40 protein-coding genes and 2 pseudogenes are annotated in these 42384 nt (G+C 64.1%); 25 read left to right on the top strand and 17 right to left on the bottom strand.

Going from position 1 to position 42384, the window contains the following annotated elements; genetic code table 11:
• The first annotated feature begins 148 nt into the window (after positions 1–148).
• From AC629_RS19790 to AC629_RS19775, 4 genes are all read left to right on the top strand, one after another.
• Positions 149–1813: a methanol/ethanol family PQQ-dependent dehydrogenase gene (locus tag AC629_RS19790; protein ID WP_084806701.1), complete on the top strand. Its 1665-nt coding sequence runs from the start codon at positions 149–151 to the stop codon at positions 1811–1813.
• 10 nt (positions 1814–1823) lie between these two features.
• The gene (locus tag AC629_RS19785) at positions 1824–2180 is read left to right on the top strand and encodes a c-type cytochrome (protein ID WP_084806700.1); all 357 of its coding nucleotides are present in this window, start codon (positions 1824–1826) and stop codon (positions 2178–2180) included.
• Positions 2177–3106, top strand: a complete 930-nt coding sequence (locus AC629_RS19780) for a substrate-binding periplasmic protein (RefSeq protein ID WP_084806699.1) — start codon at positions 2177–2179, stop codon at positions 3104–3106. The genes AC629_RS19785 and AC629_RS19780 overlap by 4 nt, the downstream gene beginning before the upstream one ends.
• A gap of 288 nt (positions 3107–3394) precedes the next feature.
• A complete protein-coding gene (locus AC629_RS19775; RefSeq protein WP_084806703.1) occupies positions 3395–3820 on the top strand; it encodes a hypothetical protein in 426 nt (141 codons plus the stop codon).
• A 135-nt stretch (positions 3821–3955) separates the two neighbouring features.
• Here AC629_RS19775 and AC629_RS19770 read toward each other — a convergent pair whose 3' ends face one another.
• Positions 3956–4924 carry a helix-turn-helix domain-containing protein gene (locus AC629_RS19770; protein WP_084806698.1) on the bottom strand — a complete coding sequence of 323 codons (969 nt, stop codon included), beginning with the start codon at positions 4922–4924 and terminating at the stop codon, positions 3956–3958.
• 501 nt (positions 4925–5425) lie between these two features.
• Here AC629_RS19770 and xoxF5 point away from each other — a divergent pair.
• From xoxF5 to AC629_RS19740, 6 genes are all read left to right on the top strand, one after another.
• Positions 5426–7237, top strand: coding sequence for a lanthanide-dependent methanol dehydrogenase XoxF5 (gene xoxF5 / locus AC629_RS19765; RefSeq protein ID WP_084806697.1), 1812 nt, complete (start codon positions 5426–5428; stop codon positions 7235–7237).
• 111 nt (positions 7238–7348) lie between these two features.
• Complete coding sequence (locus AC629_RS19760; RefSeq protein ID WP_084806696.1) at positions 7349–7837, top strand: c-type cytochrome, methanol metabolism-related; 489 nt, start codon at positions 7349–7351, stop codon at positions 7835–7837.
• A 62-nt stretch (positions 7838–7899) separates the two neighbouring features.
• A complete protein-coding gene (locus AC629_RS19755; RefSeq protein ID WP_084806695.1) occupies positions 7900–9009 on the top strand; it encodes an S-(hydroxymethyl)glutathione dehydrogenase/class III alcohol dehydrogenase in 1110 nt (369 codons plus the stop codon).
• Positions 9010–9043: 34 nt separating this feature from the next.
• Positions 9044–9607 carry an S-(hydroxymethyl)glutathione synthase gene (gene gfa, locus AC629_RS19750; protein WP_084806694.1) on the top strand — a complete coding sequence of 188 codons (564 nt, stop codon included), beginning with the start codon at positions 9044–9046 and terminating at the stop codon, positions 9605–9607.
• 590 nt (positions 9608–10197) lie between these two features.
• On the top strand, positions 10198–10650 hold the full coding sequence (locus tag AC629_RS19745; RefSeq protein ID WP_084806693.1) for a (2Fe-2S)-binding protein: 453 nt from the start codon (positions 10198–10200) through the stop codon (positions 10648–10650).
• A gap of 1 nt (position 10651) precedes the next feature.
• On the top strand, positions 10652–12964 hold the full coding sequence (locus AC629_RS19740) for a xanthine dehydrogenase family protein molybdopterin-binding subunit (protein WP_084806692.1): 2313 nt from the start codon (positions 10652–10654) through the stop codon (positions 12962–12964).
• Positions 12965–13207: 243 nt separating this feature from the next.
• Here AC629_RS19740 and AC629_RS19735 read toward each other — a convergent pair whose 3' ends face one another.
• From AC629_RS19735 to AC629_RS19720, 4 genes are all read right to left on the bottom strand, one after another.
• Positions 13208–14932: a methanol/ethanol family PQQ-dependent dehydrogenase gene (locus AC629_RS19735; RefSeq protein WP_143199276.1), complete on the bottom strand. Its 1725-nt coding sequence runs from the start codon at positions 14930–14932 to the stop codon at positions 13208–13210.
• A 101-nt stretch (positions 14933–15033) separates the two neighbouring features.
• Positions 15034–15687 carry a QcrA and Rieske domain-containing protein gene (locus AC629_RS19730; protein ID WP_084806690.1) on the bottom strand — a complete coding sequence of 218 codons (654 nt, stop codon included), beginning with the start codon at positions 15685–15687 and terminating at the stop codon, positions 15034–15036.
• A 261-nt stretch (positions 15688–15948) separates the two neighbouring features.
• Positions 15949–16413, bottom strand: a complete 465-nt coding sequence (locus tag AC629_RS19725) for a group III truncated hemoglobin (RefSeq protein ID WP_084806689.1) — start codon at positions 16411–16413, stop codon at positions 15949–15951.
• A 195-nt stretch (positions 16414–16608) separates the two neighbouring features.
• On the bottom strand, positions 16609–17460 hold the full coding sequence (locus AC629_RS19720; RefSeq protein WP_084806688.1) for a 3-hydroxybutyryl-CoA dehydrogenase: 852 nt from the start codon (positions 17458–17460) through the stop codon (positions 16609–16611).
• 222 nt (positions 17461–17682) lie between these two features.
• On the opposite strand from AC629_RS19720, the gene AC629_RS19715 reads away from it, so the two are divergent.
• From AC629_RS19715 to AC629_RS19700, 4 genes are all read left to right on the top strand, one after another.
• Positions 17683–17874 carry a hypothetical protein gene (locus tag AC629_RS19715; RefSeq protein ID WP_143199275.1) on the top strand — a complete coding sequence of 64 codons (192 nt, stop codon included), beginning with the start codon at positions 17683–17685 and terminating at the stop codon, positions 17872–17874.
• A gap of 50 nt (positions 17875–17924) precedes the next feature.
• Entirely contained in the window at positions 17925–18137 is a 213-nt protein-coding gene (locus AC629_RS19710; protein WP_084806686.1) for a DUF3551 domain-containing protein, read from the top strand.
• Between the two features lie 319 nt (positions 18138–18456).
• On the top strand, positions 18457–18828 hold the full coding sequence (gene arsC / locus AC629_RS19705; protein ID WP_084806685.1) for an arsenate reductase (glutaredoxin): 372 nt from the start codon (positions 18457–18459) through the stop codon (positions 18826–18828).
• Positions 18825–19523, top strand: coding sequence for an ABC transporter permease (locus tag AC629_RS19700; RefSeq protein ID WP_084806684.1), 699 nt, complete (start codon positions 18825–18827; stop codon positions 19521–19523). The genes arsC and AC629_RS19700 overlap by 4 nt, the downstream gene beginning before the upstream one ends.
• Here the strand turns inward: AC629_RS19700 and AC629_RS19695 are convergent.
• Complete coding sequence (locus tag AC629_RS19695; RefSeq protein WP_084806683.1) at positions 19497–20306, bottom strand: ABC transporter substrate-binding protein; 810 nt, start codon at positions 20304–20306, stop codon at positions 19497–19499. The two genes, AC629_RS19700 and AC629_RS19695, sit on opposite strands and share 27 nt — an antisense overlap.
• Before the next feature lie 908 nt (positions 20307–21214).
• Between AC629_RS19695 and AC629_RS19685 the strand changes: the two genes are divergently transcribed.
• The 4 genes from AC629_RS19685 (at position 21215) to blaBJP (ending at position 24474) form a co-directional block, all read left to right on the top strand.
• Positions 21215–21628: a hypothetical protein gene (locus AC629_RS19685; RefSeq protein WP_143199274.1), complete on the top strand. Its 414-nt coding sequence runs from the start codon at positions 21215–21217 to the stop codon at positions 21626–21628.
• A complete protein-coding gene (locus tag AC629_RS19680; protein ID WP_143199273.1) occupies positions 21582–23045 on the top strand; it encodes a hypothetical protein in 1464 nt (487 codons plus the stop codon). The genes AC629_RS19685 and AC629_RS19680 overlap by 47 nt, the downstream gene beginning before the upstream one ends.
• Positions 23046–23107: 62 nt before the next feature.
• Positions 23108–23392, top strand: a complete 285-nt coding sequence (locus AC629_RS19675) for a TonB-dependent receptor plug domain-containing protein (protein ID WP_084806679.1) — start codon at positions 23108–23110, stop codon at positions 23390–23392.
• A gap of 197 nt (positions 23393–23589) precedes the next feature.
• Positions 23590–24474: a BJP family subclass B3 metallo-beta-lactamase gene (gene blaBJP, locus AC629_RS19670; protein WP_084806678.1), complete on the top strand. Its 885-nt coding sequence runs from the start codon at positions 23590–23592 to the stop codon at positions 24472–24474.
• A gap of 7 nt (positions 24475–24481) precedes the next feature.
• On the opposite strand, the gene AC629_RS19665 is transcribed toward blaBJP, so the two are convergent.
• From AC629_RS19665 to AC629_RS19630, 8 genes are read right to left on the bottom strand one after another with little or no spacing between them, the layout of a single operon-like run.
• The gene (locus AC629_RS19665; protein ID WP_084806677.1) at positions 24482–25201 is read right to left on the bottom strand and encodes an ABC transporter ATP-binding protein; all 720 of its coding nucleotides are present in this window, start codon (positions 25199–25201) and stop codon (positions 24482–24484) included.
• Positions 25194–25949 (bottom strand): ABC transporter ATP-binding protein, encoded by a 756-nt coding sequence (locus tag AC629_RS19660; RefSeq protein WP_084806676.1) that lies wholly within the window; start codon positions 25947–25949, stop codon positions 25194–25196. The genes AC629_RS19665 and AC629_RS19660 overlap by 8 nt, the downstream gene beginning before the upstream one ends.
• Positions 25946–26944: a branched-chain amino acid ABC transporter permease gene (locus AC629_RS19655; protein ID WP_084806675.1), complete on the bottom strand. Its 999-nt coding sequence runs from the start codon at positions 26942–26944 to the stop codon at positions 25946–25948. The genes AC629_RS19660 and AC629_RS19655 overlap by 4 nt, the downstream gene beginning before the upstream one ends.
• Positions 26941–27816, bottom strand: coding sequence for a branched-chain amino acid ABC transporter permease (locus AC629_RS19650; protein WP_084806674.1), 876 nt, complete (start codon positions 27814–27816; stop codon positions 26941–26943). The genes AC629_RS19655 and AC629_RS19650 overlap by 4 nt, the downstream gene beginning before the upstream one ends.
• Before the next feature lie 12 nt (positions 27817–27828).
• Entirely contained in the window at positions 27829–29070 is a 1242-nt protein-coding gene (locus tag AC629_RS19645; RefSeq protein WP_084806673.1) for an ABC transporter substrate-binding protein, read from the bottom strand.
• Between the two features lie 22 nt (positions 29071–29092).
• Positions 29093–31468 (bottom strand): xanthine dehydrogenase family protein molybdopterin-binding subunit, encoded by a 2376-nt coding sequence (locus AC629_RS19640; RefSeq protein WP_084806672.1) that lies wholly within the window; start codon positions 31466–31468, stop codon positions 29093–29095.
• Positions 31465–31989, bottom strand: coding sequence for a (2Fe-2S)-binding protein (locus AC629_RS19635; RefSeq protein WP_084806671.1), 525 nt, complete (start codon positions 31987–31989; stop codon positions 31465–31467). The genes AC629_RS19640 and AC629_RS19635 overlap by 4 nt, the downstream gene beginning before the upstream one ends.
• Positions 31986–32846, bottom strand: coding sequence for an FAD binding domain-containing protein (locus AC629_RS19630; protein WP_084806670.1), 861 nt, complete (start codon positions 32844–32846; stop codon positions 31986–31988). Before AC629_RS19630 ends, AC629_RS19635 begins: the two co-directional genes overlap by 4 nt.
• A gap of 252 nt (positions 32847–33098) precedes the next feature.
• Between AC629_RS19630 and AC629_RS19625 the strand changes: the two genes are divergently transcribed.
• Positions 33099–33719: a TetR/AcrR family transcriptional regulator gene (locus AC629_RS19625; RefSeq protein WP_084806702.1), complete on the top strand. Its 621-nt coding sequence runs from the start codon at positions 33099–33101 to the stop codon at positions 33717–33719.
• Positions 33720–33726: 7 nt separating this feature from the next.
• Here the strand turns inward: AC629_RS19625 and AC629_RS45445 are convergent.
• The 3 genes and pseudogenes from AC629_RS45445 to hutI form a co-directional block, all read right to left on the bottom strand.
• Positions 33727–33855: pseudogene (locus tag AC629_RS45445) on the bottom strand (urocanase-related protein); the annotation flags it as partial.
• A gap of 57 nt (positions 33856–33912) precedes the next feature.
• Entirely contained in the window at positions 33913–35472 is a 1560-nt protein-coding gene (gene hutH / locus AC629_RS19620) for a histidine ammonia-lyase (RefSeq protein ID WP_084806669.1), read from the bottom strand.
• Positions 35469–36683, bottom strand: a complete 1215-nt coding sequence (hutI, locus tag AC629_RS19615) for an imidazolonepropionase (protein WP_084806668.1) — start codon at positions 36681–36683, stop codon at positions 35469–35471. Before hutI ends, hutH begins: the two co-directional genes overlap by 4 nt.
• A 162-nt stretch (positions 36684–36845) precedes the next feature.
• On the opposite strand from hutI, the pseudogene AC629_RS19610 reads away from it, so the two are divergent.
• From AC629_RS19610 to AC629_RS19585, 6 genes and pseudogenes are all read left to right on the top strand, one after another.
• Positions 36846–37256, top strand: a pseudogene (locus AC629_RS19610) (formimidoylglutamate deiminase); the annotation flags it as partial.
• Positions 37253–37981 (top strand): histidine utilization transcriptional repressor HutC, encoded by a 729-nt coding sequence (gene hutC, locus AC629_RS19605; protein WP_084806667.1) that lies wholly within the window; start codon positions 37253–37255, stop codon positions 37979–37981. The pseudogene AC629_RS19610 and the gene hutC, both read left to right, overlap by 4 nt.
• Before the next feature lie 108 nt (positions 37982–38089).
• Positions 38090–39034: an ABC transporter substrate-binding protein gene (locus AC629_RS19600; RefSeq protein ID WP_084806666.1), complete on the top strand. Its 945-nt coding sequence runs from the start codon at positions 38090–38092 to the stop codon at positions 39032–39034.
• Between the two features lie 72 nt (positions 39035–39106).
• On the top strand, positions 39107–39880 hold the full coding sequence (locus AC629_RS19595) for an ABC transporter permease (RefSeq protein ID WP_084806665.1): 774 nt from the start codon (positions 39107–39109) through the stop codon (positions 39878–39880).
• Positions 39877–40662, top strand: coding sequence for an ABC transporter ATP-binding protein (locus tag AC629_RS19590; protein ID WP_084806664.1), 786 nt, complete (start codon positions 39877–39879; stop codon positions 40660–40662). Before AC629_RS19595 ends, AC629_RS19590 begins: the two co-directional genes overlap by 4 nt.
• Positions 40655–41887 (top strand): Zn-dependent hydrolase, encoded by a 1233-nt coding sequence (locus tag AC629_RS19585; protein WP_084806663.1) that lies wholly within the window; start codon positions 40655–40657, stop codon positions 41885–41887. Before AC629_RS19590 ends, AC629_RS19585 begins: the two co-directional genes overlap by 8 nt.
• Positions 41888–42384: the final 497 nt, after the last annotated feature.

Raw genomic sequence — 42384 nt, 5'->3', positions numbered from 1 at the left:
AAAATTTCTCGAGGATTACCGCGCGAAGCCTGGCATCTGGCGTCCAACAAATCGGCAACTCGCTTTCGACTTTCATATTGACGACTTTTGCAATCGGGCCGAGTGTTGCTCTCGCAGCGTCAAAAGGCGCGCATATTGGGAGGAACGGATGAAACGCTTTGCGATGGCCGCGAGCCTCGTCATATCCGCATGCTCGGTTGCGAGCGCACAAACGACCGAACAATTGGTCAAGGGTGCAACCGATACATCGAACGTTCTCAACTACGGGATGGGCTACAATCTGCAGCGCTTCTCGACCCTGAAGCAGATCAACAAGGACACCATCAAGAATCTCGTCCCGGTCTGGAACTACAGCTTCAACGACGATCGCAGCGAGGAATCGCAGCCGCTGGTGTACCAGGGCGTAATCTACGTGACCTCGCACAACGCGACCATGGCGGTCGATGCCAAGACCGGCAAGCAGATCTGGAAATCCAAGATCGAATATCCCGCCGAGACGCCGCGCATCGTGTGCTGCGGCATCATCAATCGCGGCGCCGCGCTTTACGACGGCAAGGTGTTCCGTACCACCCTCGACGCCAACGTGATCGCGCTCGATGCCAAGGACGGCAAGGAGCTGTGGCGGCAGAAGGCGGCCGACGTCAAGGAAGGCTATTCGATGACGGTGGCCCCGCTGGTCGCCGACGGTGTCGTCATTACCGGCATCTCCGGCGCCGAGTTCGGCACCCGCGGCTTCATCGACGGCTGGGATCCGGCAACGGGCAAGCATCTGTGGCGCACCTATTCGATCCCATCGCCGGACGAGCCCGGCGGCGACACCTGGAAGGGCGACACCTGGAAGCTCGGCGGCGGCTCGACCTGGATCACGGGCTCCTACGATCCCGAGCTGAACACGGTCTATTGGGGCATCGGCAATCCCGGCCCATTCAATTCGGCCGTGCGTCCCGGCGATAACCTCTACACCTGCTCCGTGCTGGCGATGGATCCCAAGACCGGCAAGATCAAGTGGCATTACCAGTTCTCGCCGAACAATCCGTTCGACTACGACTCCGTGGCCGAGATGGTCCTCGCCGACATGAATGTCGAGGGTAAGCCGACCAAGGTGCTGATGGATGCCAACCGCAACGGCTTCTTCTACGTGCTCGACCGTACCAACGGAAAGCTGCTCGCGGCCAATCCCTACGTGAAGGTGAATTGGGCGACTGGCATCGACATGAAGACCGGACGTCCGATCGAAACCGACGTCACCACCGGCGCTCGGGAAGGCAAGAAGGTCACGGTTTATCCGTCGATCCTCGGCGGCAAGAACTGGGAGCCGATGTCGTTCAATCCGCAGACCGGCCTCGCCTATGCCAACACGCTCGCCTTCGGCGGCAGGTACAAGACCGAGCCCGTCACCTTCAAGCAGGGCGAATGGTATCTCGGCATGGACCTCACTGATCCCTGGGAATGGGGTGACGGTCCGCGCGGCCACCTCAAGGCGATCGACCCCATGACCGGCAAGGCGAAGTGGGAGGCACCTAGCGACATCCCGCGCTTCTCCGGCGTGCTGTCGACCGCGGGCGGCGTCGTGTTCACGGGCGCGCTGACCGGCGAGTTCGAGGCATTCGACGCCGACACCGGCAAGAAGCTCTGGCAGTTCCAGACCGGCTCCGGCATCGAGGGGCAACCGGTGACCTGGCAGCAGGACGGCGTGCAGTACGTCGCCGTCACTTCTGGCTATGGCGGCGTCTACTCGCTGTTCTCCGGCGACGAGCGTCTTGCCAAAGTGCCGCCCGGCGGCTCGCTGTGGGTTTTTGCGGTCAAGCAGTAACCACGGCCAGATGCTGAGAGAAATATCTCACAAGACGGCGGCGATCCTCGCCGCCGTCGCGGTGCTGATGGTCGCGCTTGCGGCGACCGTCCGTGCCGCGGATGACGCAACCGGCAATCCCCTGCAGGCACAGATCGACCATGGCAAGTCGACCTACGCCGAGAAATGCTCGCACTGCCACGGCCCCAATTTGATGAACTCCGGCACCATCACCCCGGACCTGCGCGCCTTCCCCGACGACAAGACACGCTTCATCACCACGGTGAAGAACGGCAAGAACAACAGGATGCCGCCCTGGGGGGACATACTTAACGACGACCAGATCGGGGACCTCTGGGCCTTCATCTCCAGCCGGAGGAAGCCATGAGGCGCTGGCTCGTTGCGTGGAGCGCTACTGTGGTCCTCGTGGCGGCGGCCACGACCGCACATGCGGCCGATGATCCACTGAAGGTCTGCCTCGACGAGGACCGGCCGCCACTCTCGATGCATCACAAGGGCAAGCCGGACGCTGGGTTCGACGTGCTGCTGGCGCAGGCGATCGCGGACCGGATGGGACGGCCGCTCAAGATCCAGTGGTTCGAGAGTAAGCTCGACGAGGATTCGGGCCCGCAGCTTGAGGCCAACGCCTTGCTCTCCGACGGTCGCTGTTCGCTCGTCGGCGGCTATGCGCTGACAACAGACTCGCTGGCCGCCCCCGGGATGAAGACGGCGCGCTTGCCGGACTTCAGTGGGGCCACGCGCGACGACCGGCGCCGCCGCGTCGCGCTCAGCGTGCTCGCGCCGAGCCAGCCTTACGTCTATTCGCCAATGACGGTCGTGCTCGGGCCGAAGGCGCAGGGCCGCAAGATCGGCGACATCGGCGATCTTGCAGGCCTTCGCCTCGCGATCGAGAGCGGCTCACTCGGAGATGCCATCCTGATGACGTTCGACAAGGGACGCCTGATCGACAACATCACCCATCTTGTCCCCGGCCGCGACGACCTCCTCGGCGCACTTCAGCGCGGCGGCTATGATGCGACGCTGATCGACCTCGCCCGTTACGACGCCCATCGCGCCGCGCATCCCGACACGGCAATCACCGCCTCCGGCTACTATTATCCGATCGGCGCCAATCGCGGCTATGTCGGGCTTGCGAACGATGGCGCACTGATCGATGCCGTCAACAAGGCGCTGACGGAGCTCGCCGCGGAAGGCAAGATCGCCGCATTCGGCAAGCAGGCCGGCCTCACCTACCTGCCGCCGCGCGAACCCGCGATCCTCGGCGATGTCTGGATGAAGATCATTCAGCGGTGAGGTAGGCAGTCATTCCGGGGCGCCCACAGGGCGAACCCGGAATCCATTCCTCCACACCACACGCGGCCCGATGGATTCCGGGCCTGCGTGCTGCGCACGCATCCCGGAATGACGGTGGGTGTGGAAGGCGGTCGGGCGCAACGGCATCGACGCGCGTTGATCGTCGTCGGCCCGATGCTATTTCATCGGGCATCCGACCAAAGCGGAGTGGCGAAGACGGATTTGCCAGCTATGATCGTGCGCCGCGACAGGAAGCCCTCATCGGGGCGGACGAGAAAGGCCTATCGCATGACACCGGATGCCATCGCCATAGCCGTCATGATTATTCTGCTCTTTCCGATGGGCTATTTCACGCTGGCGTCGCCGGCCTTCCTGCTGGTGAAGCTCGACATCCAGCCCGTCGCCCAGCTATTGCGCGGGATGTTCAACATCCACTTCCTGGTGATGAGCGTTGCCGGCGTCGCCGGGACGCTGGCGCTCATCGTCGCCGGTCGGTTTGTCTCTGCGGCCGGTGTCGGTCTGATTGCCGCTTTCGCGATCTGCGGACGCCGCTGGTTCATGCCGCGGATAGACCAACAGCTCAGCGCGAGGGACGCAGGCGACACCGAAGCTCCGCGTCGGCTGCGGCGATTGCATTGGAGCGGAATGCTGTGCAACGCGGTGCTTCTCGTCGCTCTCGTGGCCGGCATTCCCTATATCGCCACGTCGGGCTGAGCGACAACGCAATTGCGGCGGCTGCCGTCACTGCGCGCGGCCTTCGCCGTTGCAGATCCGGCGCCCCGCCTTCATGCCAATTCCTTAAACAACAAGGCACTGAATGCCTGGCAAGAGGGCTGCGCCCCGGTCTGCCTAACGCTCGTCTGCGGCTAAAGCGCCGTGCTGCGCCTTGTGGATTGAGGACGGCACCACGCCGAAATATTTCCGGAACACGCGGCTGAAATGCGATGAGCTGGAGAAGCCCCAGGAGAACGCGACGTCAGTGATGGTCTTGCCGGCGTGCGCCTCGAGCTCCTGACGGCAGTTCTGCAGGCGTGCCTGCCAGATGTAGTCGCTCACCGTGGTGCCGCGCTCGCTGAACAGCATGTGCAGATAGCGCTTGGAGCAGCCGAGCTCGGCGGATATCTGGTCGATGCACAGATCCGGATCGCGCAAATGCTCGCGGATGAAGAACTGCGCGCGCACATACATCGCCTCGGGCCCGACGCGATCAAACATCGTATCGGCTTCGCGCAGCGGCAGCAGCAAGAGGTCGATCAGCGAGTCGGCGACACCGACCGCGCTGTTCGCCGACAGCTTTGCCGCTTCGTCGAAGGTGGCATGGACGAAATCATGGGCGATCCGCCCCGTACCTGTCTTCGCCGACAATTTGCAGGCCGGCATCCGCTGCGACGGGAAGCCGCGGTCCCGCAGCAGCGCCTTCGGCACGATCACCACGTCGTGGCGTGTGAAGGCGGGGCTGATGATCAGATGCGGACAGGAAACGTCATAGGCCAGGATGTCGCCGGGGTTCAGCTCGATGTGGCGGCCTTCCTGCTCGAAATAGGACACGCCGTAGGTCTGGAAGTGGATTTTTATGTACGGGTGTTCATTGCCCTTGGCGCGCGCCAGCGTGTGCGCGATGCGATGCTGGCTCACCTCGATCTGGCAGAGCTTCAGGCGCGAGACTGTAGTGTAGTCGATGCGGCCTTCGAGCGAGGACGCCTCCAGCGGATCGACGTCGAAGTGCCCGCACAGGCTCGTCAGCCCGTCGACCCAGCTCTGAATCTGCCGCTTCGGCGTCAGTCCGGTCGTCGAGAGCGTGTGAATTGTGTCGGGCATTAATCCAGCCACTGGTTTTCATCCGGAGATTCGACGCGAGTCGGGACCAGCTCTGCCGGAGCCCTCAGCCATGATTGCGTGACGTTTACCTCAAATTTGGGCGATCTTTTGGAACGTGCGCCACCCTTGAAAGTTAATCCTCCGCCTTAGTCGCAGCGCCGTCAAGGGGTACATGAGCGTTGAGCGCCGCACCACTCGGCGCCGAAGCTGCTGAATTCGCTACTGCAAAATCAAAAACTTCGCCTCCGTGCGCTGTCGAGCAAACCAGCTTCGCTCTTGGGCAAGTTTCCCGATGGCGAAGTCGTTACGGATTGCGGCAGGAACAACAAGAACGGGCCGCCCCTGCACGTGGACCCGTGGCTCTCATCAGGAGGAGGGAAACAGCACAGCATCGTTTCTGGTCCCCAACGTGACCGCCCTGCACGAGCAGACGCCGGACGAGAAGTCCGGTGATTGAGCAATGCTTTGGAAACAATAAACGAGACCAACGGAGGAATAACTATGCGCAAGGTGCTATTGGCGACCTTTCTTGGCTCCGCGGCGGCTCTCGCCGTCGGGAGCGCGTCAGCCAATGACGAGCTGATCAAGATGTCGCAGAACCCGAAAGACTGGGTGATGCCGACCGGCGACTATGCCAATACCCGCTACTCCAAGCTGAACCAGATCAACTCGCAGAACGTCGGCAAGCTTCAGGTCGCCTGGACCTTCTCGACCGGCGTGCTGCGCGGCCACGAGGGCGGCCCGCTGATCATCGGCAACATCATGTACGTCCACACGCCGTTCCCGAACAAGGTCTACGCCATTGACCTTTCCAACGAGAACAAGATCGTCTGGAAGTACGAGCCGAAGCAGGATCCGAACGTCATCCCGGTGATGTGCTGCGACACGGTTAACCGCGGCCTCGCCTACGGCGACGGCAAGATCTTCCTGCATCAAGCCGATACCACCCTCGTCGCACTCGATGCCAAGACCGGCCAGGTTGCCTGGACCGCCAAGAATGGCGATCCGAGCAAGGGCGAGACCGGCACGTCAGCGCCCATGGTCATCAAGGACAAGGTGCTCATAGGCATCTCCGGCGGCGAATTCGGTGTCCAGGCTCATATGACCGCCTACGACATCAAGACCGGCAAGGAGGTCTGGCGCGGATATTCGGAAGGGCCGGATAACCAGATTCTGGTCGACCCCGAGAAGACCACCGCACTCGGCAAGCCAGTGGGCAAGGACTCCAGCCTCAAGACATGGCAAGGCGATCAGTGGAAGATCGGCGGCGGTGCCACATGGGGCTGGATCTCCTACGATCCCGAGCTAAACCTGATCTATTACGGATCGGGCAACCCATCGACCTGGAATCCGAAACAGCGACCCGGCGACAACAAGTGGTCGATGACGATCTGGGCGCGTAACCCGGATACCGGCGTTGCCAAGTGGGTCTATCAGATGACGCCCCACGACGAGTGGGACTATGACGGCGTCAACGAGATGATCCTCTCGGATCAGCAGATCAACGGCCAGCCGCGCAAGCTGCTGACCCATTTCGATCGTAACGGCCTCGGCTATACGCTCGATCGCGCCACTGGCGAACTGCTGGTCGCCGAAAAGTACGATCCGAAGGTGAACTGGACCTCCGGCGTCGACATGGACAAGAACTCGCCGACCTATGGCCGCCCGAAGGTGCTCGATGCAGCTTCGACCGACAAGGCGGGTGAGGACCACAACGTGAAGGGCATCTGCCCGGCCGCGCTCGGCACCAAGGACGAGCAGCCGGCGGCCTACTCGCCGGAGACGCAGCTGTTCTACGTTCCGACCAACCACGTCTGCATGGACTACGAACCGTTCAAGGTGAGCTACACCGCGGGCCAGCCCTATGTGGGCGCGACGCTCTCGATGTATCCGCCGCCGGGTGAAAGCAACATGGGCAACTTCATCGCCTGGGACGGCAAGACCGGCAAGATCGTCTGGTCGAACAAGGAGCAGTTCTCGGTCTGGTCGGGTGCGCTCGCGACAGCCGGCAACGTAGTCTTCTACGGCACGCTCGAAGGCTACCTGAAGGCTGTCGACGCCAAGACCGGCAAGGAGCTCTACAAGTTCAAGACTCCGTCCGGCATCATCGGCAACGTCACCACCTTTGAGAACGGCGGCAAGCAGTACGTCGCCGTACTCTCCGGCGTGGGTGGCTGGGCCGGCATCGGCCTGGCAGCGGGCCTCACCGATCCGACCGCCGGTCTCGGCGCAGTCGGCGGCTACGCAGCTCTCAGCAACTACACGGCGCTCGGCGGTACGCTGACCGTGTTCGCGCTGCCGGCAGCGAACTAGCCTCAACTCTGTATCGCTCCGGCGCGTGGATCAACTCCACGCGCCGGTTCGTCTCCACCGAACGCCTTCGAGGAAAACCTCTTGCGTAAAATCTGCTCTGTCATTGCTGCGATGATCTTCGTTGCGTCCGGGGGAATTGCTGTCGCGGACGGCTCGGGCGACCCGACTGCCGTCAAGCAGAACGAAACGGGCGAATGGCTCGATAAGGATGGAAACCCGACCTACAAGGTCTCCGACGGGACCGTGGACTGGTACACCTATTCCGGATACCGCCGTTATCACTCGGACTGCCATGTGTGCCATGGCCCGGATGGAATGGGCTCGACCTATGCGCCGGCGCTGAAGGATTCGCTCAAGACCATGAGCTATGCCGATTTCATCGGCATCGTCGCCTCCGGCCGCAAGAACATCTCGACCGCCTCGGAGAACGTGATGCCGGCCTTCGGCGATAACCCGAACGTCGCCTGCTACATGGACGATCTCTACGTCTATCTGCGCGCCCGCTCCAACGAGTCCTGGGGCCGCGCCCGACCAAACAAGCACGAGGACAAGAACGAAGCCTATACCAAGAATGAAGACTCGTGCATGGGCAAGAAGTGAACGTTTGGAGCTTGGCCGAGACTTAGTTCTTGGCATCTCCAGAAGAATTTGAGGAGTTTACGATGAAGACACGTGCCGCCGTTGCTTTCGAAGCCAAGAAGCCGCTCGAGATCGTCGAAGTCGATCTGGAAGGACCGAAGGCCGGCGAAGTCCTGGTCGAGATCAAGGCGACGGGCATCTGCCATACCGACGCCTACACGCTCGACGGCTTCGACAGCGAGGGAATCTTCCCGTCGATCCTGGGCCATGAAGGCGCCGGTATCATCCGCGAGATCGGCGCAGGCGTGACCTCGGTGAAGCCGGGCGACCACGTCATTCCGCTCTACACGCCGGAATGCCGGCAGTGCAAAAGCTGCCTGAGCCAGAAGACCAATCTCTGCACCGCGATCCGCGCGACGCAGGGCAAGGGCGTGATGCCCGACGGAACCAGCCGCTTTTCCTACAAGGGCAAGCCGATCTACCACTACATGGGCTGCTCGACCTTCTCGAACTTCACCGTGCTGCCGGAGATCGCGGTGGCGAAGATCCGCGAGGACGCGCCGTTCGACAAGAGCTGCTACATCGGCTGCGGCGTCACCACCGGCGTCGGCGCCGTCGTCAACACCGCGAAAGTCGAGCCGGGCTCGAACGTGGTCGTGTTCGGCCTCGGCGGCATCGGCCTCAACGTGATCCAGGGTGCCAAGATGGCCGGCGCCGACAAGATCATCGGCGTCGACATCAACGACTCCAAGGAAGATTGGGGTAAGCGGTTCGGCATGACCCACTTCGTCAACCCGAAGAAGGTCACCGGCGACATCGTCCAGCATCTGGTCGGCCTCACCGACGGCGGCGCCGACTATACCTTCGACTGCACCGGCAACACCACGGTGATGCGCCAGGCGCTGGAGGCCTGCCATCGCGGCTGGGGCACCTCGATCATCATCGGCGTCGCCGAAGCCGGCAAGGAGATCGCCACCCGCCCGTTCCAGCTCGTCACCGGGCGCAACTGGCGCGGCACGGCCTTCGGCGGCGCGCGCGGCCGCACCGACGTGCCGAAGATCGTCGACTGGTACATGAACGGAAAAATCCAGATCGATCCGATGATCACCCACGTGCTCAAGCTCGAAGAGATCAACAAGGGCTTCGAGCTGATGCACGAGGGCAAATCCATCCGTTCAGTCGTCGTGTTCTAGTTCAAGAGCGTCACACCCAAAGGAGGATCGACCCATGACTGTTGCACTCCATCCCTCGATCGACAACGGCGTCAAACAGGGCAGCGGCAGCTTTGCCGGCGGTACGCTGGTCTGCAAATGCACGGACCACCCGGTCAAGGTCGGCATCAAGGGCGATGTCGCCCACAACCACGCCTGTGGCTGCACCAAGTGCTGGAAGCCGCAGGGCGCGACCTTCTCGGTCGTCGCGGTGGTGCCGCGGCAGAACCTCACCGTGCTCGAGAACGGCGACAAGCTCCAGATCGTCGATGCCTCCGCGGTGATCCAGCGCCACGCCTGCAAGGCCTGCGGCACGCACATGTACGGCCGCATCGAGAACAAGAACCATCCGTTCTATGGCCTCGACTTCATCCATCCCGAGCTGTTCCAGGAGCAGGGCTCGCAGGCGCCGCAATTCGCCGCCTTCGTCTCCTCCGTGATCGAATCGGGCGTGAAGCCGGAGCAGATGGCGGGCATCCGTGCGCGGCTGAAGGAAATCGGGCTCGAGCCCTATGACTGTCTGTCGCCGGCGCTGATGGACGCCATCGCGACCCACGTGGCGAAAGCCAAGGCCGCCTGAGCAAGACGCCAGACGTTCGCCACGCCCCCCCGGCTCGCTGGTCTCAACCAACGCCAGCGAGCCGGATGGGCATTGCCCCTGGATTCTCGCGGCGACGCGCCGCCGTACACTCCGCCTATGTCGCGTATGTGAGGGCCGTGAGCTCCCTCAGTCCTGGTCTCTGAATGACTGCGCAGTGCCGCCGCTTCCTGCTTGAAGTCCGCGTCCCTGCGTTTCTCCCTCCCTCGACTGAGGCATACTGCTTCGTCCGCGCAGTGATCCTGGCGGACGAAGCTTTTTTGTTGCGCCGACTTCGCAGGCGCGCTGCGTAGTGCCGCGCCCTGCTTTTGACAAACCATCGATGCAATCTTTGCCAAGTGAGAACATTTGGCTGTGAACGTCGGGCCGGCCGTGCGAACATACAATCAATCAAGAACAAGACGGGAGGTATCGAGCACATCCGGACATTTCAACTCGCATTCCAGCCTCCTGCCGGGATCTGCCCGCGCAGGATAACGGGCGGGGATGCGGGGACACGACGCAACGGCTTTGCGCCGGCCGACGTCGGAAAATCCCAGAATCGGCAAGCTTATGAAGAGCAAGGGACGATCATGATCAAGTTGAAGATCAACGGCCAGGAACAGAGCTGGGACGGCGACCCTAGTCTCTCGTTACTCTGGTTCCTGCGTGACGAGGCCGGGCTCACCGGCACCAAGTATGGCTGCGGCGAGGCCCTGTGCGGCGCCTGCACAGTCATCGTCGACAAGGAAGCGGTGCGCGCCTGCATCACGTCGGTCAACGACGTCGCGGGGCGCGAGGTCATCACGATCGAGGGACTGCATCCGAACGGCGATCATCCCGTCCAGAAGGCCTGGCGCCAGCTCAACGTACCCCAATGCGGCTTTTGCCAGGCCGGCCAGATCATGCAGGCCGCCGCACTGCTGATGGACAACCCCAAACCCTCGCACGACCAGATCCGGCAGGGGATGTCCGGAAACATCTGCCGCTGCGGCTGCTACCAGCGCATCGAGAACGCCGTCCATCTCGCATCGACGGGAGTGTGACATGAATTTCATCGACAACCCCGGGAAGCTTCGTGGCTTCGAAAAGAACATCCGTGTCGAGAAGGTCTCGCGCCGCAGTATCCTGAAGGGACTCGGCGTGAGCGGCGCCTTCGTGCTGGCCGCGCCCGTGATGTCGCGCCAGGCGTTTGCCTATGAGACCGGCGCCGGCAAGATGCCTCATGGCGTGGTGGTCGATCCGCGCGTCTTCGTCGCGGTCGCCTCCGACGGCACCGTCACGATCATCGCCCACCGCGCCGAGATGGGAACCGGCGTGCGCACCAGCCTGCCGCTGATCGTGGCGGAGGAGATGGAAGCCGACTGGTCCCGGGTGAAGGTAGAACAGGCTCATGGCGACGAGGTCAAGTACGGCAACCAGGACACCGACGGCTCGCGCAGCACGCGGCATTACCTGATCCCGATGCGCCAGATCGGCGCTTCCGCCCGCATCATGCTGGAGCAGGCCGCGGCAAAGCGCTGGGGCGTGCCGGCGACCGAGGTCAAGGCTGTCAATCACGAGGTCGTCCACAGCGCCAGCGGACGCAAGCTCGGCTTCGGCGAGCTCGCGGCCGATGCCGCCAAGGAATCGGTGCCGAGCATCGAAGGCCTCAAGCTGAAGGACCCCAAGGACTTCCGCTATCTGACCAAGGGCCAGGTCAGCATCGTCGACCTCCACGACATCACCACCGGGAAGGCGCGTTACGGCGCCGACGTGCGACTATCTGGCATGAAGTATGCCGTGATCGCGCGCCCGCCGGTGACCGGAGGCAAGCTGGTCTCGTTCGATCCGGACGCAGCGCTGAAGGTGCCAGGAGTCGAGAAGGTGCTGCAGGCGCGCGGCTGGCCGTGGCCGTCGAAATTCCAGCCGCTTGGCGGAGTCGCCGTGATCGCACGTAACACCGGTGCGGCGATCAAGGGCCGCGACGCGCTGAAGCTGGTCTGGGATGACGGCGCTAACGGCAAATACGACTCGGTCGCCTATCGCAAGGAGCTCGAGGAGGCTGCGCGCAAGCCCGGCCTCGTCGTGCGCCAGGAGGGCGACGCCGACGCCGCTCTAAAGGGCGCCGACAAGGTCGTCGTCGGTGAATATTATCTGCCGCATCTCGCTCATGTCAGCATGGAGCCGCCGGTCGCGGTCGCCGACGTCAAGGGCGACAAGGCGGAGATCTGGGCGCCGGTGCAGAGCCCCGGCGGCACCCGCGAGGACGTCGCCAAGACGCTGGGTATCCCCGAGGACAATGTCACCGTCAACGTGACGCTGCTCGGCGGCGGCTTCGGCCGCAAGTCGAAATGCGACTTCGCTCTCGAGGCCGCGCTGCTGTCGAGGGAACTCGGCGCGCCCGTGAAGGTGCAATGGACGCGCGATGACGACCTCCACCACGACTTCCTGCACACCGTCTCGGTCGAGCGGATCGAGGCGGGGCTGGACAAGGACGGCAAGGTAATCGCCTGGCGCCACCGCAGCGTGGCACCCAGCATCGCTTCGACCTTCGCCGCCGGCGCAAACCACGCGGCACCTTTCGAGCTTGGGATGGGCCTCGTCGACATGCCGTTCGAGATCGCCAACATCTCCTGCGAGAACCCGGAAGCGGCCGCGCATACACGTATCGGCTGGTTCCGCTCGGTCTCGAACATCCCGCGCGCATTCGCGGTGCAGTCCATGGTCGGCGAGATCGCGCATGCGACCGGCCGCGACCAGAAGGAGACTCTGCTCGCGCTGATCGGTACGCCCCGGATCGTCAAGCCGGCGGTGAAGGACTTGTGGAACTATGGCGAGCCCTTCGACAGCTACCCGATCGATACCGCACGCCTGCGCAAGGTGGTCGAGCTTGTCGCCGAGAAGGGCGAGTGGGGCCGTCAGGTGCCCAAGGGCCACGGCCTCGGCATTGCCGTGCACCGCAGCTTCGTCAGCTACATCGCGACCATCGTCGAGGTGGCTATCGACGACAAGGGCAAGTTGGCGGTGCCGCGGGTCGACACCGCGATCGACTGCGGCAGCTATGTCAACCCCGAGCGCATCGCCTCGCAGATCGAGGGCGCGGCGATCATGGGGCTGAGCCTCGCCAAGTATGGCGAGGTCACTTTCAAGGACGGCAGGGTCGAGCAGAAGAACTTTGACGACTTCCAGGTCATCAGGATGGACGAGTCTCCTGTGGTAACGAACGTCTACATCGTACCGCCCGCGCCCGGCACGCCACCGAGCGGCGTCGGCGAGCCCGGCGTGCCGCCCTTCGCGCCGGCGCTGATGAACGCGATCTTCGCTGCGACAGGAAAGCGCATCCGCAGCCTTCCGCTGGGCAAGCAATTGGAAACCTAAAGCGCCACAAGCGCTTTAGGTTATCGTTTGAGCATGATCTCCGCGCAAACGCGTTCCGCGCTTGTCGTGAGGAAAAATGCGGCATTTCCGGAACACAAGGTGGCCTCGCGCCGGCTCGCGCCACCTTCTCCCGCAAGGAAGAAGGGAAGACAGAATTCTCACACGCAAGGTGCGGCGGACAGTTTCGTCCGCCGCACTTCGCTCCCCCCAACTGCTCCGCCTACGTCGATCCGCCCGCGGAGCTTATTTCTTCAGCGCGAACACCCAGATAACGCCACCCTGCGGCACATTGGATTCGATGCCGATATTGTTGGTCGCCAGCGCATCCTGGATACGCTGCGCGTCGACGCCCCAGCCGGACTGGATCGCGACGTACTGGGTGCCGTCGATCTCATAGGACATCGGCATGCCCATGATGCCGGAGTTGGTCTTCTGCTCCCACAGGAGTTCGCCGGTCTTGGCGTTGAAGGCGCGGAAGTTGCGGTCATTGGTGCCACCGGCGAAGATGAGATCGCCTGCGGTCGCCGTCACCGAGCCGAACATCTGCGACTTCGGGAAGTTGTGCTGCCATACCTTCTTGCCGGTCGCCGGATCCCAGGCCTGTACCTCACCGAAATGATCGGCGCCGGGCTTCGCCTTCAGGCCGATGTCCTCCGGCTTGGTGCCGAGCCAGAGCTCACCGGGCTTGAGCGGAATCTTCTCGCCGGTGAATCCGCCGCAGAAATTCTCGTTGGCTGGCACGTAGACGAGGCCGGTCTTCTGGCTGTAGGCCGCCGATGGCCAGTCCTTGCCGCCCCACAGCGACGGACAGAACTCGACGCGCTTGCCGATGACCGGCTTGTGGGCGGGATCGACGATCGGCTTGCCGCTCTCATCGATGCCCTTCCAGACATCATTTGAGACGAACGGCCAGCCGGCGACATAGTTGATCTTGGTCGGCGTGCGCTCCAGCACCCAGAAGATCGCATCGCGTCCCGGATGGACCAGGCTCTTGATGCTGCGGCCGTCGCGCTGCAGGTCGATCAGCATCGGCGCCTCGACCTCGTCCCAATCCCAGGAATCATTCTGGTGGTACTGGTGGTAGGTCTTGATCTTGCCGTTGCTGGGATCGAGCGCGAGCACCGACGAGGTGTAGAGATTGTCGCCGGGATGCATCTCGCCGGGCCACGGCGCGGCATTGCCGACGCCCCAATAGATCGTCTTGGTGTCCTTGTCGTAATTGCCAGTCATCCAGGCCGAGCCGCCGCCGTTCTTCCAGTCGTCACCCTGCCAGGTGTCATGACCCGGCTCGCCCTCGCCCGGAATGGTGTAGGTCCGCCACAGCTCCTTGCCGTCCTTGGCATCATAGGCGGCGACGTAGCCGCGCACGCCGAACTCGCCGCCGGAGCCTCCGACGATGACCTTGCCGTCGACGATCAGCGGCATCAGGGTCATGTACTGACCCTTCTTGTAGTCCTGCACCTTGGTGTCCCACACCACCTTGCCGGTCTTGGCATCGAGCGCAACGACGTGGTCGTCGGTGGTCGCGAGATAGAGCTTGTCGTCCCAGAGGCCGACGCCGCGGCTGGTCGGGTGCAGCTGGAAGAGATCGTCGGGCAGCTGCCGCTTGTAGCGCCAGTATTCGTCGCCGGTCTTGGCGTTCAGCGCGATCACCTGCCCCATCGGCGTTGCCACGAACATGACGCCGTTATTGACGATCGGCGGCGCCTCGTGGCCTTCGACGACGCCGGTGGCAAACGTCCAGACCGGCGTGAGATTCTTCACGTTCGAGGTGTTGATCTGGTCGAGCGGGCTATAGCCCTGCCCGTCATAGGTGCGCCGGTAGAGCATCCAGTTGCCGGGTTCAGGATTTTCCAGCCGCTGCGCGGTGACCGGAGAATAATTCTCGATCGGGCCGGCGCCCGCGGCGGTCGAGACAAGGCACGTGAAGGCGACGAAGCCGGACAGTAACCATTGCTTCCTGGTCATGGACGTTCCCTTTTTCATCCGTTCGAATTCTTGTTTTGAATTCTTGTCGTCCGCCCCTCGGCGGATGGCCTCTCGTGAGGCGGGCACAACCCGCACGTCCGTCATCCTGGCTGCGCGCCACCTACCTTTCCGATGAAGTTGCCGGCGATGCTGAGCGAGCCGTCAGCGAGCGCGAGCGGCAGCGCCGCGAGCCGTCGCGGTGCCGGCCCGAACACGACCTGCGCGCCCGCGCGGGGATCGTATTCGGAGTTGTGGCACATGCACTTGAACACCTCCTTGTCGCCGGCATCGCTCTTCACCCAGGCGGTGACGGGACAGCCGGCATGGGTACAGATCGCCGAATAGGCGACGATGCCGTCGACGGCACGCGCTTTCGTTTGCTCGTCGAGCTCGGCGGGATCGAGCCGGATGACCAGGATCTCGTTCAGCCGCGAGGCGCTGCGCACGACCGATGTCTTGGGGTCCTTCGGCCAGGCATGAACCGGCGGTCCGCCGGCCGGAAGATTGGCCGCGGTAATCAGCTTTCCTTCCTGTTCGCCCTCGGAGAAGACGAGCAGATCGCCCTTCTGCGGCCGCTCGTCGGAGCCCGGCGGATCCTCGTCCGCGCGCGCTTGCATGGAACAGCCGAGGCAGGCGGAGGTAGCGAGCGCACCAAGCAGAAGCGTTCGCCGCGTTTGCTCCGCGCATGCACCGGCTTCAAGTCCCGCAGTGATCTCGGAGGAGGAGGATTTGGTGTTGGACGGTGCGCTCGACATACGCGCTAGCAGGCGCCGCAACTCTGCCGAAAACAAGGCGGAGAATTGGCACCGCAGTGCATCAATATGTCTTTACTCGCTTTGATTGAGTGAGAGCGAACGCGTTCAAGCGCGTTTTCGCAATTTCAACGTCACGCCGCGCGATCGGCATGATGATTTTGCAGATCAGACCGATGATGTTGGTATTGGTGCAGCGCGCTGCTGGTCACGCGACGCAACCACGAAGCGATACAACCGCACGTTTTACGGGCAAGAGGGTCGTCAGGACCGCAGCATGTGGCGCGGCGAAGCGATCCGGCCGGCGATCGTCGCTGACGCCATTTCAAAACTGTCCGCGATGCGGCGCGCCTTGTCGATGAACAGCGCGGCGGCCGCGGGCGGGCAGACCTCGCGCGCGGTCTGTTCGAACAGATCGAGCCAGCGGTCGAAATGATCGCCGACCAGGCTCAGCGGCATATGCGCCCGCATCGGCGAGCCGTGATAGCGGCCGCTCATCAGCACCACCGACGACCAGAAATCCCTGAGCTTGGCGAGATGCTCGTCCCAATTCTGCACGATGGCGAAGACCGGTCCCAGAAGCGCATCCTCGCGCACGCGTCCGTAGAAGCGGGCAACGAGCTCCCCAATCATCTCTTCGGTTATCCCGGTACGCTCGATCGCATCCTGGGTCAGCAGGTTCCGCCGCGCAGCCGCCGCCTCGCGCTCGGCCTTCAGTCGATCCGACATGTCCTTTGTTATCCGTTCCGTTGTTTCCCGCGGGCCGCTCGTTCGACATTGTCGGGCCAGTTGCGAACGGCGTCTTTGTCGTAGCGCAAATTGCGGGATTGGGCGGCGGACGTTATTTCTTGAGCATGATCTTGTCGGAAAACCGCTACACACTTTTCCGGATCATGCTCCGAACGCCCGCCACCGACGCCGAGATCAGGCGCTATAGGTGTAGAAGCCCTGCCCGGACTTGCGGCCGAGATGGCCGGCATCGACCATTTCCTTGAGCAAGGGGGCTGGACGGTATTTGGGGTCGTTGAAGCCTTTGTAAAAGACCTCCATCACCGAAAGCATGGTGTCGAGCCCGACGAGATCGGCCAGCGCCAGCGGCCCGATCGGATGGTTGCAGCCAAGCTTCATGCCGGCGTCGATCTCTTCCGCCGTCGCGATCCCTTCCTGGAGCGCGAAGATCGCCTCGTTGATCATCGGGCACAGGATGCGGTTGACGGCGAAGCCCGGGCTGTTCTTGGCCGTGATCGCCACCTTGCCGACGCGCTTGGCGAAATCCAGCGCCTTGGCATGGGTGTCGTCGGAGGTCTGCAAGCCGCGGATGAGTTCCAGCAGCGCCATCACCGGCACCGGGTTGAAGAAGTGCATGCCGATGAAGCGATCGGGGCGATCAGTCGCGGCGGCGAGCTTCGTGATCGAGATCGAGGAGGTGTTGGTCGCGATCAGCGTGCGCGGCGATAGCGTGGCGCAGAGGTCCTTCAGGATCTTAACCTTGAGCTCCTCGTTCTCGGTCGCAGCCTCGATGACGAGGTCGCAATCGGCAAGCTTCGCCCGGTCGGTCGTGCCGGTGATGCGCTTGAGCGTCGCCTCGCGATCCGCCGCCGACATCTTCTCTTTCTTGACGAGGCGCTCGAGGCTGCCGCCGACCGTCGAAAGCCCGCGGTTCACCGCCGCATCGGAGATATCGACCATCACGACCGAGAGCCCGGCCGCGGCACAGACCTGCGCGATGCCATTCCCCATGGTCCCTGCCCCGATGATGCCAACGGTTTGGATCATTGCTTCATATCCTTCATCCTTGCGGGCGTGCCGGCACCGGCCCGACCCCATTGTTCCTGCATCAGGATCTAGCACCCCCAACGGGCGGGTGCGACCCGATCCTGCCCTTTCCTTAAAGCATCCATGGCGGGAATAAAGCTGCCTTTCGGGCACGGCGCCCTGTCTGACCGATTTGCCTCGATTTTTGTAACGGGTCCTGCCCGGACCGCGGCTGAGGGACGGATGGACACCCGGCACGTCTCGGCCGCCGTTGATCTAGATCAATCGGACGATGCACCGCTCGCGAAGGGTGCGCTGAGATTGATGTGCGTTGACACAGAAGCCCTCGACCAGAACTCCAACGAGCTCTCGCGGTTCTGCGAATACAACCGCGAGATGCCGCTGCTAGACGCGATGGAGGCGATCGCGAAATGAGTCCAGCAATGCCCCATCGAGTGCAGAGTACAGAACGACCTGGAGGCTTCATGTCCCGTCTCATGATCGGCACCATTCTCGTCATTCTATGCATCGTCGGGGCAAGCTCCGCCCATGCGGAGCGCTATTGCCTGCAGGGGGATCAGTGGGGCTATCCCGGCAATTGCAGCTTCTCGACATACAGCCAGTGCAAGGCATCCGCCTCGGGCACGCGGGCACATTGCGGCGTCAATCCGCGCTACGCGCGTCAGCGTCGCGGGTAGAGCCAAAGCGACTTCAGCTCAGGCCGCACCCCATCTCCGCCTTTGGCAATTTCATCGAGTTTGTGCATGGACTGACCATGTCGCGACGCGTGAATTGCATCCACCCGCTTCCCGACAGGCATAGGGGCGGCGGACAACAGAGCAGACGTGCCGAGCCCTGCGGCGGCCAGTCGATCGAGGATATCCGATTGACAACCCTTTGTTATTCCAACAATCGTTGAAACATGGAAAAGACAGATCGTCGGTGCGGCGCTGGCGGTCTAGACGAGCGGGCGCGAGCAACGTCGTCAGACGGCAGTCGAGGTCGGAGACTTCTGCAATGGACGTGATCATCTACCACAATCCCGATTGCGGCACCTCGCGCACCACGCTTGCGACGATCCGGAACGCCGGCATCGAGCCGCACGTGATCGAATATCTGAAGACGCCGCCGTCACGGGCGCTGCTGCAGCAGCTCATCGCGCGCATGGGAATCTCGGTGCGCGAGGCGGTTCGCGAAAAGGCGGCGCCCTATACGGAGCTCGGGCTCGACAACGCGGCGCTGACCGACGATCAGCTGCTCGATGCGATGATAGCGCATCCGATCCTGATCAACCGTCCGATCGTGGTGTCGCCGAAAGGCGTCAGACTCTGCCGCCCCTCCGAACTGGTGCTCGATCTGTTGCCGGCGCAGCAGCGTCAGGCCGGATGAACGACTTCGCGCGATCCATCGTCGCCGCTCTCACGCTGATCGGCGGGGCCGACGCGGAGCTTCTCGGCATCGTGGCATTGTCGGTCCGTGTCAGCCTGACCGCGAGCATCGTTGCGCTCCTGATCGGCGCACCGATCGGGGCGCTGCTCGCGATCACCCGCTTCCAGGGGCGGCAGGTGATCATCGTCCTGACCAACGCGCTGCTCGGTCTTCCCCCGGTCGTGGTCGGGCTCGCGCTCTATCTCTTGCTATCGAGGTCCGGCCCGCTCGGATCGGCCGGACTGCTGTTCACGCCGGCCGCCATGGTGATTGCACAGACACTGCTAGCGACGCCGATCGTGGTGGCGCTGGTGCACCGGCCAGCAAGTCTGCTCTGGGCGGAGTATGGCGATCTGGCGCGGATCGACGGACTGTCAGTCCTGCGCAGCATGGCACTCCTGTTCGCGCTCGGCCGGACATCGCTGCTGACGGCGTTTCTCGCAGCCTTCGGGCGCGCGATCGCCGAGGTCGGCGCCATCATCATCGTCGGCGGCAACATCCGCGGCTTCACGCGCACGATGACGACCGCGATCGCGCTGGAGACCAGCAAGGGCGACCTGCCGCTCGCGCTAGGGCTCGGGCTGATCCTGCTCGCGCTCAGCGTGGCCGTGTCGACCGTCGCCTTCCTGCTAGTGGGACGCGTTGGGGAAAAATAGCTGCTCGCCGCCGACCTTGTAACCGGCGATCGCATCCTGGCCCTTCGGCGAGATGAGCCAGTCGATGAAGGCCTGCCCGTCCTGCGCCTTTACGTTCGGATGCTTTGCCGGATTCACCAGCATGACACCGTACTGGTTGAAGAGCCGCTTGTCGCCCTCAGTCAGGACGGCGAGCTCGCCGCGATTCCTGAACGACAGCCAGGTGCCCCGGTCTGACAGAAGATAGGCGTTCGAGGACGAGGCCATGTTCAGCGCCGGACCCATGCCCTGGCCGATCTCACGATACCAGGTGTCCTTGCCGGCAGCGGGGTCGACCCCGGCCTCTTTCCACAATCTCAGCTCGGCTGCGTGTGTACCGGACTTGTCGCCGCGCGAGATGAAGGGAGCCTTCGCCGCCGCGATCTTGCGCAGCGCCTCGGCAACATCCTTGCCGCCGGCGATCTTCGCGGGATCGCTTCTGGGGCCAACGATGACGAAGTCGTTGTACATGACGTCGAAGCGTTTCACGCCCTGCCCTTCCGACATGAACTTGTCTTCGGCAGGCCTGTCGTGAACGAACACCACGTCGGCATCGCCGCGCCGCCCGATGTCCAGCGCCTGGCCGGTGCCGACGGCAACGACCTTCACGTTGATGCCCTCGGCCTTCGAGAACAGTGGCAGTAAGTAGCCGAACAGACCCGACTGCTCCGTCGACGTCGTCGATGCCACGGTGATGGCCCGATCCTGCGCGAAGGCGCATGCCGACCAGAACAGAACCGCTGCGATGGCGGCAAGCTTCCTCATTGCATTGTCCTCACACCGGATGTCGGGTGTTCGAAACTACCCTCGCTGGTACTGCGAAGGGAACCCCGACGTTCGGTCAGCGCATGCCCTTGCGCCGCGGTCCTGGCCGGGCCGCCGCTCAGGAACCCCATCTTCCCGGACAGGTTGTCCAGAGACAGCGCAGGGAGACTCTCATCAGGAAGATAACTTCCCCGGCGGCGCTCTGTCGCATGCGGGTAGCCACCTTCGTCAGGGATCGTTGCAGCGCATCGCCCGCGAATGAGCGGCGATACCTCACGGCAGTCTCACGTGCTTTGAACCCCGCGTGAACTCCGGGAACGGCCAGGAATATCGAGCGCACGGTGCGATCTCCTCACTGGATCGCACTGGAGGCTCTCATGATAAGGACTACCATCTTCACCGCCTTGCGGCTCGTGCTTTCGCTGGCGATGGCCGGCCCGGTTCAGGCATGGACCGGACCGGCTGCCATTACTTCGTTACCAGGCGTCGACTGCGTGTGGCGCGATGGACGAACAGAGTGCGGCGCAGCCGCTTCGGTCAGCACCATCCCTATCGCGCATGTTCGCAAGGCCGCAGCGCCGCATCCGCGCCTTCGCAGCACGGAGCACGCGACGACCGCGCTTCCGCCGGCAACGCACCTTCCCGATCGCGACGAAGACCCGCTTGCAATGATGCATTTCGAATGAACATCGCAAGCGCCGGCATCGCAATCTGTGGACAAATCCGAGCGGCGAGACAACGGTTGCAGCGCCTCTCTCGCGATGGATGTGAGGATGTTCTACAATTGGTCTCACTTACATTGACATCAGTGTGACGGCCGGGCAGTTTTTTGCATTGCTGGCGAATCAGCGAATGCCTCACGCCGAGTACCTCTTGGACAACTCCCAGTGCTTTCGAGACTGATATCGTTGCTGCGCCGCATCCCTGCGGTGAAATGGGCGTTCTCCCGATTTCGGCCTTTGTCGCATAGCGGCAGCATCAACAGTGCGCCGATCGCTGCGGATGAGCCGCAGGCTCCCATCGTCGACATCCCCGAGGCTTCTCCCAGCATCGACATCGGCGCTGCCCAGTCGCACGACGTTGCGGCAGCGGTTCCGGTCGCGGTCGATGTGACCGCTGTTCCCGACGCCGAGAAGAGTCCCTCCGCCGCCCCCTCCGATATCAGCGCCGGTGAGGATTCGTCTCGCGAGGCGCCGACCAGCGTTGATCCGGTCGCGGTCGAGGAGCCTTCGATTTCCGTAGAGGTCGAGAGCGAGCCGGTTGAGTTTGCCGATCATGTCTTCAGCAGCGATGCGTCCCCCCGACGAGGCCGCAGGCGTTGAGCCGGTCGTCGCTGACGACTCCTCGGCTCCGCTTGCCGACGCCTTGAGCCATGCAGCTGAATCTTCCGATCTCGTCATCGCCAGCGAGCTGTCCGCTGAAGTTGCAGCGGACGACGAGCCAGTCAGCGCAGAGGCCGCTGCCGCGCTCGTCGAAGCCGAAAGCCCGGCGGCTGAGATCCTCGATCTTGTCATCGCCAGCGAACCATCCCCGGAAGTTACCGCGGAGGCCGAGCCGATCAGCGTCGACGACGCTCCCGTAGCACTCGCCGAGGCCGAAAGTCCGGCGGCTGAGATCCCCGATCTTGTCGTCGCCAGCGAGCCGTCCCCGGAAGTTACTGCGGAGGCCGAGCCGGTCAGCATCGACGACGCTCCCATAGCGCTTGTCGAAGCCGAAATCCCGGCGGCTGAGATCCCCGATTCTGTCATCGCCAGTGAGCCGTCCCCGGAAGCTGCCGCAGACGCCGAGCCGGTCAGCGTCGACGACGCTCCCGTAGCGCTCGTCGAGGCCGAAAGCCCGGCGGCTGAGATCCCCGATCTTGTCGTCGCCAACGAGTCGTCCCCGGAAGTTACCGCGGAGGCCGAGCCGGTCAGCGTCGACGACACTCCCATAGCGCTCGTCGAGGCCGAAAGCCCTGCGGCTGAGATCCCCGATCTTGTCGTCGCCAACGAGTCGTCCCCGGAAGTTACTGCGGAGGCCGAGCCGGTCAGCATCGACGACGCTCCCATAGCGCTTGTCGAAGCCGATAGTCAGACGACTGAGATCCCCGATCTCGTCGTAGCCAGCGAGCCGTCCCTGGAAGTTACCGCGGAGGCCGAGCCGGTCAGCGTCGACGACGCTCCCGTGGCGTCGCTCGAAGTTGAAATCCCGGCGGCTGGTATCTCCGATCTCGTCATCGCCAGCGATCCATCTCCCAGCGTTGGCGCGGATATCGCGCCGGTCCCGCCGGAGGGTACTTCACCCGCCAAAGCCGTCGCTGCGGACGAAGTTCCAATAGTCTCTTCCGACACCGGGGCAAAAAGCGAGCCTGCCCCCGTTGTCGTGCCTCCGTCACCAGCGCGCCGCCGGGCGCCGAAAACTCCAACGAGAGCCGCTGATCCCGCCGATCGCACGACGCTGATCCGGCAGCGCTGGGCCGAGACGGGCATCCGGATGTGGAATCCGCGGCTTCATGGCACCGGCGACGCGACGCTGAACATCCAGGGGCGCAGCGAGTTGCTGCCGCCAGCGCCCGGCGAGACGATGCCGCGTTACGACAGGCTCGAATTCAGAATGCTGGGCGGGCAGATCGTCTGCGAGGGCGTCATCGTTGAAGCGCCCGAGCAGGCTGGCCATCGCAGCTTCACCCGGCTTGCCGAGCCGCGGAACCAGGACCGGGCCCGCGAGTCCGTGCGGGAACGTCGGGCCGCTCTCGCCTGATCCTTCCCCTGCGACCACCATCACGACATGCTAGGCTGATGTCCCGGGATGGGAGATCGCGTATGCGCGTAAGATCGTTGCCACTGGTCGTGATCGCCGCCCTCTGCATCTCACAACCAGCCTTCTCCGCAGCAGGCAAGCGGTCACGCCATGCACCTCCGACCGCTCCTGCCGCAGATCCGGCTGGGCCCTACAAGGCCGATCGGCTCTCCTCCCCGCGCGGCGAGCCGATCCTCAATATCCCCGGACAAACCACCGTGCTGACGCGGCAGGTCCTCGACGACATGAACGCAACGAGCCTCAAGGACGCCATGCGCTCGACCGCCGGCGTGACGATCGGGCGTTAGGCGTCCAGCGCGGCTCGCGTTTGCAATGCGACCCGCCATGTTCAGTCGGGACACCCGGTTATTCCGCGGTGGCAAACGAAATATTCCTGATACGAGGCGGTTGCCTGCCCTACCTCCCACGACGTAGCTTGCGCATCGGCCGCGCTACGCGACAGCCGCGCCCGACCAAAACGACAAGAACACCCGGGAGGAAAACGATGAGAAAGCTCACGGCAGCACTGTGCGCGTTGGCTTTATTCGCGCCGGCAGCGCAGGCGCAGACGATCAAGGATTTCCTGGCGGCGGTCACCAAGAAATGGACCACACCGTTCGAGCCGTTCCAGCTCATTGGCAACATCTACTATGTCGGCACCGACGGCATCGCCGTCTACGTCATCAAGACCTCACAGGGCCTGATCCTGATGGATACGGCGCTGCCGCAGTCCACCGGGATGATCAAGGACAACATCGCAAAGCTCGGCCTCAAGGTCTCCGACGTCAAGATCATCCTCAACACGCACGCGCATTTCGATCACACCGGCGGCTTCGCCGAGATCAAGAAGGAGACCGGTGCGCAGCTCATGGCCGGCGAGCGCGACAAGCCGCTGCTCGAAGGCGGTTACTATCCCGGCGACGAGAAGAACGCCGATCTCGCCTTCCCCGCGGTGAAGGTCGATCGCGCGGTAAAGGAAGGCGACAAGGTCACACTCGGCGACACGACGCTGACGGCGCATTCAACGCCCGGCCATTCGCCGGGCTGCACGAGCTGGGAGATGACCGTGAACGACGGCAGCCAGGACCGCGAGGTGCTGTTCTTCTGCAGCGGGACGGTGGCGCTGAACCGGCTGGTCGGGCAGCCGACCTATGCCGGCATCGTCGACGACTACCGCGCGACCTTCGCCAAGGCCAAGGCGATGAAGATCGACGTACTGCTCGGGCCGCATCCGGAAGTCTATGGCATGCAGACCAAGCGTGCAGAGATGAAGGACGGCGCGCCGAACCCGTTCGTCAAACCGGGCGAGCTCGCGACCTACGCGACCGGCCTGTCCGAGGACTTCGACAAGCAGCTCGCCAAGCAGACCGCGGCGCTCGAGAAGAAATAGCGGCGACTCAGACTGCGCAGTAGCGCTCCTGGATGTCCTTGTCCGCGAGCAGCGCTGCGGCGCTGCTCTGATGCACCACCTCGCCCTGGTCGATGATTACGGCGCGGTCGGCAAGGCGCAGGGCCCATTCGACATTCTGCTCGACCAGAAGCAGGGTCTTGCCTTCGTCGCGCAGGCGGCGGAACAGCACACCCATCTCCTCGACCAGGACGGGCATGATGCCTTCCGAGGGCTCGTCGAGAAGGATCATCCTGGGCTTTGCGATCAGTGCGCGTGCGATCGCCAGCATCTGCTGCTCGCCACCCGAGAGCGTCACGCCCTCCTGATCAAGCCGCTCCTTGAGGCGCGGAAAGGTTTCGGCGATCTCGTCGATCGCGCCGCGCTCATCGATACCGCCGCCGGTCGCGACGAGGCCGAGCCGCAAATTCTCGCGCACGGAAAGGCCAGACACGATGCGGCGCTCTTCAGGAACGTAGGCGAGGCCAAGGTGAAAGCGCTGGTGCGCGCGCAGCGCCAGGAGCTCGCTGCCCGCGAACCGCACGTGGCCCGTCGCCTTCGGCATCAGGCCCATCATCGCCCGAAGCGTGGTGGTCTTGCCAGCACCGTTGCGGCCAACGAGAGCGACCACCTCGCCGGGGTTCACGTGGAGCGAGATGCCGTGGAGGATATGGCTCGCGCCATACCAGGCGTGGAGATCCCTGATTTCGAGCAGCGCGGTCTCAGCCATAGCCTTCACTCTGTCCAAGATAGACCCGGCGGACTTCCGGATTGCTCCTGATCTCGTCCGGCGCACCGTCTGCCAGCAGGCGACCGTGATGCAGAACCACGACGCGTTTGGACAGGCCCAGCACCATTTTCATCTTGTGCTCCACCAGAAGCACGGTGCGCTTGTCGGCGAGACGTTCGAGCAGCGCCACCATGTCCTTGGTCTCTTCCGGTCCCATGCCGGCGGTCGGCTCGTCCAGCAGCAGCAACTCAGGCTCGGAGACCAGCGCGATCGCGATCTCCAGCGCGCGCTGCTGGCCATGCGACAGGAACTTTGCGAGTTCGGCGCGCTTGCCGAGCAGCCCGACCGCGTCGAGCGCGGCATCCGCACGCGCATTCAGTTCAGTCAGCCGGGCGCGATTGCGCCAGATGTCGTAGCTCACGGTCAGAGCCTGCGCCGCAACGCGGACATTCTCGTGCACGGACAGGTCGGGAAAGATGTTCGTGATCTGGTAGGAGCGCGAGATGCCCTGATGCACGAAGCGGTGCTGCGGCAGGCCGTTCAGCTCGCGTCCCCTGAAGTGCAGCTTGCCCGACGTCGGGGGCAGCGCGCCGGAGAGGATGTTGAAGAAGGTGCTCTTGCCGGCGCCGTTCGGCCCGATGATCGAGGTGAGCTGGCCGGCCGCAAAGGACACAGTGATGCCTTCGAGCGCGACGAAGCCGCCAAAGCGCTTGCCGATCCCCTCGGCGCGGAGCAATTCGCCGCTCATTGCCGCGCCTTTCCGATTCCGACGACGTCCGCCAGCGTGCCCCATATGCCCTTGGGCAGGAACAGCACGAACAGGACGAAGATCGCGCCGACGAAGATCTGCCAGTGCGGCGTCCAGAGCGAGATGACATCCTCCAGGATCAGGAAGCTCGCCGCGCCGACGAAGGGCCCGAAGAAGCTGCGGGCACCGCCGAGCAGCACCATCATCACGATCATGCCGGAGGTCTGGTAATGCAGGATGTCCAGCGGTACGATCGACAGATGCAGGGCCAGCATGCAGCCGCCGAGCGAGGAGATCGCACCCGACAGCATGAAAACGATCAGCTTGCTGCGCTCGACGTCATAGCCGCATGCCCTCGCCCGCTGCTCGTTCTCGCGGATCGCCTCGATGACGGCGCCGAACGGCGAGTTCAGGATGCGCGACTGGAACCACATCGCCAGCGCGGCGAAGACCATCAGCACGTAATATTTGTTGACGGGATCGAGGAAATTGACCGGGAGCCCGAACAGGCTGATGCGATCGACCGTGAAGCCGCGCAGGCCGTTCTCGCCGCCGGTGAAGGATGAGGCCTGGAGTGCCACGTAATAAACGAGCTGAGCGAGCGCGAGGGTCACCATCGAGAAATAGATGCCGCGTGTGCGCGTCGAGACGATTCCGATCGCGGCGGCGAGACAGGTGCTGAGGCCAACGGCAATCGGCACCGCGGCGAACCAGGGCACGCCGTAGCGGCCGATCGCGATCCCCGTGAAGTAGGCGCCAGCGCCGAAAAACGCCGCCTGACCGAATGACAGCAGTCCGGTGTAGCCGAACAGGAGATTGTAGCCCATCACCACGACTCCGTAGATCAGGACGTTGACGGCCAGCGCCTGCGACGGCAGCAGCCAGGGCAGCACGGCAAGCACTGCGATGGAGAGCAGCACGCGCTGCTCGAGAAGCCAGCCGAGCCCGCCAGGCGAGGGTTCGGCGACCGCTTCGCAGCTCGATAGTGACGTCACGCGGTCCTCCCTCTGACGCCGAACAGGCCCTGCGGGCGGATCAGCAACACTACCGCCATCAGCGCGAACATGACGATGGTCGCCATCTCCGGCGCGAACAGCGCCACCATGCTGATGGAAATGCCGACCATGAGGCCGGCGACGACCGCGCCGACGATCGAGCCGAGGCCGCCGATAACGGTGACGACGAAGGCCTCCGCCAGCACCAGCGCCCCCATCTCCGGATTAACGCTGCGCATGGGCCCCGCGAGCACACCGCCAAGGGCCGCCAGCCCGACGCCGAGACCGAAGATCGCGAGCCACACCCGGCCGATATCGACGCCGAGCACCTGCATGATGGTGGGATCGCGGGCACCGGCGCGCACGATCAGGCCGACGCGGGTCTTCTCCAGCGTCAACCAGAGCACCAGCAGCACCACTGCCACCAGCGCGATGACAAAGAGCCGATAGCGCGGGAAGAAGCCGATCCCGAGATCGAGCACGCCGATCAGTTGCGGCGGGGTCGGAAACGGAATGCCGTCGCTGCCGAACACGATCCGCACGCCCTCGACCAGGACGTAGCTGAGGCCGAAGGTGAGCAGCAGCGGATCGTCGATCGAGCGTCCATAGAGCCTGCGGATCAGGACGAATTCGATCAACATGCCGAAGGCGCCGATCAGGATGGGAGCGAGCAGCAATCCCCACCAGAAGCTTCCGGTGAGAGACGCCAGATACAGCCCCGCATAGGCCCCGATCATGAACAGCGCGCCATGGGCGAAATTGACCACCCCGAGCATGCCGAACACGATCGTCAGTCCAAGCGCAGTGATCACCAGGACCGCCCCAAGGGCGATCCCGGAGAGAAGCTGCATGATGATCAGCGACAGGTCCATCGTGACAGGGCTTTAGGTGGTGTGGCCGAGCTCGCCGCAGCTGCGCAGCATGTCGTCGGAGCCCGCATCGTTGGCGAGAATGGCGAACAGGTCGTTGTCGTTGGCCATGGCTGACTTCTTCTTGGACTCCAGCACCAGCACCGACTGCACCGACTGATGGTCGCATTTGCGGTAGTGCTGCGGGCCCTTGGTCAGGTCGTATTGCAGCTTCTCCAGGGCGTCGACGACCTTGTCGTTGTCGGTTCCACCGGCGGCCTGCATGGCGAGCAAGAGCGAGGCCACGCCGGAATAGCCATAGGCGCCGTAGTCGGTCGGGATCGCACCGCCATAGGCCGCGCGGAACGCCGCGTTGAAATCGGCGGCGGTCTTGCTCTGGGGCTCCAGGCCCCAATAGTAATTGGCGCCGCCAACCACGCCCTCGAAGACGTCGGGGCCTACCGCGAGCCGCTGGTTGTGCAGGATCACAGGCACGACGATCTTCATCTGCTGCTTGACGCCGAAATCCACCGCCTGCTTGATCGCATTGGCCTGGTCGCGGCCGAAGTTGGAGATGCAGAGCACGTCCGGCCGCATCGACATCAGACGCGGCATGAAGGTGGAATAGTCGGCCGCGCCGAACGGATGCAGGATCTCGCCGACATTGTCCGCGCCGATCGCCGCCTGCGCGCGCTTGAAGCCGCGCAGCATCTCGTGACCGTAGGCATAGTCGGCAACGAGATGGGCGACCTTCATGCCCTTCTTAAGGGTCTGCCGCGCCACGGCAGCAGTCGTCATGTGCGGGTTCAGCGCCTCATGGAAGGTATATTTGCTGAAATCCTTGGCCTCGTTGATGGTGTCCGACTGGCTGATCGAGACGTAGATCACGCCGCGGGCGCGAGTGACTTCGTTGACCCCGAGCTGCACCGCGCTGGAGAGCGCGCCGACCACGGCATGAACCTTGTCCTTCTCGATCAGCTCCAGCGTGCGGGTCGCCGCCTCGCCGGCATTGAGCTTGTCGTCGCGCACCAAGAGCTCAACCTTGCGGCCAGCAATACCGCCCTTGTCGTTCACGAGCTTGACGGCGAGCTCAGCGCATTTGACCTGATCGCGCGCTTCCGCGGCAAAGGGGCCGGTGAGCGGCGTCGGAAAGCCGATGCGGATCGTCTCGTCCGCGGCGCGGCCGATCCGGGGCATTGCGAGCAGCGCTGCGCTCGCCGAGAGGCCTGCGAGCGCGGTGCGGCGGGATATTTTCGGGGTCGAACCGGATTTGGGCATGATTTCCTCCAGAGCTCTTTTTCTAGAAACGCTTCAGGGCTTTCAGGACCTTTGCGGGCGTGATCGGAATCGAATTGATCGTCGCGCCGAACGGCGTGAGCGCGTCGTTGACGGCGTTGAGCACGCAGGCAGAAGCGGCGGCGGTGCCGGCCTCGCCGCATCCCTTGGCGCCGAGCTCGGTGTCGGCGGTCGGCGTCTCGACATGGGCGATGACGATGTCTGGCATCTCCATCGGCATCGGCACAAGGTAATCGGCGAGTGAGCCGTTCACGAGCTGGCCGGTCTCGCTGTAGCGGCATTCCTCAAACAGCGCCGCGCCGAGCCCCTGCACGATGCCGCCGCGGAGCTGTTCGTCCACCAGCATCGGATTGATGACACGGCCGCAATCCTCGACGATGAAGTGCTTCAATACCTTGATGAAGCCTGTTTCGACATCGACCTCCATCGAGCAACCCTGGATGCCGTTGGTGAAGGCGAAAGGATAGCCTTGCGGGGCAAAGTGGTGGCCGACGGTGAGCTGCGCCTGCGTGCCGGGCGGCAGCGTGTCGGAACGGAAATAGGCGATGCGCGCGATCTCGGCGATCGGCAGGCGCTGCTGCCGCGTCGCTGCATCGACGACCTCGCCATCGATGATGTCGAGCGCAGACGGCTGCTCCTGGAGGATAAGCGCGGCGATCTCCAGGATATTACGCTTGAGCGCGCGCGCGGCCCGAAGCGCGGTCTCGCCGCCAATGCCGGCGCCGCGGCAGGCCCATGTGGCGCCGCCATGCGGCGTCACCTCGGTGTCGCCGGTAACGACCTTGACGTGCTCCTGCGCAAGGCCGAGTTGATCGGCCACGATCTGGCTGATGATCGCCTCGGTTCCCTGCCCCTGCTCGGTGACCGAGATCAGGCAGCGCACCTCGCCGGAAGGCGTCAGGCTGACGATGGCGCCGTCCTGCGAGGAGATTCGCGCGCCACCGACGCCATAGAAAGCCGGGCTGGGGTTGGTGATCTCGACAAAGGCCGCGATGCCGATGCCGCGATACACGCCGCGCTTGCGCAGCTCTGCCTGTTCGGCGCGCAGCGCGTCGTAGTCCATCATCTCGTGCAGGCGCTTCAGGCAAGCCTGATGCGACAGCGCCTCGAAACGGTAGCCGGTCGGCGAGGTCTGCGGATAGGCATCATCGGCGATCACGTTCTGTGCACGGATGGCGAACGGATCGAGGCCGACCTTGGCCGCGGCCATGTCGACCAGCCGCTCGGTGACGGCGCAAGCAATGGGATGGCCGACGGCCCGATACTGGCTGGTCTGCACCTTGTTCTGGAAGATCACCTCCAGCGAAGCGCGGTAATTCTTGAAGCGATATGGCGCACCGATCAGGCGGATCACCTGGTTGCCCTCGACTACGCTGGTGCGCGGATAGGTCGAGAAGGCGCCGATCGCGGTCAGGTCCAGCACGTCCATCGCGAGGATCTCGCCTTTGGCATCCAGCGCCATCCGGGCGCGGACGCGGTGGTCGCGGGCGTGAATGTCGGAGACGAACGACTCGATGCGGTCGGCGACGTATTTGACGGGACGGCCGAGCAGGATCGAGAGGCCGACCACCGCCATGTCCTCGTGATAGACATGCAGCTTCATCCCGAAGGAGCCGCCGATATCGGTCGCGATCACGCGAACGCGGGCTTCCGGGATGCCGTAGTGGCGCGAATAGAGATCCTGGAACTGGTATGGCGTCTGCGTGGCGTGATGCACGGTGAGCATGCCGGCGGCGGGATCATAATCCGCGACGATGGCGCGCGGCTCCAGCGTCACCGCGGTATGGCGGCCGAAGGAGAATTCCTCCTCCACCACGTGCGCCGCATGCGCAAAAGCATCGTCGACGGTGCCATTGTCGAGCTGACTGCGGAAGCAGATGTTGTTGGCGCTGCCGGGATTGATCAGTGGCCCACCGGCCTCACGCGCACCGTCGATATCAACGACGACGGGAAGATCCTCGTAGTCAACCTCGATCAGCTCCAGCGCATCTTCTGCAATCGCCCGGCTCTCGGCGACGACGGCGACCACCGCCTGCCCGGCCCAGACCACCCGATCGAGCGGCAGCGGCAATTGCGGCGAGGACGTCATGCCCTTGAAGTGATCGAGCGTGCCGGTCCAGGGCGTGCAGATCTTGGCGAGATCCGCGCCCGTGGCGACCAGATGCACGCCTTCGAGCGCGCGCGCCCGTTCGATGTCGATAGAGATAATCTTCGCGTGCGCATGCGGACTGCGCAGGAAGGCGGCATAGAGCATGCGCGGCAGCTTGAGGTCGCTGACATAGCGCCCGCGCCCGGCAAGCAACCGCTTCGCGTTCGGCCGCGGCACAGAACGGCCGATATAGGAGTTCGGTCGGTCCAGCGAGGTCAACGGCGCACTCATGTCGCGCTTCCGCCTTCGTTGCGCGCTTTCGCGACGGCGTCGATGGCGTCGACGATCGCCTCGTAACCGGTGCAGCGGCAGTAATTGCCCGACAGCGCGTCGCGGATTTCCTCGCGGCTCGGCTCCGCCACCTGCGAGAGCAACTCGTTGGCGTTGACCAGCATGCCCGGCGTGCAGAAGCCGCATTGCAGCGCGTTGCGGCGATGGAATTCGGCCTGGAGGTCGGCGATCACGCCACTTTCGGAGAGTCCATCGATCGTGTCGATCCGGGCGCCGTCGGCTTGCACCGCGTACATCAGGCAGGAATGCACGGCGCGGCCGTCGAGCTGCACCAGGCAGGCGCCGCAGGCTCCCATTTCACAGCCGGCATGCGTGCCCGTCAGCTCGAGCTCGTTGCGCAGGCAATCGACCAGCGTCTCGCGCGGCGCGACCTCGCAGGCGACCTTGCGGCCATTGACGACGAAGCGAACCCGCACGGTCTCGTCGGCCTCATCCAGGAGGTTCTCGTCAAAGCCGCTCATGCACTCTCCCCCAGACGTCCGAGCAGGCGGCCCAGCAACACACGAGCGAGATGCAGCCGCATCGCCGGCGGCACCTCGTCGTTTTCTGGCGGCGCTAGATCGCCTTCGAGCGCGGCTTGCGCGGCGGCGATACGCTCCGAATTGAGGCTCGATCCGATGAGGGTCGCCTCTGCTCCCTTCACCCGTGTCGGCGTATTACCGACGGAGAAGAAGGAGATGCGAATGTCGTTGATCCGATCGCCAGCGCAGGTCGCAAGCATGCCGCAACCGACCAGCGCATAATCCCCGCGCCGGCGCGCCATTTCGTCGAACGCAAAGCGCTGGTCGGCCTTGAACAGCGGAACATAGATCGCGGTGATCAATTCGCCGGGCTGCAATGCAGTCTCGAAGAGGTCGATGAAGAAGTCGTCGGCCTTGATGCGCCGGCTGCCGGAGGGGCCGGCGATCTCGATCTCGGCATCGAGCGCCAATGTCATCGCCGGAAATTCGGACGCGGGATCGGCCAGCGCGACACTGCCGCCGAACGTGCCGCGGTTGCGGATCGCAGGATGAGCGACGAAAGGCGCCGCGGCCTGGAGGAGCGGTGCAAATTCGGCAATCAGCGGCTCGCTCAGCATTTCGCAGTGCCGCGTCAGGGCACCGATGCGCAGGAAACCGCCTTCGCGTCTGACACCGCGCAGCTCACCAATGTGGGTGATGTCGATCAGAAGTCGCGGCGCCTGCAGCCGCAACGACAGCGCCGGCACGAGGCTCTGGCCCCCGGCGATGAAGCGCGCATCATCGCCAACAAGCGCGTGGGCATCCAGCGCCTGTTCGATTGTCGCAGCACGAAAATAGCTGAAAGCCCTCGCCTTCACCGCCGTTTCCTCAAAATCCGTAGGCTCATCAGCCAGGATGCCAGATTTGTAACCATCTGGTCTCAAAACCCTGACACGACCGCGGAGGGCGGTCAACAGAAAATGACCATTTGGTCACAAATGCGCCTTGGGCTATGAAGGCGGAGTTACGTGCGATTCAGCGACGAAATGGCCCGAAAAGCGCAGAAAACGGCGAAGCGACCGGTCCGAAGGCGAACCGAGATAGGCAAGTCCGCGCCAAAGCGCCGCAACATGCGCGCGGCCGATCGCGAGCGCGCGATCGTCGACGAGGCAATCCGGTTCTTCGCCGAACATGGCTTCGAGGGCCAGACCCGTGAGCTCGCCAAGCGCATGGGCATCACCCATTCGGCGATCTATCGCCACTTCCCGAGCAAGGAAGCGCTGATCGAGCGGGTCTACCAGGAGGTCTATCTCAGCCGCTGGTCGCCCGATTGGGGGCCGATGATCCGCGACCGCTCGCTGTCGCTGGAGGCGCGGCTCACGCGCTTCTACCTCGACTATGCCGCGCGCGTGTTCGAGTACAACTGGGTCCGGATCTTCGTCTTCTCGGGCATGAAGTCGTTCGGCATCACCGGCCGCTATCTCGACATCATCAGGCGCGAGATCATCGAGCCGGCGGCGGCCGAACTGCGCCACGATCTGAAGCTGCCTGACGCGAAGACCCATCCGCTCGGCGAACGCGAGACCGAGCTGTTCTGGGGCCTGCACGGCCGCATCTTCTATCTCGCCATCCGCAAGTTCATCTACGAGACGCCGATCCCGCCCGATCTCGACGCGATCGTCCGCGACGCCGTCCAGACCTTCATGGACGGCGCGCGGGCGACGATGCCAAGGCTGCTCGTGCGCGACTGAGACGTGGCTACTTTGCCAGGCTCGGCAGATTGAGGCCGTTGGCACGGGCGCAGTCGATCGCGATCTCGTAGCCCGCATCCGCGTGGCGCATGACGCCACTCGCAGGATCGTTCCACAGCACGCGCTCGATCCGCCTTTGCGGCTTCCGTAGTCGAGCGTCGGAATGCGCTGCGCATCCGGCCACGAGTCTTGTTCAATCAAGTCTTGGAAACGGATCGGATGGAAGCGCGGCGATCGCCGCGGCCGGCAGCGCATCGGCTTCGATCAGCGCGGCGGCCTTGGCGAGATCGCCAGCCATGTAGCGGTCGGCGCCGAGCGCGGGTACATGTTCGCGAAGCGCGGCGATGACGGCAACGAGTGGCGCGCTGGTCGCATGCGGCGCGCGCAGCGTGATGCCCTGGGCAGCGACCAGAAGCTCAATGCCGAGGATGGCGGCCAGATTGTCGGCCATATCCGACAGGCGTCGCGCAGCGTGCGCGGCCATCGAGACATGGTCTTCCTGGTTGGCGCTGGTCGGCGTCGAGTCGATCGAGCAGGCGAGCGCGCGCTGCTTGTTCTCGGCGTAGAGCGCGGCCGCCGTCACCTCGGCGATCATGAAGCCGGAATTGATGCCGGGATCGGGCGTGAGGAACGGCGGCAAGCCGAAATTGAGCGCGGGGTCAACCAGCGTCGCGATGCGCCGCTCGCTGATCGCCCCGATCTCAGATAGCGCCAGCGCGAGGGAGTCGGCGGCAAAAGCTACCGGTTCGGCGTGGAAGTTACCCCCGGAGACGATCTCGCCGGTCTCGACCAGGACGAGCGGATTATCGGTGACGGCGTTGGCTTCGACGATCAGGCCTCGCGCCGCCTGCGTAATCAGGTCGAGCGCTGCGCCCGCAACCTGCGGCTGGCAACGCAGGCAATAAGGATCCTGCACGCGTTCGTCGCCTTCGAGATGCGACAGACGGATGTCGCTGCCATCGAGCAGCGCGGTCAACGTCGCCGCCGCCGCGATCTGTCCGGCATGACCGCGCAGCGCCTGAATTTCGGGGCGGAACGGCGCCGTCGATGCCATCGCCGCATCCACCGACAGCGCACCGGTGACCAGCGCGGCGCGCGCTAGGCGAAATGCACGCAGCACGCCGGAAATGGCGTAGGCGGTCGAGAACTGCGTGCCGTTGATTAGCGCAAGCCCCTCCTTGGGGCCGAGCGTCAGCGGTGCAAGGCCGGCTGCGGCGAGCGCCTCGCTGCCGGGGACGATGCCGCCATCAACGATCGCCTGCCCTTCGCCGATCATCACTGCGGTCATATGCGCGAGTGGCGCGAGATCGCCGGAGGCGCCGACTGAGCCCTGCTGCGGCACCAGCGGATAGACGCGCCGCGCCAGCATGGCCTGCAACTGCTCGATCACCTCACGGCGCACGCCGGAGGCGCCGCGTCCAAGCGAGACGATCTTCAGCGCCATCATCAGGCGGACGATCGGTTCCGGCGTCGCCGGCCCGACGCCGCAGCAATGCGAGACGATCAGGTTGCGCTGGAGCAGCGCGGTCTGATCCGGTGGAATGCGCTTCGAGGCAAGCTTCCCGAACCCGGTGTTGATCCCGTAGACGGGAACGTCGGCTTGGGCCGCCTTTGCGACGATCTCAGCCGCCGCCTCGACGCGCGGCCAGAACGAGGAATCGAGAACGACAGGTTGTCCTGCAAGCACGCGCACGAGATCGTCGAAGCGCACCGCTCCCGGTTTGACGACGATTGCTGCGCCCTGCTCTGTCACTGTCCCCTCCACACCCGGCGATGCAGCGGATTGAAGCCGATGCGGTAGACGAGCTCGGCGGGCCGCTCGATGTCCCAGATCGCGAGGTCGCACCATTTGCCGGCTTCGAGCGTACCGATCTCATGGAGCATGCCGAGCGCCCGCGCGCCTTCACGGGTGACGCCGGCAAGGCATTCGGCCACCGTCATCCGGAACAGCGTCGCGCCCATGTTCATTGCGAGCAGGAGCGAGGTCAGCGGCGAGCTGCCGGGATTACAATCGGTCGCGAGGGCCATGTGGACGCCGTGCTTGCGGAATGCCTCGACCGGCGGCTTCTGCGTCTCGCGGATGAAGTAGAAGGCGCCCGGGAGCAGCACGGCCACCGTTCCGGCCTTCGCCATCGCCGCCGCGCCAGCCTCGTCCGTGTGCTCGAGGTGATCGGCGGAGAGCGCGGAGAATTTTGCGGCGAGCGCGGCACCGCCGAGGTTCGAGAGCTGATCGGCATGGAGCTTGACCGGCAATCCGAGGGCCCTCGCCGTCGCGAACACCCGCGCCGTCTGCTCAGCCGAGAACGCGATGCCTTCCATGAAGGCATCGACGGCATCGGCAAGGCCCGCCTTTGCGACGGCGGGCAGCATCTCCTTGCACACGAGATCGATGTAGCGATCCTTGTCGCCATCGGCGTCTACCGGCAGCGCATGGGCGCCGAGAAAGGATGTACGGATCGCAACCTTCCGCTGACCGCCGAGGCTGCGCGCGGCGGCGAGCTGCCGCATCTCGGTTTCGGTCTCGAGGCCATAGCCGGACTTGATCTCGACCGTGGTCGCGCCCTCGCCGATCAGCGCATCGAGCCGCGGCAGCGCGCTTGCGACGAGCTCGGCCTCGCTCGCCTTGCGCGTGGCAGCCACCGTAGAGACGATGCCGCCGCCGGCTCGCGCGATCTCCTCGTAGCTTGCGCCCCTCAGGCGCAGCTCGAATTCGTGCGCGCGGTTGCCGCCATAGACGAGATGGGTGTGGCAGTCGACGAGGCCGGGCGTAATCCAGCGCCCCTCGCAATCAATCCGCTCGATCGCGTCCGCATCGGCCGGAAAATCCGCCTGCGTACCCGCATAAGCAATGTGGCCGCCACGCGTGGCGACCACGCCATGGTCGATCTCGCCGAGATCGGGACGATCGGCCCGCATCGTGGCGAGCCGGGCGTTATGCCAGATCCGGTCGAAGCGCTCTGCCATGCAGCCGTCCCTTTGCGGATGTCCCCGCTCCCTAGGATGCTTGACTTAAATGTCTAGACATATAATCGTGGGATGGTTCTGTCCAGCCGGCGCGTAATCATGACCCGACTGCATTTCGCCTCCGCGCTCCTGCCCTCGGGCTGGGCCAATGACGTGCAGGTCACCGATTCCAACGTGCTGGTCGGCGTGGCCGCCGACGAACTGCGCCAGCTCGAATACGGCCAACGCCTTAGGTATCTCGAGCGCAACGTGCTCTGCGGTGGCGCAGGCCGCTCGACGGGACGCACGTTGTTCGATCATGCGCTTGCAGGTGGCGCAAAGGCGCTGGCGCAGACAACGGCCGGCCTCACACACGGGGCACGCGCCGACATCGTCACGCTCGATACCGCCCATCCGTCGCTAGCGGGGCGCGAGCAGGACGCCGTTATCGATGGCTGGATCTTTGCGGCTAGCAGCGGCGCGATCGATTGCGTCTGGGCCGGCGGTCACAAGGTCGTTGAAGGCGGGCGACATAAATTGCGCCAGGCTGCACGCGAGCGCTTCAACGCGGCGGTGCGGAGGCTTTTCGCATGAGCCTCGCCACGGACGCGGCCGACAAGACCACGCTCTACAAGCGCATCCGCGCCGACATTGAAAAGCGCATCCTGACCGGCGAATGGCCTCCCGGGCATCGCATTCCCTTCGAGCACGAGCTGGTCGCACGCTACGGCTGTTCGAGGATGACGGTGAACAAGGCGCTGTCGGAACTCGCGCAGGCCGACCTGATCGAGCGGCGGCGGCGCGCCGGCTCCTTCGTGCGCCGGCCGCAGCATCTGTCGGCTGTGCTGAAGATCGCCGACATCCGTGCCGAGATCATTGCGCTCGGCCGCAGCTACGGCTATGAGCTGATCGGCCGAAAGCTGCGCGCGGCGACCGCGGCTGATCGTGACCGTCTCGGCGTGAAGAAGGCCGGCAAGGTGGTCGCGATCACCTGCCGCCACAGCGCCGACAATGTGCCCTTTGCTGTCGAGGACAGGCTGATCGACCTGTCGTCCGTGCCGAATGCTGCGACCGCGGATTTCTCGCGCGAGCCGCCCGGCTCGTGGCTGCTTCATCATGTCCCATGGACAGAGGCCGAGCATACGATCAGCGCGATCGCTGCGGATGAACGCACCGCGGAAGCGCTCGACATCGCAGTCGGCGCGCCCTGCCTCGTGATCGACCGCTACACCTGGCGCAGCGCGCGCACGATCACCGCGGTGCGCCTGCTTTATCCCGGTGACTCTCACCGCCTAGTCGCCCGATTCAAGGGAGGCTGAAAGAACAATGTCGGCACAAATCGTGCAGTGTTTCGGGCAACGGTCCATGGGCCGACATAAAGAGATCAACAGGACGGCAATCCATCGATCGGCAAGAGGACGACAATCATGCGTAGTTCGAAAGTATTTGCGACAATCATTGCCCTCGCGGCCTCCACTCCGGTGCTCGCTGACGACGTCAAGGTCGGCATCGGCATCTCCGGATGGACCGGCTTCGCGCCGCTGACGCTCGCGAAGGAGGCCGGCATCTTCAAGAAGAACGGCCTCGACGTCACGATCAAGAAGATCCCGCAGAAGGACCGCCACCTCGCGATCGCCTCCGGCGACGTCCAGTGCGCGGCAACAACGGTCGAGACCTGGATCTCCTGGAACGCCAACGGCGTTGCGACCAAGCAGATCTTCCAGCTCGACAAGAGCTACGGCGCCGACGGCATGGCCGTGCGCAACGACGTTACGTCCATTAAGGAGCTGAAGGGCAAGACGGTCGCGGCCTCCGCGCCCGGCACCTCGCCCTATTTTGCGCTGGCCTGGATGCTCAAGAAGAATGGCCTCTCGGTGAAGGACGTCACCGTCGTGAACCTCGAGCCGGCTGCGGCTGCGCAGGCCTTCGTGTCCGGCCAGAACGATGCCGCGATGACCTATGAGCCGTACCTGTCGACGGTGCGCGCTGCGCCCGACAAGGGCAAGATCATCGCCACCACGCTCGACTATCCGATTGTCATGGACACGTTCGGCTGCACGCCGAAGTTCCTCACCGAGAACCCGAAGGCCGCCAAGGCGCTCGCCGACAGCTATTTCGAGGCACTCGACATGATCGCCAAGGACCAGGCCAAGGCCTACGAGATCATGGGCGCCGACGTGAAGCAGACCGGCGAGCAGTTCGGGAACTCGGCAAAGTACCTGCGCTGGCAGGACAAGGCCGCGAACCAGAAATTCTTCGCCGGCGACTTCCTGACCTTCAACAAGGACGCCGCCGAGCTCCTGCTCGAGATCGGCATCATCAAGGCTGCGCCGAAGGTCGAGGACCTCTTCGACGCGAGCTTCATCAAGTAAACTCTTCAAGAGCTGCCGGTCCCGCTGAGACGCGGGATCGGCACATGATCGACTATTCGGATAGACAGTTTGATGCGCCCCCTGGATCCCGTGACATCGAAGCAGCGCGTGGCTTACGGCCTTGCGTTCTTCGTGCTGTTCGTTGCCCTCTGGTCCTGGGCGACGCTCGGCGGCCATGTGTCGAAAACCTTCCTCGCAAATCCGCTGACCATGGTGCAGGAGGGCTTTGACCTGCTGGCGAAGCAGGGATTCGTATACGACATCGGCATGACGATCTGGCGCGTTGTCGGCGGCTTTGCGCTCGCGACGATTATCGCGGTGCCGCTCGGCGTGCTGATGGGGGCCTACAAGCCCATCGAAGCGTTCCTCGAACCGTTCGTCTCCTTCGCGCGCTATTTGCCAGCTTCGGCCTTTATCCCGCTCCTGATCCTCTGGGCCGGTATCGGCGAATTGCAAAAGCTGCTCGTCATTTTCATCGGCTCGGTGTTCCAGGTCATCCTGATGGTCGCCGTGACCGTCGGCGCGACGCGGCGCGACCTGGTCGAGGCGGCCTATACGTTAGGGGCCAGCGACCGCGGCATCATCCGCCGCGTGCTCTTGCCTTCCTCCGCGCCCGAGATCGCGGAGATTTTGCGGCTGGTGCTGGGCTGGGCCTGGACCTACGTCATCGTCGCCGAGCTGATCGGTTCGTCCTCGGGCATCGGCCACATGATCACCGACAGCCAGGCGTTGCTCAACACCGGCCAGATCATCTTCGGCATCATCTTGATCGGACTGATCGGCCTCCTCTCCGACTTCATGTTCAAGGCATTCAACGCCTGGCTGTTCCCCTGGAAGCTCGCATGACGACCCTCAAGATCGAACAGGTCTCGCGAACCTTCCCCGCGCGCCACGGCAACGCGCCGACCAGGGCGCTGGAGCCGACCGACCTCACCATCGGCAACAACGACTTCGTCACCATCCTCGGCCCCTCCGGCTGCGGCAAGTCCACGCTGCTGCGTATCGTCGCCGGCCTCGATCGTCCGACCAGCGGACGCGTCACGCTCGACGGGCGCGAGGTGACCGGCCCGGGCGCCGATCGCGGCATGGTGTTCCAGTCCTACACTCTGTTCCCGTGGTTGACCGTGCGCGAAAACATCGCCTTCGGCCTGCGCGAGCGCGGCGTGCCGCAGGACGAGCGGAACAAGATCGCTGATGCCTTCATCCGCCAGGTTGGATTGTCCGGCTTCGAGAACCACTGGCCAAAACAGCTCTCCGGCGGCATGCAGCAGCGCACGGCGATCGCCCGTGCACTCGCCAATGATCCGAAGATCCTGCTCCTCGACGAGCCCTTCGGCGCACTGGACAACCAGACCCGCGCCTTGATGCAGGAAATGCTGCTCGGAATCTGGGAGCGCGATCAGAAGACAGTGCTGTTCGTCACCCACGACATCGAGGAAGCCATCTTCCTCGGCAGCCGCGTTATCGTCATGAGCGCACGCCCTGGCCGCATCAAGGCCGAGATCAATGTGGACCTGCCGCATCCGCGCTCCTACAAGATCAAGACCACGCCGGAATTCGTCCAGCTGAAGGAACGGCTGGTCGAGGAGATCCGCACCGAGGCGCTGAAGGTTGCCGAACATGCCTGACACTCAGCCACGCGCCAATGGGATGCGCGTTCTCGCCGATCTCAATGCACTCCGTGCCATCGGCACTTTCAAGACCGGCGTGCACAAGCCGACCTTCTCCGAGCCGCACAGGCAGTCGCTCGATTGGCTGGTGCAGAAACTGCCCAAGGCCGGTCTCTCCGCCGCGATCGACGGCATCGGCAATGTCTTCGGCACCAGCGCAAAGCGGGGGCCGAAGTTGCTGGCGGGCTCACACCTGGAAAGCCAGAACTACGCCGGCTGGCTCGATGGCCCGCTCGGCGTCGTCTATGCGCTCGAAGCCGCACGCGTCCTCAACTCCGATCCCTCGCTCAAGGGCGCCGTCGAACTCGCCGCCTGGTGCGACGAGGAAGGGCATTTCGGCCATTTCCTCGGCTCGCGGTCCTATGTCGGACAGGTGACCGAAGCCGATATCGACGCTGCGCGCGACCGCACCAGCGGCCGCACCATGCGCGACGCACTCGCCCACATGGGGCTCTCGGGGCGGGCGCGCGTCACAGCCGAGCCGGGACGGCACGTCGGATATCTGGAGGCGCATATCGAGCAGGGCGACACGCTCGAGAGCGGACGCCTTGCGATCGGCGTCGTGACCTCCATCGTCGGCATCTGGCAGTACCGGATCAATTTCGTCGGCGAGCAGAACCACGCCGGCACCACCCGCATGGCGGCGCGGAAAGACGCCGGCCTGGCGCTGGCCAAGTTCTGCGTGGCGATCGACGAGCGTTTCCCGGGCGCTTGTGGCCCGCGCACGGTCTGGACCACCGGCCGCATCACGCTCGATCCGGGTGCACCGAGCATCATTCCGGGCGGAGCTGAAATGCTGTTCCAGATCCGCGACGACGATCCTTCCGTCATCGCGCGGCTGGAGGATCTGCTGCGCACCATGGCGGACGAGGTCAACGCGAAGGGTCCCTGCACCGTCTCCGTGGAGAAGCTGCGCACCGGTGCCCCCGCCATGATGAACGCCGGCTTTCAGGATACCATCGAGGCCGCGAGCAAGGCTCTCGCGGACGGACGGTCCATCCGCATACCGAGCGGCGCCGGCCACGATGCGCAGATGCTTGCGACCATCATGCCCGCAGGCATGCTGTTCGTGCCGTCGATCGGCGGCATCAGCCATCACTGGACCGAGAACACCGCCGACGCAGACATCGTCACCGGCGCCCAGGTGTTCGTCGACGCCTGCCGGCGGATTCTGGGCGGCTAGGACGACGTGCCACCGCCGAACCTGAACTCCTGGACGACATCTCCACATCTCAAGAGCACCTCGCTTGCTCTGAAATGGGAGAGCTGTGGCCGCGGTGTGGCTTGAACGTTGCTGCATTGTTTCTGCTCGTTGAATTTCATGCGGGCGCGGAGACATGGGCCCCTGCTCAGCTGCGCACCACTTCGTGGATGCGCTCGATTTGCGGTTCTAGATAACAGACACGCATTCGCATCCTCGCGGCGGAATTTGCCCGAGCTTTGCTTCGTCTCTTCGCCCTCATAGCCAAGAGCAACTGTGCCGGAAGTAGACCGCTGACCGGCCGGGCTCAAGGCTGGCGCTGGCGCGCCCCCGCCTTCGGCGGCTGACGGCCTTGACCCCCATCCGCTCAGCGGTCTGTTGGCTTTGCAAGCGCTCGGTCTCCGACCGCGCGCGGTGAAGTGCGCTCGGTCAGTTCACCGCATAGCGGTGGGGATCCCATTTCTGCCGTCGTGCGATCA

Source organism: Bradyrhizobium sp. NAS80.1 (assembly GCF_001908205.1).
Lineage (GTDB): Bacteria > Pseudomonadota > Alphaproteobacteria > Rhizobiales > Xanthobacteraceae > Bradyrhizobium.
Note: the sequence above shows the minus strand (reverse complement) of the source record. Positions and strands in the feature narration are given on the sequence as shown.

Bases quoted from the DNA above. Each gene is read 5' to 3' on its own strand.
- AC629_RS19790 (WP_084806701.1), top strand. From the start codon at position 149: ATGAAACGCTTTGCGATGGCCGCGAGCCTCGTCATATCCGCATGCTCG.
- AC629_RS19785 (WP_084806700.1), top strand. From the start codon at position 1,824: ATGCTGAGAGAAATATCTCACAAGACGGCGGCGATCCTCGCCGCCGTC.
- AC629_RS19780 (WP_084806699.1), top strand. From the start codon at position 2,177: ATGAGGCGCTGGCTCGTTGCGTGGAGCGCTACTGTGGTCCTCGTGGCG.
- AC629_RS19775 (WP_084806703.1), top strand. From the start codon at position 3,395: ATGACACCGGATGCCATCGCCATAGCCGTCATGATTATTCTGCTCTTT.
- AC629_RS19770 (WP_084806698.1), bottom strand. From the start codon at position 4,924: ATGCCCGACACAATTCACACGCTCTCGACGACCGGACTGACGCCGAAG.
- xoxF5 (WP_084806697.1), top strand. From the start codon at position 5,426: ATGCGCAAGGTGCTATTGGCGACCTTTCTTGGCTCCGCGGCGGCTCTC.
- AC629_RS19760 (WP_084806696.1), top strand. From the start codon at position 7,349: ATGATCTTCGTTGCGTCCGGGGGAATTGCTGTCGCGGACGGCTCGGGC.
- AC629_RS19755 (WP_084806695.1), top strand. From the start codon at position 7,900: ATGAAGACACGTGCCGCCGTTGCTTTCGAAGCCAAGAAGCCGCTCGAG.
- gfa (WP_084806694.1), top strand. From the start codon at position 9,044: ATGACTGTTGCACTCCATCCCTCGATCGACAACGGCGTCAAACAGGGC.
- AC629_RS19745 (WP_084806693.1), top strand. From the start codon at position 10,198: ATGATCAAGTTGAAGATCAACGGCCAGGAACAGAGCTGGGACGGCGAC.
- AC629_RS19740 (WP_084806692.1), top strand. From the start codon at position 10,652: ATGAATTTCATCGACAACCCCGGGAAGCTTCGTGGCTTCGAAAAGAAC.
- AC629_RS19735 (WP_143199276.1), bottom strand. From the start codon at position 14,932: ATGACCAGGAAGCAATGGTTACTGTCCGGCTTCGTCGCCTTCACGTGC.
- AC629_RS19730 (WP_084806690.1), bottom strand. From the start codon at position 15,687: ATGTCGAGCGCACCGTCCAACACCAAATCCTCCTCCTCCGAGATCACT.
- AC629_RS19725 (WP_084806689.1), bottom strand. From the start codon at position 16,413: ATGTCGGATCGACTGAAGGCCGAGCGCGAGGCGGCGGCTGCGCGGCGG.
- AC629_RS19720 (WP_084806688.1), bottom strand. From the start codon at position 17,460: ATGATCCAAACCGTTGGCATCATCGGGGCAGGGACCATGGGGAATGGC.
- AC629_RS19715 (WP_143199275.1), top strand. From the start codon at position 17,683: ATGGACACCCGGCACGTCTCGGCCGCCGTTGATCTAGATCAATCGGAC.
- AC629_RS19710 (WP_084806686.1), top strand. From the start codon at position 17,925: ATGTCCCGTCTCATGATCGGCACCATTCTCGTCATTCTATGCATCGTC.
- arsC (WP_084806685.1), top strand. From the start codon at position 18,457: ATGGACGTGATCATCTACCACAATCCCGATTGCGGCACCTCGCGCACC.
- AC629_RS19700 (WP_084806684.1), top strand. From the start codon at position 18,825: ATGAACGACTTCGCGCGATCCATCGTCGCCGCTCTCACGCTGATCGGC.
- AC629_RS19695 (WP_084806683.1), bottom strand. From the start codon at position 20,306: ATGAGGAAGCTTGCCGCCATCGCAGCGGTTCTGTTCTGGTCGGCATGC.
- AC629_RS19680 (WP_143199273.1), top strand. From the start codon at position 21,582: ATGTCTTCAGCAGCGATGCGTCCCCCCGACGAGGCCGCAGGCGTTGAG.
- AC629_RS19675 (WP_084806679.1), top strand. From the start codon at position 23,108: ATGCGCGTAAGATCGTTGCCACTGGTCGTGATCGCCGCCCTCTGCATC.
- blaBJP (WP_084806678.1), top strand. From the start codon at position 23,590: ATGAGAAAGCTCACGGCAGCACTGTGCGCGTTGGCTTTATTCGCGCCG.
- AC629_RS19665 (WP_084806677.1), bottom strand. From the start codon at position 25,201: ATGGCTGAGACCGCGCTGCTCGAAATCAGGGATCTCCACGCCTGGTAT.
- AC629_RS19660 (WP_084806676.1), bottom strand. From the start codon at position 25,949: ATGAGCGGCGAATTGCTCCGCGCCGAGGGGATCGGCAAGCGCTTTGGC.
- AC629_RS19650 (WP_084806674.1), bottom strand. From the start codon at position 27,816: ATGGACCTGTCGCTGATCATCATGCAGCTTCTCTCCGGGATCGCCCTT.
- AC629_RS19645 (WP_084806673.1), bottom strand. From the start codon at position 29,070: ATGCCCAAATCCGGTTCGACCCCGAAAATATCCCGCCGCACCGCGCTC.
- AC629_RS19640 (WP_084806672.1), bottom strand. From the start codon at position 31,468: ATGAGTGCGCCGTTGACCTCGCTGGACCGACCGAACTCCTATATCGGC.
- AC629_RS19635 (WP_084806671.1), bottom strand. From the start codon at position 31,989: ATGAGCGGCTTTGACGAGAACCTCCTGGATGAGGCCGACGAGACCGTG.
- AC629_RS19625 (WP_084806702.1), top strand. From the start codon at position 33,099: ATGCGCGCGGCCGATCGCGAGCGCGCGATCGTCGACGAGGCAATCCGG.
- hutI (WP_084806668.1), bottom strand. From the start codon at position 36,683: ATGGCAGAGCGCTTCGACCGGATCTGGCATAACGCCCGGCTCGCCACG.
- hutC (WP_084806667.1), top strand. From the start codon at position 37,253: ATGAGCCTCGCCACGGACGCGGCCGACAAGACCACGCTCTACAAGCGC.
- AC629_RS19600 (WP_084806666.1), top strand. From the start codon at position 38,090: ATGCGTAGTTCGAAAGTATTTGCGACAATCATTGCCCTCGCGGCCTCC.
- AC629_RS19595 (WP_084806665.1), top strand. From the start codon at position 39,107: ATGCGCCCCCTGGATCCCGTGACATCGAAGCAGCGCGTGGCTTACGGC.
- AC629_RS19590 (WP_084806664.1), top strand. From the start codon at position 39,877: ATGACGACCCTCAAGATCGAACAGGTCTCGCGAACCTTCCCCGCGCGC.
- AC629_RS19585 (WP_084806663.1), top strand. From the start codon at position 40,655: ATGCCTGACACTCAGCCACGCGCCAATGGGATGCGCGTTCTCGCCGAT.